This window comes from Stutzerimonas kirkiae (assembly GCF_004327335.1).
In the GTDB taxonomy this organism is placed as follows: Bacteria; Pseudomonadota; Gammaproteobacteria; order Pseudomonadales; family Pseudomonadaceae; genus Stutzerimonas; species Stutzerimonas kirkiae.
Genome location: NZ_QJUO01000033.1, coordinates 1 through 53,124, shown reverse-complemented (window position 1 = coordinate 53,124; position 53,124 = coordinate 1). Strand labels below are relative to the sequence as shown.

The following is a 53,124-nucleotide window of genomic DNA, read 5'->3' as shown; positions in this document are numbered from 1 at the left end:
TGACTTCTCGCTCCGGTTCGACACCGTTACCCTTTCAGGATCGAGGCGAGATCTCCCCAGGTAAGAACGCACTCCTTCTCTGCACAACCGCCGGATTTACGCCACTTCCTCTTGATCACCAGAGCTTTGCGGTTTCATGCCCGCTCGCCCTGCTCGGCAGCGCCTTCTATCCGGTTCTTGTCCATCGGCTCGCAGATTACGCTCTACCCTTCCTCCCCACGCTCGGTCGCCCTCACGCAGTTGCGCTTCACTTCGTTCGCGGTGATCAGCTTACGGTGGGACTTGCACCCACAGGAGTGCGCCCATGCTGGGCGCACATAAAAAACGCCCGACTCCTTGCGGAGCCGGGCGTTTTCCGTCGCAAGCGAAAGTTAACGCTTGGAGTACTGCGGACGCTTGCGCGCCTTGCGCAGACCGATCTTCTTACGTTCGACTTCGCGAGCATCGCGAGTCACGTAGCCGGCCTTGCGCAGCGGGCCGCGAAGGGTTTCGTCATATTCGATCAGAGCGCGGGTGATACCGTGACGGATCGCCCCAGCCTGGCCGCTGACACCACCACCCAGAACGGTGATGTAGATGTCGAACTTCTCGGTGGTTTCGGTCAGCTCGAGCGGCTGACGAACGACCATGCGAGCGGTTTCACGACCGAAGAAGTTGTCCAGCTCACGATTGTTGATGGAAATCTTGCCAGTACCCGGACGCAGGAATACGCGAGCGGTTGCTGTCTTGCGACGGCCTGTGCCGTAATTTTGAGTCGCCGACATAATGAACTATTCCGTTAAATCTTCAGTTCTTGGGGCTGCTGAGCGGTATGAGGATGGCTGGCACCCTTGTAGACCTTCAGCTTACGATACATGTCGCGACCCAGCGGGTTCTTCGGCAGCATGCCTTTGACCGCAGTCTCGATCACGCGCTCGGGCGCCTTTGCGATCAGCTTCTCGAAGCTGATCTCTTTGATGCCACCCGGGAAACCGGAGTGAGAGTAATACATCTTGTCGGACGTCTTGGCGCCGGTCACACGAACCTGCTCGGCATTGATGACTACGATGTAGTCGCCGGTATCGACGTGCGGGGTGTACTCGGGCTTGTGCTTGCCACGCAGGCGGCTAGCGATTTCGGTTGCCAGACGACCCAGGGTCTGGCCGGCAGCGTCGACGACGAACCAGTCGCGCTTGACGGTTTCCGGTTTAGCAGTAAAAGTCTTCATTGGTTATAGCCTCAGGGGCCGCCTGAAAATAAGACGGCGAATCTTACTGAATAGTGCTCGCCCTGACAAGATCAAGGCAGCCGGAAACAGACGCTATCGGGGGCTCGGGTCTGCGCGTCCGCCACGGCAATTGTCGGTAGGCTAGGCATCCCCTACCTAATGTTCCCGGCAAGCTAGGCATCCCCGCCAGGAAAGTTGCGGGATTATCCAGATTACCGGGGAAATAGCAAGCCAATTCAATACAAAAGCCGGAAGCCTCATCAGGATCAGGGGCGCGTGCAGGAACGCGTCAACTCTTTTTCGTCCCACAGGGTGTGCCGTGCGCACCGGCCAGGCGGTACCATCCCCTACGAGCCTGCGCCCGCCTGCCGCCCAACCGGAGCCTCCCCCGCATGATTTCCGCCGACCTGCTCGCCCTGCCCAGCCTGCTGATAGGCTGGTGCGTCTATGTGGCAGCGCTGGGCTGGGCCGCCAGGGAGGTTTCCTGGGTAGAGCTGTTCAGTGATACACGCCGCCAGCACCTGCTGTGCGGCACGGTACTGGCGCTGTTCCTGCTATGGCTGGTGCGCCGGGACTTCGAATCCGGGCTGTCCTTCCACTTCATCGGCCTGACCGCTGTCACACTCCTGCTTGGCTGGCCACTGGCGATATTCGCCGGCTTCGTCGCACAACTCGGAATCTCGATCACCGGGCATCTGCAATGGACCGCCATCGGTATCAACGGCGTCCTGCTGGTGCTGACCCCCGTACTCGTCACCGAGCTTTGCGCTCGCCGCGTCGAGAAGGCCCAGCCACGCAACCTGTTCGTCTATATATTCTTCTGCGGATTCTTCCCCGCCGCCCTGGCCGCCCTGCTCTGCATCCTGGCCTCCCTGGGAATCCTGCTGCTGGATGAACGCTATCTCATGCCACCCTGGCTGGAAGACTTCGCCGGCTACCTGTGGCTGGTGATGTTCCCCGAGGCGTTCATCAATGGCACCGCGGTGACGGCCCTGGTGGTGTTCTACCCGGACTGGCTGGAGACCTTCAATCACAGCCGCTACCTGCAGGCGCCCTGGCGGGATGACGAACACAGGCATTGAGCCGGCTGGGCATATCCCGTATCAGTGTCGCGGAGACAATTCCTCGGAAAACACGTCGTCCTCCAGTTCGTTGCCAGGAATCGCGTGTTTTTCCGAGGCCCACGCCCCCAGATCGATGAGTTTGCAACGCTCCGAGCAGAATGGCCGATACGGGCTGCTGGAACTCCACTCGACCGCCATACCGCAGGTAGGGCACTGCACCCGTGTCGTCATTGCACACCTCCACGCAAAGTCAGATAGAAGGCATGCAAACGCTCCACCTGCGCTTGCAGCCATGTCAGGTCACGGTCATTCACCAGCACATCATCGGCATGGCGCAGACGTTCCTCCCTGCTGGCCTGGGCCTTCATGATGGCCCGCACCTGCTCTTCGCTTGCCTCGTCACGCCGCATGGCCCGCTCAAGTTGCAAGGACTCGGGCACATCCACCACCAGCAAACGATCCACCCGCCGATGCAGGCCGGCTTCCACCAGCAGCGGCGACACCATGATGGCGTAGGGCGAGCGGGCCAACGACAGGTGCCGTTCCACCTCTTCACGCACCAGGGGATGCAACAGGCCTTCCAGCCAGGCCTTCTCCTGCGGGTTCTGGAAAATCCGTGCGCGCAAGCCGGCCCGGTCCAGCGTTCCATCCGCCTGCAGCACTCCGGCACCGAAATGCTCCGCGATCCGTGCCAGCGCGGGCCGGCCTGGCTCGACCACCCAACGGGCAGCCTGGTCGGAATCGACCACGTGCACACCCAGCGAGGCAAAGCGATCCGCCACAGCGCTTTTGCCACTGCCGATACCACCGGCCAATCCCAGTACCCAGGGTTTCATCGTCGAAAAGCTCCATCCGACCGCAATGGCCATACCCGCGTAAGCATATAACGCCAACCTCGTGGGCAGTGGGCCGGCAGCCCACTGAATATGTTTCAGAGCCCGGCAGTGCTCAGATACAGCGCATTGATCCGCTCGCCCCAGACCATCGCCACCCAGCCCGCAAACGCCAGGTAAGGTCCGAAGGGAATGGGCGTGACCATGTCAGCTTTACGCAAACGCAACATGATGGAGCCGATCAGGGCACCAGACAGCGCCGAAAGTAAAATGGTGACAGGCAGAATCTGCCAGCCGCCCCAGGCTCCCAGCATCGCCAGGAGCTTGAAGTCGCCATACCCCATGCCTTCCTTGCCCGTCGTCAGCCTGAACAGCCAGTACACCGCCCACAGGCTCGAATAACCGAGCACCGCGCCCCACAAGGCATCATGCAAAGTGCAGAAAACCCCGAAGCTGTTGGCGATCAGCCCCAGCCACAACAGGGGAAACACCAGCGCATCCGGTAGCAACTGATGCTCGGCGTCGATCAGGCTCATGGCCAGCAGCCCCCAGCTCAGCAGCAACATCGCCCCTGCCTGCCAGGAAAAACCATAATGCCAGGCGACAAAAGCCGAGATCAGGGCACAGCTCAGTTCCAGCAATGGATAACGGCAGCTGATGGGTGCCTTGCACGCCGAGCAGCGGCCTCGCAGCACCAGCCAACTGATCAGCGGTATGTTTTCCCAGGAGCGGATCACGTGCTCGCAATGAGGGCAGCGTGACCTCGGCAGCATCAGATTGAAAGGCCCGCCGTCATCGTCGCTCCCCGGCAACGAGAGAAACTCCCGAGCCTGGGACAGCCACTCACGCTGCATCATGATCGGCAGGCGATGGACAACCACATTGAGGAAGCTGCCCACCAGCAGCCCCAGCACGGCAGTACAGGAAACGAACACCAGCGCATTGCCGGCCAACAGCTCGAGAATCATCGGTCACCCAACTACATTGCCCAACTGGAAGATCGGCAGATACATGGCGATGATCAAACCTCCGACCAGAACCCCCAGCACCGCCATGATCGCCGGTTCCATCAGAGTGGTGAGGTTATCCACCGCATTGTCGACTTCCGCCTCATAGAACCCGGCGGACTTCCCCAGCATGTCATCCAGCGCCCCGGCCTCCTCGCCAATGGCGACCATCTGTACCACCATGCTCGGGAACACACCGCAACGGCGCATGGCGGCATGCAACTGATGCCCGGAGGAAACATCCGTGCGCACCTCGGCGACCGCGTTGCGGAATACTACATTGCCAGTGGCCCCCGCTACCGAAACCAGTGCATCCACCAGTGGTACACCTGCGGCGAAGGTCGTCGCCAGAGTACGTGCATAGCGGGCGATGGCCGCCTTGCGGAGGATTCCACCGACAACCGGCAATCTCAGCGAGATCCGCTCCTGCGCATCCCGCACCCGCCTGGAACAGCGATAAAGATAGCCATAGCCGAGGGTGCCCATGATGACGCCGGGCAACAGCAGATACCATACTTGCCGTACCGCATCGGAAAGGCCCACGACAGAGCGTGTGAACAGTGGCAGTTCCGCGCCGAAATCCGCAAAGACCGCCTCGAACTCGGGCACCACCTTGACCAGCAGGATCGCCGAAACGATAAAGCCCATCATGATCACCGCCAACGGGTAGGCCATCGCACGCCTGACCCTGCCCTTGAGCAGCGCCCCTCTTTCCTGGTAGGTCGCAACACGATCCAGCAGAACGTCCAGGGCCCCGGACTGCTCCCCTGCCACGATCAGGTTGCAATACAGTTCATCGAAGTACCCCGGCCACTTTCTCAAGGCGCCCGAGAAACTGTTGCCACTGGCGATTTCCTGGCGAATATCACCGATCAGCGTACGCATGGCCTGCTTGTCGATACCCTCCCGAATGATCTCGAGAGCCTGCAACAAGGGCACGCCAGCCTTCAGCATGGTCGCCATCTGCCGGGTGAACAGGGCAATGTCCAACGAGACGACCCTCCGCCCGGACGCTGCGAACAATGGTGCGACCTTCCGGCGAACCCTGGGAGCCCGGACGCCCTGGCTGCGCAACCGCGCCCTGGCCAGCAGAGGGCTCGCCGCGGACAGCTCGCCCCCGAGTCGCCGCCCCTGGCTGTCCGTCCCCTCCCAACTGAACAGGTGATTCCTCACGATCCGCTCCCGCCTACACCGTTACCCGGTTGACTTCAGCCAGGCTGGTAATCCCCTGCATGACCTTCGACAGCCCGGAGCAACGCAAGTCGCTGAAGCCTTCCTGGCGCGCCAGCGCAGCCATCTCGATTGAATTGCCTTCGCGCAGGATCAACTGCTGCAGTTCAGGCGTGATGCTCACCACCTCATGGATTCCGATCCGCCCCCTGTAGCCATCCCTGCAGTTGCCGCAACCGACATTCTCAAAGAGCCTGAAATGCCCGATACGATCTGCCGGAAATCCTTCGTCGAGCAGCGCTTTCTCAGGCAATCGCACTTCACGCTTGCACTCGCACAACCTGCGCACCAGCCGCTGGGCGATGATCAGGCTCACCGATGTCGCGATATTGAAGGCGGGCACGCCCATGTTGCGCAGCCTTTCCAGGGTTTCCGCAGCGCTGCCGGTATGCAGGGTGGAGAGCACCAGATGCCCGGTCTGAGCGGCCTTGATGGCGACTTCGGCCGTTTCCAGGTCACGGATCTCACCCACCATGATCACATCCGGGTCCTGTCGCAGGAACGCACGCAGGGCCTGGGCGAAGCCCAGCCCCTGGCGCGGGTTGACATTGACCTGGCAGGCTCCCGGCAGGCTGATTTCCACCGGATCTTCCGCCGTCAGGATATTCACGCCCTCGGTATTGAGAATATCCAGTCCGCTATACAGGGTCAGGGTCTTGCCCATTCCCGTGGGGCCGGTTACCAGAATCAGGCCCTGGGGACGCTTCAGGGCAGACAGGTACAGCGCCTTCTGATCAGCCTCGAAACCCAGCGCATCGATGCCCAGCCTGGAGCTGGAGGAATCGAGGATACGTACCACGATCTTCTCGCCCCACAGGACCGGCAGGGTATTGACGCGCATGTCGATGAACTTCCCCTCGTCCACCTTCAGTCTCGCCCGGCCATCCTGAGCTCGCCGCCGCTCCGCGATGTCCATGCCGGCCATCACCTTCAGGCGTATGGATATACGACCGGCCAGTTGCATCGGCGGGCGTGCCAGCTCATGCAGGATGCCGTCGGTACGGCAGCGTATCCGGTAATGCGTTTCCTGAGGCTCGAAATGCAGATCGGAGGCCCCCTGCTGTATCGCACGCACCAACACACCCTGTACGAAACGCACGGCCGGCGCATCTTCGGCGGCATCGTACTGTGCCGTCCGCGCCTCGCTCTCGCGCGGGTCCAGGTTACCGATACCGCCCTCGGGTGCTTCGAGCAGATCGGTAGCGGCGACCGCGAACAAGCTGTCCAGGGCCTTGCCGAGCAGATCGTCATCCACCAGTACGCTCTCCACGCAGAGCCCGGTACTGAACTGGATGTCACTGATGGCCTGCTGGTTCGTCGGGTCGGACACGGCCACATGCAGGCGGTTGCCCTGCAACCGCAGGGGCAGAACACGATGCATTCTGGCCAGCCTCTCGCTGATCAGGCCCGACGGGGCCTGCCCTGGATCGAACTGTGCAAGATCGAAGCAGGGCAGGCCGAACAGTTGACCGGACAACACCATCAGCCGATGGCTGTCGACCAGACGGTGCCTGGCCAGCCAGGCAACCAGCGACATACGATCGCGCTCGGCCTCTTTCCGTGCCTGGCGCACCTGCCATTCATGTAGCAGGCCCGAATCGACCAGTTCTCGGGCCAATCCGGCCAGGGCATCGTCATCGTCCATCGGTCCATCTCTTTTCGAACAAATATATAAAGCCTCGAACTCCGCTCACCGGCGGAACACTTCCGGAGCGGTGCGAAACTTCCCGCCCGACGTTAACTTCCGAGAAGGGTCTACATAAGGCTCGCCATTATCCTAATCGCCAAAGTCCGATAAGAAAGTGAACGGCATCACAAATTCGAGAAGAGATCCTGCACACCAACAAATACGGGTGTACAACTTGTGCATATCCACAGCTCACATGTAACCGACAAGGAGTCGCCTTATGAAGAGCCCATGCATGAGAAATGGATTCACCCTGATAGAGCTGATGATCGTGGTATCCATAATTGGCGTTCTCTCCGCCATCGCCATCCCTCAATTCAATGAATACCGATCGAGATCGAACGATACCGTGGCCACGGCCGACGCCAGGAACGCCATCAGCGTGATGGCTGCCGCCCAACTCTGAACGGAGTACAAAATGAAGACTCTTCCGCTCCTGCTGGCGCCAATGTTGATCACCGCCATTCCCTGCGCATCGGCCGCCACGATTTCATCCGGCGTCCCTATCCAGGCTGGGAATACCGGTTGTGAACTGCTCTCGGAAGCCGTGACGATCAATCTGTCCAGCAACGTCTACGGGGCCTACGCCTGTGACCTGGACAACAACGTCATACGCATAGCCACCTGCCACAAGGCCGGCAGCCGCAAGAAGAGCACGATCAACTGCGCAATCGTCAACGTGAACGGTGGTGCCAATGAATGGAACGACGCGTCCTGCAACGATAGCAAGGCCGAAGCGGCGGCGAATGGCGGAACGGCTCACACGTTCGAAACCGATGATAAGGGCAAGGCATTCTCCGCCTCTACATCGGGAGGAATAGTCGGCGCGGTAAGCCTTGCGGATTTCTGCAGTAGCGCCACGGTTCTGGAGTCGGTGGTTGGCCATTGAAGCGAAAAACCGCTGGAGACTGGAATGCTGGACGAAAAGCACGGGTAGCCCTTCACTTCCGCTCAGCTCGCAACTTTCCTGCGCTCTTTCGGCTATTTCAAGGCAGTAGCGCGATCGCCCGAATCAAGTAACCCGACAAAACACGCAAGGTATACAAGGAATGTCGAAATATCTGCGCTTATATCTACCAGACCGCATGGAGATGACACTTTCCCTGCGAACCAACTGTATAAAGCTTTATGCCGTATCGGCCATTATCACTAGCGCGGCAGCGACACTTTTCTCATCGCTCAGCCCACGCCAACCCATGACGATGGCACTGGACATGGGCATTTCCGCAATACGCCTGATCACCCCCTTGTTCATTTCCTTGCTTGCCCATGAGTTGATATTCAACGAGTTCAATCGCCGCCAGCCACTCATCGACCTGGCCTATCCATTGCCGCGCCATGCACTGCTCATCAGGCGTTTCGCAGCCACCTTCATCCTGTGCCTTGCATTGCTCCCGGTACTCGCCATACCCCTGGCGGCCAGCGCATTCATGATCGGCCACGGGCAACCCCAGGGCACACCACCGGGCCTGGGCCTGCCCTTTCTGCTCACGCTCTCGTTCATCGCCGCAGAGGCATGCGTCCTGTGCGCATTGGCCACCCTGCTTGCCACTGTAACCAGCACCCCGGGGCTCATCCTCGTCGGCACACTGGGCTTCACCCTGATCGCCCGCAGCCAGGGGACGCTCGACGGCTTGCCCGTTACCGAGGGAGGGCCGGCGGATAGCCGTGCCGGCCCTGGACTGCTGCACTACCTGCTGCCTGACCTGGGCCTCCTGGATGTGCGCATGATCACGCTCTATGACAAATGGGAGTTCCTGGAGGCGGGATGGCAGTGGTCGATCATCTCCGCCCTCTGCTATGCCATGGTCCTGCTGGGGCTTGCCTTGTGGTCAGTGCAACGCAAGGACTTCCCCTGAAATGCGGATCATGCCCCGGGCCTGTCACGCACTCGTCCTGCTCGCCATCGCCGCTTGCTGGCAGGCGGCTCGACAGCAGGCCACAGGATCGCACGATATGCCTATGCGCCCCGCCATGCCTGCCCCCGCCCTGGCAATCCTGCATGGCGGCGATCGTTATCTCGCCGCGAATGTCGAAGCAGTCCGCGTGACAGCGGCCAGCCTGCCGGATACACGAGAGAAGACCCGGCCACTGGCCCTGGCCCGGCAGCAGATCGCCAGGCTCAACCCCTGTCATGAGGACAACTACTACCTTGCAAACGGACTGCTGGCCTGGAGCGGCGCGGTCGAGGACAGCAACCGGATACTGCAGGCGGCGCTCGAATGCCGCTTCTGGGATGAAGTCCCGCTCTTCCTGCATGCCATCAACCTGGTCATTTTCCAGCACGACAGGCTTGGCGCGGCACATCGGCTGGAAGCAGCGGCCAGGCGGGTACAGGACAATGCCAGCGCACTGCACAAAATGGCCATCGTGCTGCGCAGCGAATCCATCGGCGACACCCGGTTGGCGCTGGACTACCTGATCGGCCAGCGCGATAGCGCCAGGGAGGCCGGCCTGCGCAACATGCTGGAAAAGCGCATCACCCGCCTGCATGGGCTACAGACCCTGCGTGACGCCCAAAGCCGTTATGAAAGCCGGCACGGACCGCTACAACGGCTGCAGCAACTGGTCGAGCACGGGCTGCTCGAGCGACTCCCCCACGACCCACTGCACCTGGGCTACCAGTTGAGCGACGACCGGATCGTCCTGAATACCCTGGAGCTTCCCCCGATGGAGCAAAGACCTTGAACACTGCCCTGTCCTTTCACCTGGTCAGCAAGACACTGAGGATCGGACGCGAACGCATCCAGATCCTGAGGGACGTGAGTTTCGAATTGAAGGAAGGCGAAACATTGGCTCTGCTCGGCCCGAACGGCGCGGGCAAGTCGACCTGTATCAGGATCATTCTGGACATGATCCGCGACTACCGGGGAAGCGTCACGCTACACGGACATGATGCGCGCCGCGCCCAGGCTCGCAGCCACGTCGCCTATGTAGCGGAGAACCCGTCACTGCATGAGCGCCTCACGCCCATGGAGGTCCTGCGAACGGGGCTTGCACGGCATGACATTCGCCGCAGTGACGCCAACGCCTGGTGCAAGTGCTGGCTGCAGAGGCTCGAAGTGGAGGAATATGCGCATTGCCTCATCGGCCGACTGCCCAAAGGGGCCACGCAGAAAGTGGCGCTGGCGCACGCCATGGCCGTTCAACCCAGGCTGCTGATCCTGGATGAACCCTTCTCAGGCCTCGACCCGTATGCCCACGGGAATGTCCTGCATATTCTCGATGAATACCGTCGCGCTGGCGGCTCGCTGTTCCTGACTTCTCACCGGTTGCAGAACATGGAGCGCCTTGCCGACCGGGTCGGCTTCATGCGCAAGGGAAAACTGCTGGCGGTCCGCCCATACCGGGAACTGGCAACCGAGCGGAAGGCTGACCTGATAATCCGTTACGAAGCCCGCCACGCGCTTTTCGACGAAAGTTCCAGCCCATGTCCGGGAGTATTCGAGTACAGGCTTGCGTACCTCGAACTACAGGCGAGCATCGCTCGTCTGCTCGCCCAGGGCGGCACGCTGCTCGCGATCCGGCCGGAGCTCTCGCTGGAAGACCTTTTCTTTCGGTTCGCTGCGCGGGACGGTGCCTGAAAAATCGTTCGCCGCCTCGCGAGTGGGAGAGCATCGGTTTGAAGCGAAACCTTCGTGGATACCTAGATGTGTCACCTATGTCTCTCAACACCGCACCGGTTGTCCTCGTCTCCCGGCTGAACACATTGCGCAACCTGCCACGGCTTTGGGCTTGTAGCGGCTGCCAGCCGCAAGCAGTCTCTCCGATTCGTACCGGACACCTCGAAATGGATGTGCCCCAAGCTCAGGAGTCCGGGCTCAGTGGCCGTAGCCTGGGGGATGTCCTCAAGGCGCCCGGCAGGAGGTATTCGCCCGCCAGCATGGGAATGAAGAGATAGTCGAAGGGCACCTCGAAATCCACCCCGGCATCCTTCCAGGCCTGCCAGACCAGCAAGGTGCAATAGGTGCCGCCAGCCTCGCCGACACGAAACGGCAGCCCCAGGGCCTGCCGCGCCTGTTGCACGGCCTGCACGCGCTGCCGGGGCAGGGCCTCGACGTGATAGATGGCATGGCGCTTCGATCGTTGCGGGTCGGTGAAGAACGCCAGGCTATCTATCACCACCGCAGCGGCCTGGCCGGGCCGCTCTGCCGGGGTGGCATGGATCACCTGCCAGTTTCCGGGCCCGCCGAGCAGCATGCCGACATGGCTGTACTGGCCACCATCCACGGCCATGACCATGGCACTGATGGCCTCGGTGCCCTCCCGGAAGACCAGGTCGCCCGGCTCGGCCCGTTCGGGCGGGGACACTGCCCAGCCCACCGGAGCCTGCAGCAACCCGAGCAGGAGGGCGCAGCGCAACCGCGACGCGCCCGTCACTTCAGGGCGATCTTCCAGTCGCCCTTTTCCTTGACCAGGCGCACCCGGTCATCCTGGCTCTTGCCATTCTTGTAGTTCAAGCGATTGTGCAGCGTCGCCTGGTTGCCGTCCTCGCTCACCGTCGACGACAGTACCTCGACGGAATCGAGGCCATCGTTGGCCTGGATTCTCGCCTGCAACTGCCCGACGATCATCTGCACCTTGCCCTTGGCCTGCACCATTTCGTTCGCACCGACATCGGCAAAGGAAATCAGCCCGATGGCCTTGTCCACATCGCCCTTGGCCGCGGCCTTGTAGAAGCTTTCGGTCGTCGCCTCCGGGCCACTGCCCGAGCAGGCCGCGAGCAATACCGCGAGCAAACTGAAGATTAACGCCCGAAAGGCCGCCTGGATCTGGTGCATGTCGATACCTGCCTGTTGATAATGAACCGGTGCAGTATACCCAAGGCTCCCGCTGGAAGCCTGAAGACACCCGACAGGACGGCAGGATGAACGAAGAACTGAGAATCACCGATATCCACCTGGGCAACGGCAAGGCCGTGGTCAGGGGTGCCCTGATCACCACCCAGTACAGGGGCACGCTCGAGGACGGAACGGAATTCGACTCTTCCTACCAACGCGGCAAACCGTTCCAGTGCGTGATCGGTACGGGCCGCGTGATCAAAGGCTGGGACCAGGGCCTGATGGGCATGCGAGTCGGTGGCAAACGCCAGCTATGGGTACCCGCGCACCTGGCCTACGGCGAACGCCGGATCGGCGAACATATCGGGCCGAACAGCAACCTGAACTTCGAGATCGAGCTGCTGGAAGTACTGACGCGGGATGATTGAATGCAAGGTCTTCGTGCCCATCACGGCCTGCCGGGACAGGCATCGTCCCACAGGCCGCGCTGAGCGTCGGTCATTGCTTCCGGCTTCGGGCCAAGCAACACCACCAGGCCGCAGGCCAGCGAACCGCGCCAGTGCAGGTAGTCGTGCCCACTGGCATATTCGGCGTGAGTGACCGGGTAGCCCTTGGCGCGCAACACATCGCGCAGGTGACGCGTGGTTGCCAGAATGCTGCCTGACTGGCCGCGCTTGCTCTCGAACAGCCCGGCTTCCAGATAGAAGCGCAAGGGCAGGCGATCCTGCCGCGCGTACTGGCGTGTCAGCCATTGCGGCTCCTCTTCCGCGGCGCCGTTGCCATTCGGCGCCTCGTTATCGGCCTTTCCCCACCAGAACGAGCCGGACTGGCTGAGTACGTTACCGAACCATTCGGGATGCCGCAGTGCGACGTAGGCCGAGGCCAGGCCGCCATAGCTGGAACCGGCGATGACGCTTTGCCCGGCGCTGGCGCCGATACCCTGGTTTCTGGCCCATGGCATCAGTTCCTCGGCGATAAAGCGTGCGAACAGCCGGTTGGGCGGCAGCTCCGCCGCGCGCGCGGCGGCATCCGGATTGCCAATCAGGATCGCCGCCGTCGGCGGGACGAGGCCATCGCTGCGCAGGTTATCGAGAATGGTCGGCGTGGGCACCCGGCCATCGTAGGCATGGGCATCGAACACCACCAGCAGCCCCCGCCCACTGGCCTCCGCCTGCCAGCCGGCGGGTCTATAGAGCGTGATCTCGCGGGTATTGCCGAGCAAGCGGCTGCTGAAAAGGTGCTTCTCGACCCGGCCCCGGCTGCTGTGCGCGCGCGGCTCGAGCCATGGTTGCAAGGGCGCCTGCGGCAATTGCAGGACCGATTGCCGCTGATAGCGATCGACCCCGGAAACGGGAAAGGTCATCGGGTTGAGCGGGTCGCGCTGCGCGGTGGCCAGGATGGCGCGCCGCCGCTCCAGCGCCGGCCGCGGCAGGCTCGGCACGTCCGGCGCCAGTTGGTAGCTGAGCCGGGCGCTGGCGGGCAGGCGGTAGCTGCGGTACCAGATATCGCTGTCGCCCAGGCGCCGCAAGGGGTCGTGATCGCCACTGGGGCTGCTGCGCAGCATTACGCCATGCCTCGCCCCGCGCCAGAGGAAACTTACCAGCAGTTCGCAGGGCCGGGCGCCTTCAGCGGTGCCGGCACATGCCTCTGCGGACAGGCTCTCGACCAATGGCGTGCCGCGTACCGCCATGTCCCGCCAGAACGCGTCGAGCGCGGCTTGCGCCGCCGCCCCCGACAACGACGCAAGCTGATCGGACAACTGTCGCAGCAGAGGGCTTCGCGGCGTGGCCGGCACCAGCCGTTGCGCGGTCTTCGGCAGTATTTGCTCAGTGACCAGGGTATAGCCGGCGCGCTCGGGGTCGCGGGCCAGCAGGCGGTAGGTGCCGCTGGCGGGCGCGACCAACATGAAGTCGCGCGACAACTCCCTGGCGTCGACCAGGCGCCGCAGGTGCCGACCCCGCTCGTCCTGCAGGTCCAGGCTGGCAATGCCGCCGATGACGCGCCCCCGCAGGAAGTCCCCGGCTTGCAGCGCCAGGGTCCACGAACGCTCGCTGGCATCGCCCCCGGCGACCCGCACCGGCACGCCTGGCGACAGTGTCGCGATCGCGCTGGCGGCCATGCCGGAATGGCTGGCCGCCAGCGCCATGCCCAGGACGCAGGCCCGGGCGAAGGCTTTTCCGCCCCCGGCGAACCGCCCGTGGTGATGACGGTGGCGCATGTTCAGAAGTCCACGCTGGCGGAAAGCTTGACGGTACGCGGAGCGCCCATGGTGGCAATGCCATCGTTGAAGCGGCCGCTCCAGTAGTTGCTGTCGGCCAGGTTCAGCACGCTGCCACGGAAGACCACGGCCTTGCCGGCGATCCGCGTGGTGTAGCGCGCACCGGCATCGAAGCGTTTCCAACTGGGCAGTTCCAGGTCGTTGGCCGGGTCGAGGTATTGCGAATCGGTGTAGGTCACCCGCGCATCCAGGGTCAGCCCGGCCAGCCAGGGAATATCCCACTCCGCCCCCAGGTTGCCGGTCCAGCGGGGGACCGCCGGGGCATCGTTGCCATCGTTGTTGCCGCCCGCGGTACTGACCAGCTTGCCCTGCAGATAGGCGATGCCGCCGAGCAGGCGCACCTGCGGCGTCAACTGGCCGAAGACGTTCCATTCGAGGCCACGGTTGCGCTGTTCGCCGTCGCCCTTCAACTCGGGCAGCGTAACGCCGGCCGTGTAGACGGAAATCGCGCTGGGCTTGGTGATCTGGTACAGGCTCAGGGTATTGGCGAAGTGGCCCGCGTCCCACTTCACGCCGGCTTCTACCTGCTTGGTCTGGTATGGCTCCAGCGTGTCCCCGGCGTTCGCATAGGTGTCGCCGACATACTGGCCGGCGCTCAGGCCTTCGATGTAGTTGGCGTAGAGCGAGATCGACGGCCCCCATGGCTTGACCACCAGGCCCAGCACCGGCGTCAGCCGGGCTTCGTCGTAATCGGCACTCTGCACCAGCGTGCGCGAGTTCCAGCTCTTGTTGCGCACCCGCTGGGAACGTGCGCCCAGGGTCAGCAGCAGCCTGTCGTCGATGAAGGACAGGGTATCCGCCAGCGACAGACTGGTGAAGGTATTCTCCGCGGTCCGGTTGACGCGGCCGACATCCCCGGGAAACAGCGGGTAGATGGGATGGTAGATATTGGTGATGTAGCTGGCGCTGGTGCTGCGGGATACATCCGCCAGCCCGGTTTCCCAGCTCAGGCCCGATACGCTGAGGACCACCTGGTGACCGACGCTGCCGGTGGCGAAGCGGCCCTGCAGCCCGGTTTCCGCCGTCGAACGCTCGTAGTCGCCCGCCTGGTGGTAGGTCTGCCCGCGGGCATTGCCGCTGTCATCGAGCACGACGACCCGGGTGCCATTCAGATAGCCCGAGTAACGGTACCTGGCCTTGCCCAGGGCGGCATAGGCGGTCCACTGCTCGCCGAGCGCATATTCGCCACGCACGATCACGCCTTCGGAATCCTGGTCGACGTAGATGCCGCGAAGGGCATTGGTATCGGCATCCGGTGCCTTGATGACGCGCCCCAGGGTGGCGAACCCGACATGCAACGAGCTGCCGTTGTACTGGTTCTGGTCGGTGCTGTAGGCATCCAGCTCCAGCTTCCAGTTGTCGCCACGGTAGTCCATGCCCAGCGAGAAGAAGCGCCGCAGCTTCTCCTGGTCTTCCACGCCCGTCTCGCCGTCGGCCCAGGCCGCATTGATGCGCACGCCCAGCCGCTGTTCGGCGCCGAAGCGACGGCCCAGGTCGAGCGCCAGGCCCAGCCGCGCATCGGACTCGTAGCTGCTGGTCAGGCGCGCCAGCGGCTCTTCCCCGGCACGCTTGGGGACAATGTTGATGGCGCCGCCAACCGCACCGAACGGGCTGATGCCGAACAGCATGGCCGCCGGCCCCTTGAAGACTTCCACGCGCTCGATGAACTCGGTCGGCACGTGCGCCCCGGGCAGCAGGCCGTACATGCCATTGAGGCTGACGTCGGTGGATACCAGGTCGAAACCGCGGATGGTGAAATTCTCCGCATTCAGTCCATCGCTGGTGGCGAAGCGCACCGAGGGGTCGTTATACAGCACGCCGGCCAGCGACGAACTCTGCTGGTCGGCGATGATCTGCGCGGTGTAAGAGGTGACGTTGAACGGCGCATCCATGATATCCACATTGCCCAGGATACCCAGCCGCGATCCGCGCGCCACCTGGCCACCGGCATACTCAGGCGGCAATTCGTCATGTGCGCTCAGCAACGTGCCACTGATGCCGATGCTGCCCAACTCCAGGGCCTCCGAGGGTACCGACAGCCGCATGATCAGCACACTGCTGCCATCCACCCAGCGAAAGCCCAGCCCGCTGTCCCGCAGCAGCAGCCCCAGGGCCTGCTCGGCGCTGTAGCTGCCCTTGATCGCACTGCTGCGCAAATCCGCCTCAAGCACGCCGTCGACGACCACGTCCAGCCCGCTCTGGCGGGTGAAGGCCAGCAACGCGGCACTGAGCGGCTGGGCCGGGATATCGAATGGTCGTTGCAGGGATTCCTCGCTGCCCTGCGCCGCCTCGGCGTGCATCGCCAGGGCCGGCAGAACGCCCGCCAGTACGCCGCTCAGTGCCAGCACAGGCCAGTTCACCGGCTTGCGCGCCCTCCCCTTACCGCTTCGTATCATGTCATTGTTCCTTGGCTGATGAATTCGAGAACGAGTCTCACCAGCAGGAAGACGCATGACCCCGGGAAATACCTGGGTGGGTCGCGAGATTTTTTCGTGGGCCGAGCGGCAAGCCCGCTCCTGCGCCAGTCGTTGCCCGGTTGCTCAGGCGTAGGGTGAGGTTAGCGGCGTGGTGCGCGCGGCTCACCCTACGCGGGGCCGCGGCGCGGCACTCGTTCCAGCAGGCCGTTGAAAAACCACCTGCTAGGACTGCGGGCGGATCAGGGTCAGCGGGCCGTAGCGGTCGATATGGATGGGCAGGGTCTTGCCAAGCAGGTCGAGCATGCCGTCCTTGCGCCGCAGGTCGATCAACAGGCTGACCGGGCGGCGCGCGAGGCGCCTGTCGGTGATCAGGATGGTGCCCGGGCGCCAGCGCTGCAGATGCTCGATCACCTCATCCAGCGGTGTGTCGAAGAACACCAGTTGGCCTTGGCGCCAGGCCAGCGCCTGCTGCGGATCGACCCCGCGCAGGTTGCCCAGCCCGCGACGGTCATAGCGCACGGATTGGCCGGCATCGAGCCGTACCTGCTGGCCCGCCGCGTCGACACGCACCTGGTGCTCGGTAACGATCACACGGACCCCCGCGGCTTCGTGGCTGACCGAAAAGGCGGTGCCCAGCGCGAGGCTGCGGCCGCCAGCGGCCTCCACGCCGAACGGACGCAGCGGATCGGCGGCGACCTGGAAGAACGCCTCGCCTTCGAGCAACTCGACCCGCCGCACGCTATCACTGAAATCGATACGGATGGCGCTATCGCCCGCCAGCTCGACAGTGGAGCCATCCGGCAGTCGCACATGCCTGAGTTCGCCGACCCGGGAGTGGAATTCGCCCCGGGGCTGCTGCAGGGCCAACGAACCGCCCGCCAGTACCACGCTGGCGGCACTGGCCCAGCCGAGCAGCCGTCGCCGTGACCAGCGTGCCGACACCGTGGCTTCGCCGGCGCCTGGCATCGGCGGCAGCTCGGCCGCATCCTGCCACAGCCCGGCCAGGCGCTCGTAGGCGGCGGCATGGCGCGGGTCGGCGGCCATCCAGCGTTGCCAGGCTTCCCGCTGGCCGGGGCGCATGTCCTCGTCGAGCATCAGGGCGAACCAGGTCGCGGCCTGACGCTCGATACTCGGCGAGGATTGGGATGACGTGGTTTCAGGCATGGTCCGGGCAGGCTCGCGGTCAGCGGGAGGGGGCGTCATGGTAACTCGCGGGTATGCTGTTCCAGCAGTTCCAGCGCCCGGACCATATGACTGAAAGCGGTTTTCGGCGAAATCCCCAGGCGCTCGCCGATCCTCGCATAGGTGAGCCCTTCCAGGCGCACCAGCAGGAAGACTTCACGGCAGCGTGGCGGCATGGCCTGAATGATGGCATACAGGCGTTCGAGCTGCTCGCTGGCGGCGATGCGCTGCTCCAGCGGCGGCGTCAGTGGTTCGTGACGCTGGCGCTGTTCCTCGGTGAGTTCCTCGCCCTGGCGATAGCGCTCGCGGCGGCGATGATCGACCAGCAGGTTGCGGGCGCTCTGGAACAGATAGGCGCGTACGCTCTCGATGCGCGAGCGATCTTCCCGCTCGGCCAGCTTCAGGAAAGTCTCCTGGGTCAGGTCGGCCGCCGTTTCCTGGCAACCGACGCGGCGCCTCAGGTAAACCTGCAATTCATCACGATGAGCCAGGAACAGGGCCTTGAGGTCGGCATCCGTCACATCATTCTCGAACGGTGGTTGGCGAAGCGGCGATTATTGATGGGAAGCATTCGCGCTACAAGCGCTTTGACTCGATATCCCAGGCCGATCGAGCTACGTGCCCGAAAAGCCGGAAACAGCGCAGGAAGGCTTCAGGCAGGACGAAAAGCACGCCGTTGCCTGGCCGAAACCAGGGTTTCCACCTCCAGCATCCAGCGCTTTTATCGAGGGCTTGACCGCTACAGCAGCATAGCGCGGTCGCCCTGCTCGATATCTTTCCACTGCCCCGGTTGCAGGCCATCCAGCGCCCAGGGGCCGATACGCACCCGCACCAGCCGCAGGGTGGGCAGGCCGACCGCGGCGGTCATGCGCCTGACCTGGCGATTGCGCCCCTCGCGAATGACCAGCTCCAGCCAGGCGGTAGGGATGCTCTTGCGAAAACGTACCGGCGGCTGGCGCGGCCAGAGCTCGGGCTCGCCCAGGCGCCGGGCCTCGGCGGGGCGCGTCGGCCCGTCGTTGAGCTGCACGCCGTCGCGCAGCCGCTGCAACTGCTCCTCGCCGATCTCGCCCTCGACCTGGACCCAATAGGTCTTCGGCAGTTTGTGCCGCGGATCGGCGATGCGTGCCTGCAAGCGGCCATCGTTGGTCAACAGCAGCAGGCCCTCGCTGTCCCGATCCAGACGGCCAGCCGGGTACAGGCCGGGCAGCGCGATGAAATCCTTGAGGGTGGCACGGCCTTGCTGGTCGGTGAACTGGGCCAGCACATCGAAGGGCTTGTTGAACAGCAGCAGCCGCGGCTGCTCGGGGGCCGGCCTGCCTACACGCCTGGGACGCTCGCCCCCCCGGTGACCGGAGCGTGGATCGGAGGGGCGACGAGGACGTGACATGGGGCGACGCTTCCAGGGCATAGGGCAGCGCACAGCATACATCAGCCATCGTCGGATGAGCCGTGCGCAGCTGAGCGATCATTCCCGGTGCGCACAGCGCACCCTACGGCGGCCGGCAGCCAATGGGCGCAGGCTGAAGGTGGCGGCCTGAACCCGCCCCAACACGGCGCAAGCATTGCGCCAACAGGGTGCACGAAACCCCTGTCGCCACCGATGAATAAAATAAAATCCTTTTGAATCATTAAGATAGTAAATGGCACGGACACTGCTAAGGGAGTCCCACAACTTGGATACAAGATGGAATCTCAGAGCATGTCCCACGCACTCACCCTGGCCGACTGGAAACTCGCCTACCTCGATGGCCAACGCCCCACCGAACGACTCGGCCAGTTGCTCGCCAGCCTCGACCAGGCGGACTGCGCCTGGATCAGCCTGGCCAGCGCGGAACAGTTGCAGGCCCAGTTGCACGAACTGGACGACCTGCTGGCCGAAGCCGGCGGCGATCTCGACAAGCTGCCGCTGTACGGCGTGCCGTTCGCCATCAAGGACAATATCGACGCAGCCGGCTGGCCCACCACCGCGGCCTGCCCGGGGTTCAGCCATATCGCCGGCAGCGATGCGCAGGTGGTCGCCCGCCTGCGCAAGGCCGGCGCGGTGCTGATCGGCAAGACCAACCTGGACCAGTTCGCCACCGGCCTGGTCGGCACCCGCTCGCCCTATGGCGAGGTGCCCAACAGTTTCGACCCGGCCTACGTCAGCGGCGGCTCCAGCTCCGGCTCCGCCAGCGTGGTCGCCCGCGGCCTGGTGCCGTTCTCCCTCGGCACCGACACCGCCGGTTCGGGCCGGGTGCCGGCGGGCTTCAACAATATCGTCGGCCTCAAGCCGAGCAAGGGCTGGCTCTCCACCAGCGGCCTGCTGCCCGCCTGCCGGACGCTGGACTGCATCTCGGTGTTCGCCCTGAGCGTGGCCGACGCCGCCAGCGTGGCAGCCCTGGCTGGCGGCTACGATGCCGCCGACCCGTACTCGCGGCGCAATCCCAACAGCGCGCCAGTGGGCATGGGCGCCACGCCGCGCTTCGCGGTACCGGACACACTGGAGTTCTTCGGCGACAGCCAGGCCCGGGCCGCCCATGAGCAGGCGCTGGAACGCCTGGCGGCACTCGGCGTGAAGTTGCAAAGCATCGACTTCACACCCTTCCGCCTGCTGGCCGAGCAGCTCTACCAGGGCGCCTGGGTCGCGGAACGCACCGTCGCCCTGGAGAATGTCGATGCCGAACAGATCGAACCGGTGGTGCGCGGCATCGTCGCCAACGGCCATGACTACAGCGCCTGCGACGCCTACCGCGCCGAATACCGGCGCGCCGAACTGAGCCGCCGGATCAACGATCTGCTGGCCGGCTTCGACGCCCTGGTCGTCCCCACCAGCCCGACCATCCGTACCCGTGCGCAGATGGCCGAAGAGCCGGTGCTGTTCAACAGCCAGTTCGGCACCTATACCAACTTCACCAACCTGGCCGACCTCTGCGCCCTGGCCCTGCCGGCCAGCCTGCGCGCGGATGGCTTGCCAGCCGGTATCACGCTGATCGCCCCGGCCTGGCACGACCAGGCGCTGAGCGCCTTCGGCCAGCGCTGGCAGGCACATATCGACCTGCCCCTCGGCGCCACCGGGCGGCGCCTGCCGGCGCTGGCGGGCCAACCGGCCGCGGCCGCGCCGGGCAGCGTACGGCTGGCCGTGGTCGGCGCGCACCTGACCGGCATGCCGCTCAACTTCCAGCTCACCAGCCGCGATGCGGTGCTGGTCGAGCAGACCCTGACCTCCGCCGACTACCGCCTCTACGCCCTGGCCGGCAGCGTGCCGCCCAAGCCCGGGCTGGCCCGGGCCGAGGATGGCGTGCCGATCATCGTCGAACTGTGGGATATCCCACTGGCGCGCTTCGGCGAGTTCGTCGCGGAGATTCCCGCGCCGCTGGGCATCGGCAACCTGACCCTGGCCGATGGCCGCAGTGTGAAAGGCTTCATCTGCGAGCCCTGGGCCCTGCGCCAGGCGCGCGACATCACCGCCTTCGGCGGCTGGCGCGCCTTCATCAGCGGCACCACGCCATGCAACTGACCGGCGCCAGCCGCCGCCAGCAACGACCCGCCAACCTGGCCGAGCATATCTATGCCCGGCTCAAGGACGACATCGGCCAGTTCCGCCTGCTGCCCGGCGACCGCTTTTCCGAAGGCGAGATCGCCACGCGCATGGCGGTCAGCCGCACGCCGGTGCGCCAGGCCCTGGACCGCCTGGCGCGCGAAGGCTACCTGGAGGTGTATTTCCGCAGCGGCTGGCAAGTACGGCCCTTCGATTTCGAACGTTTCGAAGAGCTCTACGAGGTCCGCGTCACCCTGGAAATGGAGGCCGTCAGGCGCCTGTGCGAGCGCCCCGCGAACGTGCTGCATGCCGCACTCGAATCACTCATGCGCACCTGGATAGTGCATGAAGAAGAAAGACTGAGCGATGAAGCGGCGCTCAGCCAGCTCGACGAGCAGTTCCACTGCCATCTGCTGGAGTTGGCCGGAAATCGGGAAATGGCACGGATCCACCGGGAAACCAGCGAGAAAATCCGCATTATCCGGCGTCTCGACTTCACCCAGGGCGAGCGCGTGGCGGCCACCTACGAAGAACATGCGGAGATTCTCCGGGCAATTCTCGCGCGGCGCCGCGATGAGGCACAGCAATTGCTCAGGAACCATATAGAGGCCAGCAAGGCAGCGGTACGCACCATCACCCTGCATATGCTGCACAACGCCCGGCGGCCGGCCACGCCCCGGCAGGAAGTCCCCTCTTCAACAATGGAGCAACCACCATGCAAAGACGCAGTCTGATCAAGGCCTTCACCCTCTCCGCCTCCATCGTCGCCATGGGCATGTCCTGGACCCTCCAGGCCGCCGAGACGATCAAGGTCGGCATCCTGCATTCGCTGTCCGGCACCATGGCCATCTCCGAAACCTCGCTGAAAGACATGGCGCTGATGACCATCGACGAGATCAACGCCAAGGGCGGCGTGCTCGGCAAGCAACTGGAGCCGGTGGTGGTCGACCCGGCCTCCAACTGGCCGCTGTTCGCCGAACGCGGCCGCCAGTTGCTGACCCAGGACAAGGTCGCCGTGACCTTCGGCTGCTGGACCAGCGTGTCGCGAAAATCGGTACTGCCGGTCTATGAAGAGCTCAACGGCCTGCTGTTCTATCCGGTGCAGTACGAGGGCGAGGAAATGTCGCCGAACGTCTTCTACACCGGCGCCGCGCCGAACCAGCAGGCGATCCCGGCGGTGGAATACCTGCTCAGCGAGGATGGCGGCGGCGCCAGGCGCTTCTTCCTGCTCGGCACCGACTACGTCTACCCGCGCACCACCAACAAGATCCTGCGCGCCTTCCTGCACAGCAAGGGCGTGCAGGACAAGGACATCGAAGAGGTCTACACACCGTTCGGCCACAGCGACTACCAGACCATCGTCGCCAACATCAAGAAGTTCTCCGCCGGCGGCAAGACCGCGGTGGTCTCCACCGTCAACGGCGACTCCAACGTGCCGTTCTACAAGGAACTGGCCAACCAGGGCATCGAAGCCACCGAAGTGCCGGTGGTGGCCTTCTCGGTGGGCGAAGAAGAACTGCGCGGCATCGACACCAAGCCGCTGGTCGGCCACCTGGCGGCGTGGAACTACTTCCAGTCGGTGGAGAACCCGGTCAACGAGGAATTCGTCGCCAAATGGAAGGCCTACGCCAAGGCCAGGAACCTGCCCAACGCCGCCAGCGTGGTGACCAACGACCCGATGGAGGCCACCTACGTCGGCCTGCACATGTGGGCGCAGGCGGTCGAGAAGGCCGGCACCACCGATGTCGACAAGGTACGTGCCGCCATGGCCGGCCAGGAATTCGCCGCGCCGAGCGGCTTCACGCTGAAGATGGACGAGAAGAACCACCACCTGCACAAGCCGGTGATGATCGGCGAGATCCAGGATGATGGGCAGTTCTCGGTGGTCTGGGAAACCGACGGTCCGATCCGCGCCCAGCCGTGGAGCCCGTATATCGAAGGCAACGACAAGAAACCGGATCACCCGCAGAAAAGCAACTGACGATAACCGCGCGGGAGGCTTGAGGTTCAACGTGCGAACGACGCCTCGGCTTCCCGCCGCGCAAACCATCTAAAGCGCTGAAGGTTGGCAGAGGCGACCTCGTCCAGCCTCCAGCGCCCTTAATCGTCTCCTTTCCTTCGAGGGCCGTTCATGCCCACTGCCTTTACCGGAATGCTCCTGGGCCTGCTGCTGTTGCTGCCCCTTGGCGCCAGCGCCAGCGAGGCCGACGACTTCGTCGCCGCCAATGCCGGGCGGCAGACACAACTGCTGCAGGACTGGGCCGCCAGCCCCAGCCGCGAGCGCCTGCCATTGCTGCTGGCGCTGCAACAGGGGCGTATCGCCGCCGATAGCGACAAACGCGCATTCATCGAGCAGGATGGCGCCTGGCAGGCCGCTGACGGCGGCGCCGCGGCCAGCGGCACGCCGCGCAAGCTGCGCCTGAACAACCGCCTGCGCGGCCTGCTCGCCACTACCCTGGCCAGCCACCAGTTGCTCAGTGCCGACAGCGCCGAGCGGCTGGCCGCCGCCCGCCAGTTGCAGCGCTCGGCCCAGCCCGGGCAACTGCAACGACTCGGCGCCCTGCACGCCGGGGAACGCGACGATGCCGTCCGCGATGCCCTCGCCCTGGCGCTGGCCAACCTGCAACTGACCGATGCCGATCCGGCGGTGCGCCTGGCCGCCGCGCGCCTGCTCGGCGAAACCGGCGAACCGCAGGCGCGCAGCCGCCTGGAGGCCCTGCTGCAAGCCGACGTGGAAAGCGACCCGGCGGTGCGCACCGCCGCCGAAACCAGCCTGGCGCAGGTCAAGCGCAAGCTGCTGGTCGGCGAGCTGCTCGGCCAGGCCTTCAGCGGCATGAGCCTGGGCTCGGTACTGTTGCTGGCGGCCCTCGGCCTGGCGATCACCTTCGGCCTGCTCGGGGTGATCAACATGGCCCATGGCGAGATGCTGATGCTCGGCGCCTACTCCACCTACCTGGTGCAACTGGCGTTCCAGCGCCTGGCGCCGCAGTTCCTCGACTTCTACCCGCTGGCCGCGCTGCCGGTGGCGTTCTGCGTCAGCGCCACGGTCGGCATGGCGCTGGAGCGCGGCATCATCCGCCACCTCTATGGCCGCCCGCTGGAAACCCTGCTGGCGACCTGGGGCATCAGCCTGATCCTGATCCAGGCGGTGCGCGTACTGTTCGGCGCGCAGAACGTCGAAGTGGCCAACCCGTCCTGGCTGTCCGGCGGCCTGCAGGTGCTACCCAACCTGGTGCTGCCGTACAACCGTATCGTCATCATCGTCTTCGCGCTCTTTGTCGTCGCCTTGACATGGTGCTTGCTGAACAGGACCCGCCTCGGCCTGAACGTGCGCGCAGTGACGCAGAACCGCAACATGGCCGCCTGCTGCGGCGTGCCCACCGGGCGCGTGGACATGCTCGCCTTCGGCCTCGGCTCGGGCATCGCCGGCCTCGGCGGCGTGGCCCTGAGCCAGATCGGCAACGTCGGCCCGGACCTCGGCCAGAGCTACATCATCGACTCTTTCCTGGTGGTGGTGCTGGGCGGCGTCGGCCAGTTGGCCGGTAGCGTGCTGGCCGCCTTCGGCTTAGGGCTGGCCAACAAGATCCTGGAGCCGCAGATCGGTGCGGTGCTGGGCAAGATCCTCATCCTGGCGCTGATCATCCTGTTCATCCAGAAGCGCCCGCAGGGACTGTTCGCCTTGAAAGGGAGGCTGATCGACTGATGAAAGCCGCCATCTTCACTGCCTTGCCGGCACAGAAACTCGCAATCGCGCGGACAGACTTGTTTCAATGCGCGGCTCAGCCACAGCGCCGTACGGGCTCCCTTCTCCCCTTGCGGGAGAAGGGTTGGGGGAGAGGGAGAACGCCTGTGCACACCGCCTGCCCTGGAGAGCATCGCCCATGAACCAGCCCCTCGCACTGACGCTGGCGCAGAAAGCCGGCCCCGGGCTGACGCTGGCGCTGGCCGTGGTGGTCGCCGCCATCCTGCTCGCCATGCCGCTGCTGCACCTGCTGCCGGCGGAACATGCCCTGCATGTCTCGGCCTATACCCTGACCCTGGTCGGCAAGATCCTCTGCTACTGCGTCGTCGCCCTGGCCCTCGACCTGGTCTGGGGCTATGCCGGGCTGCTGTCGCTGGGGCACGGGCTGTTCTTCGCCCTCGGCGGCTACGCCATGGGCATGTACCTGATGCGCCAGAGCGCCGGCGATGGCCTGCCGGCCTTCATGAGCTTCCTGGCCTGGAACGAACTGCCCTGGTACTGGTACGGCACCAGCAGTTTCCTCTGGGCGCTGTGCCTGGTGGTGCTGGTGCCGGGCCTGCTGGCGCTGGTGTTCGGCTTCTTCGCCTTCCGCTCGCGGATCAAGGGTGTGTATTTCTCGATCATGACCCAGGCGCTGACCTTCGCCGGCATGCTGCTGTTCTTCCGCAACGAGACCGGCTTCGGCGGCAACAACGGCTTCACTGATTTCCGCAGCATCCTCGGCTTCGCCATCACCGCGCCGGGCACCCGCGCGGCGCTGTTCATCGCCACCGTCGCGCTGCTCGCCGGCAGCCTGTACCTGGGCTTCGCGCTGGCGCGCAGCAAGTTCGGGCGCATCCTCACCGCGGTGCGCGACGCGGAGAACCGCCTGATGTTCTGCGGCTACGATCCGCGTGGCTACAAGCTGTTCATCTGGGTGCTGAGCGCAGTGCTGTGCGGCCTCGCCGGGGCGCTCTACGTGCCGCAGGTCGGCATCATCAACCCCAGCGAGATGGCGCCCACGCAATCCATCGAGGCGGCGGTGTGGGTCGCCCTCGGCGGGCGCGGCACGCTGGTCGGCCCGCTGCTCGGCGCCGGCCTGGTCAACGGCATGAAGAGCTGGTTCACCGTGGCCTTCCCGGAATACTGGCTGTTCGCCCTCGGCGCGCTGTTCATCATCGTCACCCTGTACCTGCCCAAGGGCCTGATCGGCCTGCTGCACCGGAGGGACAGGCCATGAGCGCCAGCGCGCAAGACAGCTCGCACCTGGCGGGCAGCGGCCGCGAAGCCATCGGCCTCGGCCACGTCGCCGGCCAGGGGCTGGATACCCGCCACGGCACCATCCTCAGCCTGGAGGACATCCATGTCAGCTTCGACGGTTTCAAGGCCCTCAGCGACCTGACCCTGTACATCGGCGTCGGCGAACTGCGCTGCATCATCGGCCCCAACGGCGCCGGCAAGACCACCCTGATGGACGTGATCACCGGCAAGACCCGCCCCACCAGCGGCAGCGCCTTCTTCGGCGAAACCCTCGACCTGGCGCGCCTGAGCGAGCCACAGATCGCCCAGGCCGGGATCGGCCGCAAGTTCCAGAAGCCGACGGTGTTCGAGGCTCTGTCGGTGTTCGAAAACCTGGAACTGGCGCAGCAGGCCGACCGCTCGGTATGGGCCAGCCTGCGCGCACGCCTCTCTGGTGAACAGCGCGACGGCATCGACGAGGTGCTGCACAGCATCCGCCTCCACGACCAACGCCAGCGCCAGGCCGGGCTGCTGTCCCACGGGCAGAAGCAGTTCCTGGAGATCGGCATGCTGCTGGTGCAGCAACCAAGGTTGCTGCTGCTCGACGAGCCGGTGGCGGGCATGACCGACGCGGAAACCGAATTCACCGCCGAACTGTTCAAGTCCCTGGCGCGCAAGCACTCGCTGATGGTGGTTGAGCACGACATGGGCTTCGTCGGCAGCATCGCCGACCACGTCACCGTGCTGCACCAGGGCAGCGTACTGGCCGAGGGCTCGCTGGCCCAAGTGCAGAACGATGAGCGGGTGATAGAAGTGTATCTCGGACGATAAAGCCGATAAAAGCGCTGGAGGCTGGACGAGGGAGTCGCTTGTTCGTCCAGCTTTCAGCCTCAAGCCTCCAGCGGCTGTTTTGGGAAGAAAAGCATGCTCCAAGTCGAGAAGCTGCACCAATACTACAGCGGCAGCCATATCCTCCGTGGCCTGTCGTTCGAAGCCAGGGTCGGCGAGGTCACTTGCCTGCTCGGGCGTAACGGGGTCGGCAAGACCACCCTGCTCAAGTGCCTGATGGGCCTGCTGCCGGCGAAAGAGGGTTCGGTGAGCTGGGAGGGCCGCGTCATCACCCACTTCAAGCCACACCTGCGGGTGCAGGCCGGCATCGCCTATGTGCCCCAGGGGCGCGAGATATTCCCGCGCCTGTCGGTGGAGGAAAACCTGCTGATGGGCCTGTCGCGCTTCAGCGCCGGGCAGGCCAGGGAGGTGCCGGCCTTCATCTACGAGCTGTTCCCGGTGCTGCTGGAAATGAAACAGCGCCGTGGCGGCGACCTCTCGGGCGGCCAGCAGCAGCAACTGGCGATTGGCAGGGCACTGGCCAGCCAGCCGCGCCTGTTGATCCTCGACGAACCGACCGAGGGCATCCAGCCGTCGGTGATCAAGGAGATCGGCCAGGTCATCGGCAGGCTGGCCGAGCGCGGCGACATGGCGATCCTGCTGGTGGAGCAGTTCTACGACTTCGCCGCCGAACTGGCCGACCAGTACCTGGTGATGAGCCGTGGCGAGATCGTCCAGCGTGGCCGCGGCGCCGATATGGAAGCCGACGGCGTGCGCGCCCTGGTGGCGATCTGACTGGCCCGCTGATTGCCAGTATCTGGCCCTACGGCGCGCGGGCGATTGCTCCTATGGTGAAAACACTTATGAACCGGCAGGTGCTTCGATAAAAGCGCTGGAGGTTGGAACGCTGGACGAAAAACACCGGATGCCCCGCTCTTTCGTCCAGCCTCCAACTGTCCAGCGCTGTTTTCGGCTCTTTGCCGTGCATAGCGCGATCCCTCTGCATGATCGCGACACTCGATACCCGACACGACACTCGCCTAGGCAGAACCCAGCGGACACAAGAGGTCAACCATGAGCCATCCCGTCAGCAACGATTACGTTCACTCACTGGACCGCCAGTACGTCTTCCACTCATGGTCCACGCAAGGCGCGCTCGACCCGCTGGTCATCGCCGGCGGCGCCGGCTGCAAGCTGTGGGACTACGCCGGGCGCGAGTACCTGGATTTCAGCAGCCAACTGGTCAATACCAATATCGGCCACCAGCATCCCAAGGTGATCGCCGCCATCCAGCAGCAGGCCGCCAGCCTGGCGACCATCGCCCCGGCCACCGCCAACCTGATGCGTGGCGAAGCGGCCAAGCGCATCCTGTCCCACGCGCCGGAGAACTTCGCCAAGGTGTTCTTCACCAACGCCGGCGCCGACGCCAATGAAAACGCCATGCGCATGGCGCGGCTGTTCACCGGCCGCGACAAGATCCTCTCGGCCTACCGCTCCTACCATGGCGGCACCGGCGCGGCCATCGTCGCCACCGGCGACCCGCGCCGGGTGCCGAACGAATACGCCCGCGGCCACGTGCACTTCTTCAACCCCTACCTGTACCGCAGCGAATTCGACGCCGCCGACGAACAGGAAGAATGCAGCCGCGCGCTCAAGCACCTGCGCCGCGTCATCGAGTGCGAAGGCCCCAACTCGATCGCCGCCATCCTGCTGGAAAGCATCCCCGGCACCGCCGGCATCCTGGTGCCGCCGGCGGGCTACCTGAAGGGTGTGCGCGCCCTCGCCGACGAATTCGGCATCGTGCTGATACTCGATGAAGTGATGGCCGGCTTCGGCCGTACCGGCAGTTGGCTGGCGCTGGACCAGTTCGAGGTCAGGCCGGACCTGATCACCTTCGCCAAGGGCGTCAATTCCGGCTATGTGCCCGCCGGCGGCGTGATGGTCTCGCAGCCGATCAGCGAATACTTCGACACGCACTACTTCCCTGGCGGCCTGACCTACTCCGGCCACCCGCTGGCCATGGCCGCCATCGTCGCCACACTGGATGCGATGGCCGAGGAAGGCATCGTCGACAATGCCCGGCATATCGGCCAGGAAATCCTCGGCCCGGGCCTGCGGGCGCTGGCCGACAAGCATTCGCTGATCGGCGAGGTGCGTGGCCTGGGGCTGTTCTGGGCGGTGGAACTGGTCAGCGATAGGCAGCGCCGAACGCCGCTGCCGGCGGCACTGATGGCCAAGCTGAAAAGCGGGCTGCTGGAGCGCGGGCTGCTGCCATTCGTCGTGGAAAACCGCCTGCACGTGGTACCGCCGTGCATCATCCAGGAGCCGGAGGTGCGCCAGGGGCTGGCCGCCATCGACGAGGTCCTTGGCACCCTCTGAGCGCCACGCCTCTCAAGGTCTTTGCCAGAATGAACAGTGGGGCATGTCTCCCTCTCCCGCCAGGCAGGCAGGCAGTCCGGGCCATCGCAACAGTGCCTTGACGGGCGCTACCCATTCTCTATCCAAAGCGCCTTGACGGGCGCTACCCATTCTCTATCCAAAGCGCCCTGACGGGCGCTACCCATCCTCTATCCAAAGCGCCCTGACGGGCGCTACCCATCCTCTCGCAGACTACTGTATGCACACCTCTTCGCCTCTCGGGGTCCGCGTTCCTGTGCGGGTGCCAGGTGGCGGGACGGAGCACGCGTGAATACATCCCTGTAGCTCTTCGCCGCCACCTGGCATCCGCACAGCCACTTCCGGCGGTGCCTGAAGGATAAGAGCGGGTGAGCCTGCGACCGTGGCACCTGGGTTCCCGCCTGCGCGCAATACTGTCCGGTATGTATTTTGCCTTAGGGGGGCTGGAAGGCTTGTGAAACCTGAAGGGAACGGCTTGAACCCGTGCATGTCGACTCAATCTCGCTGTCATGGGCCGCGACAGTCGAGCAATGGCACAACTTGTTGTACGCACATCGCTGTGCTCAAGCTATTCGCCCTTCTCCCCTTGCGGGAGCAGGGGAACGTCGGACGTGGCCAGATGGGTACACCGCATAGCCCGCAAGGAGGGAATGGAACTGCCCGCCTACCTGAAAACACTATCGACAGTGCAGGCATGAAAGCGCGAAATGGAATTACAACAGGCTAAATCATTCTCAGGCATTAATCGTGCTGGACAGTCGTGCGCCTGCGCGGGAACGACGAGGCGGGCTTTTTCTCGCCGTCACCTCGCTATTCGCTGCGAGCCCGGCCAACGCTTCTCCGGGCCATAGGCCTGACCCACCCAGCAGCGGAATCCCCCCCCCAAGTCGCATAAACACGTTGAAAGGCCAGGGGCTGAGAACCTGTTCAGAATCTCACGAACCAAGGCCGACGCGCCTCGGCGCCTTCAGCCCGAGGCCTGCCGCTCCAGCACCTGCGCCAGCTCGCGTATTCCCGGTTGGATGCGCTCGGCCTCGATGGCATGGAAACCGAGGCGGAAGAAGTTGCGCGCCGGCCGGGCATCGAAGAAGAACTGCGCGCCCGGCTCGATCAGCACACTGCGCTGCGCCGCCGCCCAGGCCAGGCGCTGGGTATCGACGCCCTCCGGCGCGGCCAGCCAGAAGGCACCGGTGCCCACGCTGCCGAGGTGCCGGCAATCGCCCAGGTGGCTGTGCATCACCTGCTCCAGCAACTCGCGACGGCGCCAGTGCTCCTCGCGGAAGCGCCGCAGGTGCGCATCGTAGTGCCCCTGGGCGAGGAACTCGGCGAGCATGCGCTGGTTGTTCATGGGCGGATGGCGATACATCAGGCGGCGCAGTGCACGCAGTTCGCCGACCAGTTCGGCATCGGCCACCAGATAGCCCATGCGCAGGCCCGGCGCGAACGCCTTCGACAGGCTGCTCATATAGATCACCCGGCCGCTGTTGTCGCTGGCCTTGAGCGCCGGTTGCGGGTGGCTGTCGAAATTCAGCTCGGCATCGTAGTCGTCCTCGATCAGCACCTGGTCGTGCTGGCGGATCTGCGCCAGCAATGCCTGGCGTCGTGGCGCGCTCATGCTGACGCCAGTCGGCACCTGATGGCCCGGCGTGACATAGAGATAATCGCAACCCTCCAGCCGCGGGTCGACCAGCATGCCCTGGTCATCCACCTCCTGCAGATGGACCTCGGCCTCGCGCAGCTCGAAGACATTGAGCGCATCGCGAAAGCCCGGGTTCTCCATGCCCACCCGCACATCGCCGTTCATCAGCAGCGCGGCCAGCAGGTAGAGCGCATTCTGCGAGCCCAGTGTCAGCAGGATTTCGTCGGGACGCGCCCAGATACCGCGCTTGGGCAGCACGCGGGTGCGCAACTGCTCGATCAGCGCCGGATCGTCCTGGTCGAAACCGTCGCGCAGCCAGCCGTGATCGCGGTCATTGCGCAGGCTGTTGCGCGAAACCTCGCGCCAGCGCTCCAGGGGAAACAGCGAGTCGATCGGCTGGCCATAAATGAAGGGATAGCGATAGTCCCGCCAGTTACCGGGCCGCAACAGCCCATGGCGGATACCGACAGCCAGCTTGTAGCGATCGCACCATGATGGTGCATTGCCGGCACCATCCCCATCCGCCCGCCCAATATCGAGGCATGGTGCCAGGCGTGGTGGGGCCTCTTCAGGATCGACAGCGCTGTAGTCGGGGTGCAGGTAATAGCCGCTGCGCGGTCGGCTGATCAAGTAACCGCTGTCCAGCAGGCTCTCGTAGACCAGCGCCACGGTATTGCGCGAGACCGACAGTTGCTGCGACAGCTTGCGGCACGAGGGCAAGGGCTCGTCGGCGGGAAAACCGCCGGCCAGAATCGCCGAAACCAGCGACTCCCGCAGTTGCTCCTGGAGGCCGCGCCGCTGGTCGAAATCAAGGTGAAAGAAGTGATCTATCATCGCCGCCGTTGCCAGGGTGAAATTGCCATTGGCGCAGCAAGGAGTGCGCCAGACGTCCAACTGGCCAGACCAATCGGGCCAACTGTCCCTATGGTATGGCCAGGGCCTTGCAAGATGCCAGGAACACCTTCTCGTCAACTGGAGCAGACCTATGAAGCACTCGATCGATACCCCATCGTTGGCCAAGGCGCACACCCTGCTACGCAAGCTGGCCCTTGCCGCCGGCCTGCTCGGCGCCTGCCTGACGGCCCAGGCCGACCTGGCCGACGTCAAGGCACGCGGTTACCTGGCGGTGGCCACCGAAGACGACTATGCGCCGTTCAACTTCATCGTCGACGGCAAGCCGGAAGGTTTCCACAAGGACCTGCTGGAAGACTTCAAGGCCTTCGCCGGCAAGTCCGGCTTCGACGTGCGCCAGGAAATCCTGCCCTGGACCGGCCTGCTCGCCTCGGTCGCCTCCGGCCAGTACGACATGGGCTATACCGGCGCGCTGGTCACCGATGACCGCCTGCGGGTGTTCAACTTCGCCCCGCCGTTCGCCTCGGCGCAGCATTACTACGTCAAGCGCAAGGGCGACGACAGCATCGGCGACATCGCCAGCCTGAGCGGCAAGACTGTCGGTCTGCAGGCCGGCAGCGCCCTGCTGGCACGCCTGCCGGAACTGAAGAAAATGCTCGAAGCCGGCGGCGGCAAGCTCGGCAAGGTGGTGGAATACCCGTCCTACCCGGAAATCTACGCCGACCTGGCCAATGGCCGGCTGGACTACGTGGTCAACTCGGTGACCTCGGTCAACGACCTGGTCAAGGCCAAGCCCGAGGTCTTCGCCAAGGGCCTGCCGGTTTCCGGCAACGGCTTCGCCGCCTGGCCGGTGCCGAAGAACAGCCCCGAACTGCTGAAGCTGCTGACCACCTTCATGCAGGAAGTGCATGCCAGCGGCCGGCTGGCCGAGCTGCAACAGAAATGGTTCGGAGAATCCTTCGACGACCTGCCGCTCGAACCCATCACCAGCGTCAAGCAGTTCCACGAACTGGCGAATATCGAATGAGTCCCCGGCGGGCCGCCCTAGCGGTGGCCCGCACCTGCCACTTCGAGGGTTCACGACATGAATGGTCAAGCCTGGTTACTGCTGCTCGAAGGCGCCTGGACCACCCTGTGGATATCCGGCGTCTCCATCGCCATCGGCGTGCTGGTCGGCCTGGGCATCGCCCTGCTGCGCATGGCACGGATTCCCTTCCTCGACCAGTTGCTGGTCACCTACGTCAGCCTGGCCCGGGCCACACCGCTGGTCACCCTGGTGCTGTTCCTGTTCCTCGCCGGCCCCACCCTGGGCCTCGGGCTCTCCCGCGAAACGGCGGCGATCCTGGCGCTGACGTTGAACACCGCCGCGTTCAACGCGGAAATCTGGCGCTCCGCCTTCATCAGTTTCTCCCGTGAACAGAAGGAGGCGGCGCTGGCCTGCGGCATGACCAACCGGCTGTTCTTCCGCCGCATCATGCTGCCGCAGATGCTCACCAGCAGCCTGCCCGGCCTGGTCAACGAGATGTCCTTCCTGATCAAGAGCAGCCCCGCCATCGCGGTGATCGGTATCGTCGACCTGACCCGCGTCACCAACCGCATCTCGGCGGTCACCTACGAGCCGCTGCCACCGATCCTCGCCGCCGGGCTGTTGTACATGCTGATCATCGGCATCCTGCTGCGCCTGCAAGCCATCGCCGAAAAGAAAGCCAGCCGTCTGGCCATGTAAGGAGATAGACCCATGAGCGAATGGCTGATTCTCTGGGATGCGCGCGACGCCTTCCTGGCGGGCGCACTGAATACCCTGCTGCTGTTCTTCGTTTCCGTCAGCGCCGCCTTCATCCTCGGCGCCGCGCTGCTGTACCAACTGGAACAGGGTGGCTGGGCCACGCGGCCACTGCGCTGGCTGATCGACCTGATGCGTATGCTGCCGTTCCTGGTGCTGGCCTACCTGCTCTACTACGGCCTGCCTTCCCTCGGCCTGAAAATGAGCGCCTGGAGCGCCGGCCTGATCGCCCTGGCGATCTACCACGCGGCCTACTTCGCGGAAATCCTGCGGGGCGCCCGGGTGCTGATGCCCGAGGGCCAGATCGAGGCGGCCAAGGCCCATGGCTTCACGCCGCTGCGGCTGTTCCTGCGCATCATCCTGCCGCCACTGGTGATCAAGACCCGGCCATTGATGGGCAACCAGTTGATCTATGCGCTCAAGGACACCGCCTTTCTCACCATCATCACCGTGCAGGAACTGACGGCGGCGGCCAACTCCGTGTCGGCCACCTACTTCATTCCGATGGAGGCTTTCATCGTGGTCATCGCCATCTACTGGGCCATCAGCATCTGCCTGGAACTGGCCCTCAAGTGGGCCGGTCGCTTCGGCGTCAAACGAGGATTCGAACATGTCTGACATACCCGCGGTAAGCATCGAGCGGCTGAGCAAGAGCTTCGACGGCGTCGAGGTGCTGCGCGACATCGACCTGGTGGTCAACAAGGGTGAAGTGGTCAGCGTGCTGGGCTCTTCCGGTTCGGGCAAGTCGACCATGCTGCGCTGCATCAACTGGCTGGAGCAGCCGGACCGAGGCACCATCCGCATCGCCGGCCAGCGCATCGGCGTCGACGAGAAGACCGGACGCGCCATGGGCAACCGCGAACTGGCGGCCATCCGCGCTCGTACCGGCATGGTGTTCCAGAGCTTCAACCTGTGGCCGCACCTGACCGTGCTGCACAACGTCATGGAAGCGCCAATGCAGGTCAAGCGCATCTCCCGCGACGAAGCACGCGCCACCGCCAGCGCCCTGCTGGAAAAGGTCGGCATGCAGCACAAGCAGGATGCCTACCCGCACACCCTGTCCGGCGGCCAGAAACAGCGCGTGGCCATCGCCCGCGCGCTGGCCATGAGCCCGGAAGTGATCCTCTTCGACGAACCCACCTCGGCCCTCGACCCCGAGCGCGTCGGCGAGGTGCTGACGGTGATGAAGAACCTTTCCGCCGAGGGCTACACGATGATCGTGGTGACCCACGAAATGGACTTCGCCCGCGCCGTCTCCGACCAGGTGGTGTTCCTCGAGAAGGGCAAGATCATCGAGAAGTCCGACCCGGAGAAATTCTTCACCCGCCCGGATACCGAGCGGGTCCGCAAATTCCTGGAACTGGCCGACTGAGAAGCTGTTCACGATCTCGCGAGCTGGAGCCCTGCAAGGCACAACGACCGAAGGGAGTAACAGCCACGCTGGCCCGAAGGGCGAACGCAGTGAGTCAAAAGCGCAGTTTACGAATGGTAAATGAGCATTTGCTTCGCTTCGCCCACCTTCGGGGCCGTGCTGAAGCACGTTCAACCTTTGGCTGTGAGCCTGTTTTTAATGCAGCAGGGCCGACGCGCAGCGGATCGTGAGCAGGTTCTGAAACCGCCCAGCCCATTCCCCAACCTGAGAGGTCAATATGAGCAAAGTCGTCTTCATCACCGGCGCCACATCCGGTTTCGGCCAGGCCAGCGCCCGCCGCTTCGCCGCCGACGGCTGGTCGCTGGTACTCAGCGGTCGCCGCCTGGAACGCCTGCAGGCACTGCAGGACGAACTGGCCGGCCAGGTGCCGGTGCATATCGCCACACTGGACGTGCGCGACAGCGACGCCGTGCAGAAGGTGGTCGCCGAACTGCCGGAAGCCTTCCTGCCGATCCGCACCCTGGTCAACAACGCCGGCCTGGCACTGGCGCCGGAACCGGCGCAGAACGTGGCGCTGGAGGACTGGCACACGATGATCGACACCAACATCAAGGGCCTGGTCAACGTCACCCACGCGCTGCTGCCCAGCCTGCTGCGCACCGGCAAGGGCGCCAGCATCATCAACATCGGCTCCATCGCCGGCCAGTGGCCCTACCCCGGCAGCCACGTCTACGGTGCCTCCAAGGCCTTCGTCAAACAGTTCAGCTACAACCTGCGCTGCGACCTGCAGGGCACCGGCGTGCGTGTCACCGACCTCGCGCCGGGCATCGCCGAGACCGAGTTCACCCTGGTCCGCACCAAGGGCAACCAGGCCGCCTCCGATGCCCTCTACCGCGGCACCACCGCGCTGAGCGCCGAGGATATCGCCGAGCAGATCCACTACATCGCCAGCCTGCCGGACCACATCAACATCAACCGCGTGGAAGTGATGCCGACGCGCCAGGCCTGGTCGTCGTTCGCCATCGACCGCGACTGAGGCATCCGCGCTGCACCTTCAGGGCGCAGAAGGCACGCCTCTTGCTCTGTCTTGTCCCATCGACCGGACAGAGCCTCCTCGGATTGCCATGAATGCCCCGCACACACCGTTCACGCCAAGCTGGCAGGCCGAACTGGAGCTGGGCTATGCCTGCTTGCTGGGTCGCACCGTTCCAGTGCACAGGAAGCACCTCGGCCCCTTGCGGGTGCAGAAGCACCTGCACGCCGAAGGGCCGGGGGTGTGCCAGCACATCATCGTGCACCCGCCCGGCGGCATCGCCGGCGGCGACCGGCTGAACATCACCGCGACAGTCGGCGAGAACGCCTGGGCACAATTGACCAGCCCCGGCGCGGCCAAATGGTATCGCGCCGCCGCCCCGGCGCATCAACGACTGCGGTTGCGCGTCGAGGCGGGCGCGACCCTGGAGTGGCTGCCGCAGGAAACCATCGTCTATTCCGCCGCCCAGGCGCACCTGGACAGCCGCATCGACCTGCTCGGCGACGCCCGCCTGTGCTACTGGGATGTGATCGCCCTGGGCCGCCCGGCCAGCGGCGAACGCTTCGACCTCGGGCACCTGCAGGCGCGCCTGGAGATCCGCCGCGATGGCCGCCTGTTGTGGCATGAGCGCCAGCGCGTCGAAGGCGGCGACGGCCTGCTCGACTCGCCCATCGGCCTCGATGGCCAGCCGGTGTTCGCCACCCTGATCGTCACCGGAGAAGCCGATGCCGGGCTGCTCGAACGCTGCCGCGAACTGGCCACCCGGCACCCCGGCCTGCGTGCCGACCTGACCCAGTTGCCCGGCCTGCTGCTCGGCCGTTGCCTGGCCGCCGAAGCGCTGCATGCACGCGCCTGGCTGATCGACCTGTGGCATCTGCTGCGCCCCGCCCTGCTGGGCCGCGATGCCGTACCCCCACGAATCTGGAGCACCTGAGATGGACTTGTCCCCCCGTGAAAAAGACAAGCTGCTGATATTCACCGCCGGCCTGCTCGCCGAACGGCGGCTGGCGCGAGGCGTCCGCCTCAACTACCCGGAAACCATCGCCTATATCTCCGCCGCGCTGCTCGAGGGCGCCCGCGATGGCCGCACGGTGGCCGAACTGATGCACCTGGGCACCACCCTGCTCGGCCGCGAACAGGTGATGGAAGGCGTGCCGGAAATGATCCCGGAAATCCAGGTCGAAGCCACCTTCCCCGACGGCACCAAGCTGGTCACCGTGCACCAACCCATCGCTTAGCCACAAGCTGCAAGGAGCCCCACCCATGATCCCCGGCGAATACCAGATCCAGCCTGGCGACATCGAACTCAACGCCGGCCGTCGCACCTGCACGCTGACGGTGGCCAACAGCGGCGACCGGCCGATCCAGGTCGGTTCGCACTACCACTTCTTCGAGGTCAACGACGCCCTCGACTTCGACCGCGACAGCGCCCGCGGCATGCGCCTGAACATCGCCGCCGGCACCGCCGTACGCTTCGAACCGGGCCAGCGCCGCGAGGTGGAACTGGTCGAACTGGCCGGCCAGCGCCGCGTGTTCGGCTTCGCCGGGCGGGTGATGGGAAATATCTGAAAAGACGACAAGAGCGGCTGGAGGCCAGAGGCTGGACGGATGAGCTGCTTTTTCGTCCAGCCTCCAGCCTTTAGCCTCCAGCGAATTGGAAGGAACTCAAAGCATGAAGATTTCCCGTCAGGCCTACGCCGACATGTTCGGCCCCACCGTCGGCGACAAGGTGCGCCTGGCCGATACCGAGCTGTGGATCGAAGTGGAGAAGGACTTCACCAGCTACGGCGATGAAGTGAAATTCGGTGGCGGCAAGGTCATCCGCGACGGCATGGGCCAGAGCCAGTTGAACGCCGCCGAGGTCGCCGACACGGTGATCACCAACGCACTGATCATCGACCACTGGGGCATCGTCAAGGCCGATGTCGGCCTCAAGGACGGCCGTATCGCCGCCATCGGCAAGGCCGGCAACCCGGACATCCAACCGGACGTGGACATCGCCATCGGCGGCGCCACCGAAGTCATCGCCGGCGAGGGCATGATCCTCACCGCCGGTGCCATCGACACCCACATCCACTTCATCTGCCCGCAGCAGATCGAAGAGGCGCTGATGAGTGGCACCACCACCATGATCGGCGGCGGCACCGGCCCGGCCACCGGTACCTTCGCCACCACGGTCACCCCCGGCCCCTGGCACATGGCCAATATGCTCAAGGCCGCCGACGCCTTCCCGATGAACATCGGCTTCACCGGCAAGGGCAACGTCTCGCTACCACAGCCGCTGATCGAACAGGTCGAGGCCGGCGCCATCGGCCTCAAGCTGCACGAAGACTGGGGCACCACGCCCGCCGCTATCGACAACTGCCTGGCGGTGGCCGACCAGTACGACATCCAGGTGGCGATCCATACCGACACCCTCAACGAATCCGGCTTCGTCGAAACCACCCTGGGCGCCTTCAAGGGCCGCACCATTCACACCTACCACACCGAGGGCGCCGGCGGCGGCCACGCCCCAGACATCATCAAGGCCTGTGGCTTCGCCAACGTGCTGCCCAGTTCGACCAACCCGACCCGGCCGTTCACCCGCAACACCATCGACGAACACCTGGACATGCTGATGGTCTGCCACCACCTCGACCCGAGCATCGCCGAGGACGTGGCCTTCGCCGAAAGCCGCATCCGCCGCGAGACCATCGCCGCCGAGGACATCCTGCATGATCTCGGCGCCTTCTCCATGATCAGCTCCGACAGCCAAGCCATGGGCCGCGTCGGCGAAGTGATCACGCGCACCTGGCAGACCGCCGACAAGATGAAGAAGCAGCGCGGCCCGCTGCCCGGGGATGCGCCGGGCAACGACAACTTCCGCGTCAAGCGCTACATCGCCAAGTACAGCATCAACCCGGCGATCACCCACGGCATCAGCCATGAAGTCGGCTCCATCGAGGTGGGCAAGCTGGCCGACCTGGTGCTCTGGCGCCCGGCCTTCTTCGGCGTCAAGCCGACCCTGATCCTCAAGGGCGGCGCCATCGCCGCCAGCCTGATGGGCGATGCCAACGCCTCGATCCCGACGCCGCAACCGGTACACTATCGCCCCATGTTCGGCAGCTACGCCGGCATGCTGCACGCCACCAGCCTGACCTTCATCAGCCAGGCCGCGGCGGACGCCGGCGTACCGCGGAAACTCGGGCTGCAGAAGCGCATCGGCGTGGTCAAGGGCTGTCGCGAAGTGAAGAAGACCGACCTGATCCACAACGACTACCTGCCGGACATCGAGGTCGACCCGCAGACCTACCAGGTCAAGGCCGATGGCCAGTTGCTCTGGTGCGAGCCAGCCGAAGTACTGCCGATGGCGCAGCGGTATTTCCTGTTCTAGCAGGGCGCGCGGGGCGCCTGCCGGCAGCGCACCGCGTAGCACCTTGCCAGGGTCGAGTGTCGCAGTGAACGCAGGGTGCCCGCGCACCTGAACGTCCGACGCCACGACCCCCGGCGCGCACGGCGCCCCCTACAGCGCATTCGATGTGCTAGAGGCTGTTGACGTTTCGCTTTAACTTATTGATTCGGATGGAAATATATTTCCAATCCAGCCCTCCGAACGGGCTTCTTCGAGGCACAAGCGGCCTTCGGCCTTCGATTAAAAGCGCTGATGGCTGAACGCTGGACGAAAGCGCTGGCGCCGTGTGCCGCTCGTTCAGCCTCCAGCCAAGCGCTTTTCGGCTGTCCGCTTGTGCCTCCGATCCGGCCATCCATGCCGAAACGTCAACAGACCCAGGGCGGGCCCGGCATGTGGAAATCCTCAATCGCAGGGGTTGAGACTATCAACTTCTCGCCTCTTTTCATGCCCGCTACCTTGCCCGTCACGACCCAAAGACAGCAAAGGAGCGACTCATGGAGCGTACTACCCTTTCCCCTCGACGCCTGCTGGGCTGCGCCAGCCTGCTATCCGCCGCCCTGCTGGCGGCTGCGCCGGCGTTGCAGGCCAGCCCGATGAGCAACCAGGATTGGTGGCCCGACCGGCTCGACCTCTCCATGTTGCGCCAGCACAACCCGTCCTCCAGCCCCATGGCAGCGGATTTCGACTACGCCAAGGCGTTCGAGAGCCTCGACCTGGAGGCGGTGAAAAAGGATATCGAGGCCACCCTGACCAACTCGCAGGACTGGTGGCCGGCCGACTTCGGCAACTACGGCCCCTTCTTCATCCGCATGGCCTGGCACAGCGCCGGCACCTACCGCACGCTGGATGGCCGCGGCGGCTCCGACGGCGGCCAGCAGCGCTTCGACCCCCTCAACAACTGGCCTGACAACGTCAGCCTGGACAAGGCACGCCGCCTGTTGTGGCCGGTCAAGCAGAAGTACGGCGCCAGCATTTCCTGGGGCGACCTGATGGTGCTGGCCGGCACCGTCGCGATGCAATCGATGGGCATGCAGACCTTCGGCTTCGCCGGCGGCCGTGCCGATGACTGGGAGCCCGACCTGGTCTACTGGGGCAACGAAGGCGAATGGCTGGCCACCAGCGACAAGCCAGGCAGCCGCTACTCCGGCGATCGCAAGCTGGAAAGCCCGCTGGCCTCGGTGCAAATGGGCCTGATCTATGTGAACCCGGAAGGCCCCGACGGCAAGCCCGACCCGCTCGCCGCCGCCAGGGACATCCGCGACACCTTCGGCCGCATGGGCATGAACGACGAGGAAACGGTCGCGCTGATCGCCGGCGGCCATACCTTCGGCAAGGCGCACGGCGCGCACAGCCCGGAAAAATGCCTGGACGCCGACCCGGCTGCCGCCGCCGTCGAAGAACAGGGCCTCGGCTGGAAGAACAAATGCGGCAAAGGCAACGCCGAAGACACCATCACCAGCGGCCTGGAAGGCGCATGGACCACCAGCCCGACGACATTCACCTCCCAGTACCTCTCCAACCTCTTCGCCTGGAACTGGGTGCAGACCAGGAGTCCGGCCGGCGCGGTCCAGTGGATCCCGTCCGATCCAGCGGCCGCCGCGATGGTTCCCGACGCGCACATCAAGGACAAGCGCCATGCCCCCATCATGTTCACCACTGACCTGTCGCTGCGCGTCGATCCGGCCTACGAGAAGATAGCGCGGCGCTTCCTGGAGAACCCCAAGGAGTTCGAGCTCGCCTTCGCCAAGGCCTGGTTCAAGCTGACCCACCGTGACCTCGGCCCGCGCACGCGCTATCTCGGCGCCGACGTGCCCGGGGAAGAACTACTGTGGCAGGACCCGATCCCGGCGCTCGACCACAAGCTGATCGACGCCAAGGACACGGCAGCGCTCAAGGCCAGAATCCTCGCCTCGGGCCTCGGCAACGCCGAACTGGTCCGCACCGCCTGGGCCTCGGCGGCCTCGTTCCGCGGTTCCGACATGCGCGGCGGCGCCAACGGTGCGCGCCTGCGTCTCGCTCCGCAGAAGGACTGGGCTGTCAACGACCCAGCCGAACTTGCGAAAGTGCTGGCCAGGCTGGAACGCATCCGCAAGGACTTCAACGCCGGCCTCAAGGGCGGCAAGCAGGTTTCCCTCGCCGACGTGATCGTACTGGCCGGCTCCGCCGCCGTCGAAGCCGCCGCCCGCAAGGCCGGCCACGATGTGCAAGTACCATTCACACCGGGACGCATGGACACCTCGCAAGACAAGACCGACATCGTCTCGTTCGCCGCACTGGAACCGAAGGCCGACGGCTTCCGCAACTACTACAGCCAGGACGCCCGCCTCTCTCCAGCCGAAATGCTGGTCGACAAGGCCAACCTGCTGACGCTGAGCGTGCCGGAAATGACCGTACTGGTCGGCGGCCTGCGTGTGCTGGACGCCAACGCAGGGGGCAGCCGGCACGGTGTGCTCAGCAATAACCCGGGCAGTCTGTCGAACGACTTCTTCGTCAACCTGCTGGACATGTCCACGGTCTGGTCTAAGGCGTCGAGCGAGGGGCTGTACGAAGGCCGCGACCGCAACAGCGGCGCGCTCAAATGGACAGCGACCCCTGTCGACCTGGTGTTCGGCTCCAACTCGGAACTGCGCGCGATCTCCGAGTACTACGCCGCCAGCGACGCCAGGGAGTCGTTCGCCCGGGACTTCGTCAAGGCCTGGAGCAAAGTGATGGAACTCGACCGTTTCGAGCAGCAGCTCTGACATAGGGTCTGTTGACGTTTCGACGCGACCGCGCCGGAGCCAGTTTTTGCACGAGGCAAGGCGCGAGATGCGAAGTTTGTTCAGCGCGTCCATGCGCTTCACCCCTTCGGGGCTTACGCCCCAAAACGCTCCTGGCGTTTTTGTAGTGGGCTAAATGAGCCATCGAGTAACGCAGCCTCGTGTAAAACTGGCCCGGTCCTTCGGATTGTGCGAGAAATAGTCCCCGCTGTCGTTGCAGGACTTGACAAGGGAGTGGCCATTACCCGCGTCCTGCGCAATCTCCAGGGATGGAGTGAATGCCGCAAGCCCGTCAGGAACGGGCGCGGCCTGACCGGGGGCTATTTCTCGCGACAACGCGGCTTGCGACGAAACGTCAACAGACCCCTAACGGTAAACGGGCCGGGCCCCGCCACAGCAGAGCCCTGGTCGCCCTCCGACCGGGGCGCTGCTCCGATCATCGCTGGAAACCCGGGCAGGCTATCGCAAAAATCAATGACGGCGATTGAACGTCTCGATTCGGCTGGCATGGCCGCGACTGCTAGCCTCCCCCCACTATCGAGTGTCGCAGTGGATGACAGCGGCTTTCCGGGTGCGCCAGGCGCACCTGGGGCAGCGGCGTCGATCGTTCTCCCCGCGGCGACTCCGCTGCTCCGCGACACCCTGTCGTAGCCATGCATCCGTTCGCCGCCGTGCAGGCCGCGTCCCGCCTGCCAAAGGAGACTCCCTTGACCCTGCGTGAACTGCGCTACCTGATTGCCCTTGCCGATCATCGTCATTTCGGCCGGGCCGCCGATGCATGCCATATCACCCAGTCCACGCTGTCCATCCAGTTACGCAAGCTGGAGAGCTACCTCGGCCAGACCCTGGTGGACCGCCAGGGCGGACGACCGGCGCTGACCCCCATCGGCGAACGGATCGTCGAACGGGCACGACGCCTGCTCGCCGAGGCCGACGGCATCCTGGCTCTGACCCGCATGCGCGCGAGCCCGCTGGAAGGCGCAGTGACGCTGGGCATCATTCCGACCCTGGCGCCTTACTATCTGCCGCACCTGCTGCAAACGGTCGGCGAGGTCTTTGCCAAGCTGCAACTGGTGGTACAGGAGGGGCTGACCGCCGACCTGTGCGGACGGCTCGATGACGGTGGGCTGGAAGTCGCCTTGCTGGCCCTGCCGAATCCGCTGGCGGCGTTCGCCCGTTCGGCCGAATGCATGAAATGCGAAGCGACCGTGCAAGCCTTGCCTGAACCGCTCGACCTGGATGTCTACGAACTGCGTGTACTGTTCGACGAGCCTTTCCTGGTAGCCGTTCCAGCGGATCATCCACTCGCGCTACAGGCCACGGTGGCGACCGCTGAACTGGACGACCTCGAGTTGCTGTTGCTCACCGACGGCCACTGCCTGCGTGGGCAGGCGCTGGGCATCTGCCAACGCCATGAGCCGCAGGCGGACGGCGCCATGGATTGCCGCGCCACCAGCCTGGAAACCTTGTTGCACCTGGTCGCCGCCGGCCGGGGCTGCACCCTGCTGCCAGCGCTGGCAGCCCGCCATGTCGATCAGTCCAGGGTCGCCATCCGGCCACTGCGCGGCGGCGAGTACCGGCGCATCGGGCTGGTGTGGCGACGCACCCATCCACGCGGGCAGGAATTCAAACTGCTGGCCGATACCCTGTGCCGTGCGTCCCCTGGCGAGACGACACCCTGGCCAGCACCGTGACCCGGCAAACAGAATGGGAAATCTGTCTGGCGCCTTGCCATAGGGTGCGCCGTGCGCACCAGGGATAGCGTCGTCGACCGTCAAGGTGGGGCGCCCAGCGCCCCTACGCAAATCGCTGCTAGCGCAACTGGCTGTCCTTGCTGCCGCGTCGGTTGTAGCCGCTGAACTGCGCCTGCTCGCGATCATGCTCGCCCTGGCAGGCCACGCACAGGCGCACACCGGGGACAGCCTGGCGGCGTGCCTCGGGGATCGGCGCATCGCACTCTTCGCAGTGGCTCAGGCTCTCGCCCCTGGGCAACTGACTGCGCACGCGCTGCACGGCGTCCTCGATGGTACTGTCGATCTGCTCCTGAACGGCGCCATCTTGCGCCCAGCCGGTTGCCATGAGCGTTCTCCCGGTGATGAATGGCCCAGACGGAAGATATGGACGACAAAGCACCGTTTTGCAAGCGCCCTGCCGGGTCAGCCGTCGCGGCTCACTCCTTGACCTGCATATACTCCTCGGCCCACTCCAGATACTCCTCGGCGGTGGAGTACTTCACCGAGAGCTGCGAGGCATTCAGGTCGCAGGCATCGATCTGGCGCTGCTCGCGCAGGCAGTCGTAGGTGGCCTTGATCGCCGCGAAGTAGGCGGCATGGCCATTGACCACGATACGCACGCCGAGCGCAGCCAGGCGGGCGTTATCGCGCAGGCGCGGGTTGCCGTAGGTCACCAGCATCAGCGGTACGCTGAGCTTTTCCGCAACCTGTTCGAGCTGTTCGAAATCCTCGATACCGACCAGGCAGATACCATCGGCGCCAGCGGTCTGGTAGGCCTGGGCACGGGCGATCACTTCCTCTATGCCGATCACCTTGGCATTGGTGCGGGCGATGATGCACAGCTCCGGGTCGACCCTCGCCTCCAGCGCCGCGCGGATCTTGCCGACCGCCTCGAATTGGCCGATCAGGTCGGTGGACTTGCGGCCGAACTTGGCCGGCAGCAGGGTATCCTCGATGGTCAGCGCGGCGATGCCGGCGCGCTCCAGCTCGACCACGGTGCGCATCACGTTGAGCGCGTTGCCATAACCGTGATCGGCATCGGCGATGATCGGCAGGCGGGCGACCCGCCCGATGCGCACCGCCTGCTCGACGAACTCGCTCAGGGTGATCAGCGCGAAGTCCGGCGCGGCCAGTACCTGCAGGGAGGCCACAGAGCCACCGAGGATACCGACCTCGAAACCAAGGTCGGCGGCGATGCGCGCGGACATCGGATCGAACACCGAGGCGGTGTGGTAGCAGCTGTCGGACGCGAGCAACTGACGGAAATTGGTTCTCAAGGTGTGATGGGACAGTCTTTGCATTTATTTTTCTCTCGCACGCATTCTTCAATGATATCCGCTAGCCGACAGCGAGCCTGTGCTGTCGGCGTTGTAGGTAGGCCATGCCCAGGCCGCTGCCGATGATCACGGCAAAACCCAGCAACGCTCCGGTGTCCGGCGTGTGCCGGTAGACGAAGTAACCGATGAGCCCGGCGAACAGGATCTGCCCGTAGGTGAACGGGGCCAGTGTCGCCGCGCTGGCATAGCGAAAAGCATGGGTCAGCAGCAGGTGCGCGATCATCCCCAGGCCACCCAGCGAAACCATCAGCAGCGCATCCTCGACGGAGGGCACTCGCCAGTTGAAAAGCACCAGCACGCTCAACACCACACTGCCGACCAGGCTGGAAAGAAAGTTGCTGGTGACCGGGTGATCCGTTCCACTCAAGCGGCGCGTGAGCAACTGGTAAAGGGTAAAACACAGCGCTGCGCCTATCGGCAACAGTATCGCCGGCGTGAACAGGGCGCTCCCCGGTCGCACGATAGCCAGTACGCCCAGCAAGCCACAGATCACCGCCGCCCACTGGCCGGTGCCGATCCGCTCGCCGAGCCAGGCGCTGGCCAGGGTAACCAGCATGGGCGTAAGGAAGATGACAGCCGTCGCCTCGGCCAGCGGAATATAACTCAAGCCACTGATGAACAGCAGGCTCACCCCCACCAGGCTGGCGCCACGGCACAATTGCAACAGTGGCCGTGCGGTCTGGAACACTCTGCGGCCCATGCGCGGTGTGAACAGCATCAGCATCAGCCCGGTCTGCGACACATAGCGGACCCACACCACCAGGATCACCGGGTAGAACTGGGTCAGGTACTTGGAAAGGCCATCATGGCTCGCCAGCAGCAGGCCAGCGGCAAGGATCAGCAGGATACCGAAAAAAGGCTTGTTGTCTTGGTTCAAAACGCAACCCGCGACAGAATGATTAGCTTGCTAATTATGCGCCGAAAAGCTTCCAGTGTCAGGCAGCATCCGCATGCCAGCGGGGTGCCCGCGCTGTTCACCGCAAAGGGCCGAGCCGGGCGCTGCAAGGCTGGAGGCTGAACGAAAGAGCATGGCAACCGGTGTCTATCGTCCAGCTTTCCAGCCTTCAGCGCCTTCACCGAAGCGGCTTGCCCGGGCAGGGCGCGATCGCCCTGCACATGCCATAAGCGCGCCAACCTGGCTTATCATCGGCTACCCGAACTCCAGCGAGATCCCCCCATGTTCGATCTGCGGCCCATGTGCGAAAGCGATATTCCCGACGTGATGTCCATCCAGGCCGAGTGCTATCCCGTCGATGTCCTCGAAGAGGAAAGCGTCGTACGCGCGCGCCTCGCCAGCCAGCCCGGGTTCGGCTGGGTCGCCGAAGACCGCCAGGGCGTCTGTGCCTACCTGTTCGCCTATCCTTCGCGGGTCGGCAAGGTAACGCCGCTGGATGGCGAGTTCCAGCAGCAGGTACAGGCCGACTGCCTCTACCTGCATGACCTCGCCGTGCACCCCCGGGCGGCGGGCCGCCGCATCGGCCCGGCCCTGGTCGGGCATGCGCTGGAGCAAGCCCGCAGGCTCCGCTTGCGCTATTCGGCGCTGGTTTCGGTACAGCAATCCCACGACTTCTGGGCGCGCCAGGGCTATGCCCGGCATGACCGGCTGGAGCCGCAGCAACTCGACAACCTGGCCAGCTATCGGATTCCCGCCATCTATATGGTGCGCGAGCTATTGAGCACCAATAACGAGCACGACAATCAATAAAGCCCCACCATGAAGCATGCGATCGCCTCATTTCCATGCACGCATCGGTACACGCGCAGTGCGCATCGAGTTGGCAAGCACTTTGCTCGACTTGCCTACTCGACTGGATTCGGAACGCTTTCATGCTGGTCATACGCCAACGCACCACACCGCCCCCGACCTGGGATGCCGAACTGGAACTGAACTACGACGCCCGTAGCAAGAGCCGCCTGCGCTGTTTCAGCACGGCAGGCGAGGATATCGGCCTGTTCCTCGAGCGCGGCCAGCCCCCCCTGCGCGATGGTGAATGCCTGCTGGCCGAGGATGGCCGCATCGTACGCGTCAAGGCGCGCCCCGAGCAGTTGCTGCACGTCACCTGCACCAGCGCCTTCGAACTGACGCGCGCCGCCTACCACCTGGGCAACCGCCATGTCGCCCTGCAGATTGGCGATGGCTGGCTGCGCCTGCTCGACGACTATGTACTCAAGGACATGCTGACCCAGCTCGGCGCTCGCACCGAAGCCATCGAAGCGCCTTTCCAGCCCGAGCATGGCGCCTATGGCGGCGGCCATCACCATTCGCATGCCGGCGACGCCGAATTCAGCTACGCACCGCTGCTGCACCAGTTCGGCAGCCGCCCGTGAACCCGTATGGAACCTGGGGTTTGCTACGCCTGGCCAGCCCGCAGTTACCCATCGGCGGCTATAGCTATTCCCAGGGTCTGGAGCAGGCCATCGAAAGCGCTCGCGTCAGCGACGCCGACAGCGCCCAGCGCTGGCTGCACGACCAATTGCTGCTGAACCTGGCGCGTTTCGAGGCGCCACTGTTGCTGGCCCATTGCCAGGCGGCGGCCAGCGAAGACTGGGTGCGCCTGGAACGGCTCGCAGAACAGCACCAGGCCAGCCGCGAAACCCGCGAACTGCGCCTGGAAAGCCGGCAGATGGGCTATTCGCTCAGGCAATTGCTCGACGGCCTGCCCGAACTGGACGAGCTGGCCCGCGCACTGTTCCAGCGCATCGAAGATCCCGGCTTGGCGCTGGGCTGGGCACTGGCCGCCCGCGCCTGGCGGATCGACGCGGAGGAAGCGCTGGCCGCCTGGCTGTGGAGCTGGCTGGAAAACCAGTTGGCGGTGCTGATGAAATCCCTGCCGCTCGGCCAGCAAGCCGCCCAGCGGCTGACCTCCGAACTGTTGCCGGTACTGCGCCAGGCACAGCAGCACGCCAGTGACATAGATCCCGATAACTGGGGCAGCGCCGCGTTCGGCCTGGCCCTGGCGAGCATGGCGCACGAACGCCAATACAGCCGCCTGTTCCGATCCTGACTGGAGAACCACAGATGAACAACCAACCCCTGCGCATCGGCATCGGCGGCCCGGTCGGCTCCGGCAAGACCGCCCTGACCCTGGCACTGTGCCAGGCGCTGCGCGAGCGCTACAACCTGGCGGTGGTCACCAACGACATCTACACACAGGAAGACGCCCAGTTCCTGGTGCGCAACGAGGCACTGGCCCCGGAACGCATCATCGGCGTGGAAACCGGTGGCTGCCCGCACACGGCGATCCGCGAAGACGCCTCGATCAACCTGGAGGCGGTGGAACAACTCAACCGGCGCTTCCCCGGTCTCGACCTGATCATCGTCGAATCCGGCGGCGACAATCTGTCGGCCACCTTCAGCCCGGAACTGTCCGACCTGACGATCTACGTGATCGATGTCTCCGCTGGCGACAAGCTGCCGCGCAAGGGCGGCCCCGGCATCTGCAAATCCGACTTGCTGGTGATCAACAAGATCGACCTCGCGCCCATGGTCGGCGCCTCGCTGGAGATCATGGAACGCGACTCGAAACTGATGCGCGGCGACAAACCCTTCGTCTTCAGCAACCAGAAAACCGGCGAAGGTCTCGACCGCATCATCGCCTTCATAGAACGCCACGGCATGCTCGGTGCCCTCTGACCCATCAGGAGAACATCATGAACCCGAAAAGAATCTGCGCCGCCCTGGCCCTGCTGCTCACGCCCACACTGGCCATGGCTCACCCCGGCCACGACCATGCCGGCCTGCTCTCGGGCATCAGCCACCCGCTGCTCGGCCTCGACCACCTGCTGGCGATGCTCGCGGTCGGTCTCTGGGCCGCGCAGCAACAGGGCAAGGCGCGCTGGGCGCTGCCATTGGCCTTCGTCGGCAGCATGCTGGCCGGCGGCCTGCTTGGCTTCGCCGGCCTGCAGATGCCGCTGATGGAAACCGGCATCGCCGCCTCGGTGCTGGCGTTCGGCCTGCTGGTGGCCCTGGCGGTGCGCCCGCCGCTGGCATTGGCCGCCGGCCTGACCGCACTGTTCGCCGTGGCCCACGGCGTCGCCCACGGCCTGGAATTGCCTGCGCTGTCCAGCCCATGGGGCTATGCCGCCGGCTTCGTCATGGCCACCGCCGCACTGCATGCCGCCGGCTTCGCCCTGGTGCGCTACCTGCCACAGGCCGCCGCACCGCTGGTGCGTATCCTCGGCGCCGCCTCGGCAGTCGCCGGCGCCTGGTTGCTGGCCGCCTAGCAGCCCCCGAGGGAGCGATCCTGGCCGCGAAGCCTTCGGCTCCATTCGCGGGCAAGACCGCTCCTACGAGGCCTGTTCGCTGCGCGCCGGCACAGCGACGAAGAAGCGGCCTTGTGGCCCATGGGATTTTTGCGGCAGCTAGCGGAAAGGCGGTTCATCGAAACTGCGCAACTTGCGCGAATGCAGCGAATCAAGCTGATTGCGCAGCAGGTCCAGGGCACTGATACCGATCTTCAGATGCTGGCTGACCGCACGCTCGTAAAAGGCATTGGCCGAACCCGGCAACTTGATCTCGCTGTGCAGTGGCTTGTCCGAGACACACAGCAAAGTGCCGTAGGGCACCCGCAAGCGATAGCCCTGGGCGGCGATGGTGCCGCTCTCCATATCCACCGCCACCGCCCTGGCCAGGTTGATCAATGGACGCTCCTGGGCCCAGCGCAGCTCCCAGTTACGATCATCGTAGGTCAACACGGTACCGGTGCGCAGGCGCTTCTTCAGGGCATCACCCTTCTCGCCGGTAACCTGTGCCGCGGCCTCTTGCAGTGCCTGTTGTACCTCGGCCAGGGCCGGCAGCGGGATATTCGGCGGCAGCACGCGATCGAGAATACCGTCGCGCCGCATATAGGCATGGGCCAGCACATAGTCGCCGATGGTCTGCGACTGGCGCAGGCCGCCACAGTGGCCGATCATCAGCCAGCAGTGCGGACGCAACACGGCCAGGTGGTCGGTGATGTTCTTGGCATTGGACGGGCCGACACCGATATTCACCAGCGTGATGCCATGGCCATCCTCGGCGATCAGGTGGTAGGCCGGCATTTGATAACGATGCCAGACGACACCGGCAATGATCGCCTGCGCCTCGCCCTCCTCCATACCACGCTCGACGACGATATTGCCGGGCAGCACCATGCGCACGAAACGACTGCCGTCGTGCAACTGGTCGAGGCCATGACGGATGAACTGGTCGACATAACGGTGGTAGTTGGTCAGCAGGATCCATGGCTGCACATGGCGCCAGTCGCTGCCGGTGTAATGCACCAGGCGGCGCAGGGAGAAATCCACCCGCGCCGCGTCGAACAGCGCCAACGGGAACGGATCGGCGTGCTCCCAGTCATGCAGGCCGTCGGCAACATCGTCACATGCGGCGGACAGGTCGGTACTGGGAAATACCCGCGACAGTTCGGCGGCGGTCACCCCACTGCCGGCCAGTTCGTCCCCCTGCTCGACGACATAGGGATAGGGGATGAAGCGATCACTGACACCCACCTCGACCCGTACGCTGAAGTCATGCATCAAGGGTGTGAGCTGGTCCAGAAGATAACGGCGAAAAGCCGCGGGGTGCGTGACGGTGACACTATAGACCCCCGGCACCTGCACTTTGGCATAGGCCCGGGTGGAAACCGGGATCTCGCCGGCGCACTGGTAGGTCAGGCGCAACTCGGGATAGCGGAAGAGGGTCCGTTGGGACGCGTCGGGAGCGACCCGCTCCTTGAGATAACGCTTGAGCGCCTGGCTCAAGGCCTGGGTGGCCTGCTGGTGCAATTGCCCGAGAAGGTCGACAGCCTCTTCGGCACTGGTGGCGACGGTAAATCCATCGCGCGCTTGAAAACTCATTGAATCGCTCCTGACTGTTCGATGCACACCATCTTGCCTGCTCACGCATGACAAGGGTAGCGTCGTTCGAACCTCAGGCGCTGATGGAGATAGTCCCCCCGAGAGAAAGCCCGCCAAGCACGCCGCCGCCCAGTCCGGTCGCGATATCCTCGGTATCGCTCAACAGGCGGTTGATCTTCTCCAGCTCCTTGCGCGAATCCGCATCGCTCAGGTCCACACTGCTTTTCAGCAACTCCAGCAAGGACTTGAGTCGATTCAGCACATCCTTGATCAACTCCGCATCCTCGCGACGCTGGCGCGCGGCACTATTGTCCTGATTACTCAGGTAGGCTCCCAGAGAATTGGCTTCTTGCTGTGCGGACTGGGCTTGAGTCTCAGCCTGGTCCGGGGAAGCCTCAGCCTCAGTCCCCGTAAGCTCATCCTCAGCGAGTGCATCCACATCCGATGCCTCCCGCAATTCCGCCTCGATCGCCTGCATCCCATCGGAAACGTATGGTGCGACGGCCTCATCTTCAGAAACCAAGGCGGCCGGCTCCAGGGCCTCCCCCGACACAGCCGGGGAATCATCCACCGCCAGAGATGCTCCCCCACTCGAAGAACCGACTTGCTTGAGTATCTGTGCCGCCTGTCCGAGCTCCTGCGCCAACTGGCGTATCTCTCGCAGCATCCCCTTGGATGCCAGTCCGCTGGCAACCAGCATCTTCAACATCTTGATGCGCTCTTTCATCTGCTCGATACGCTGCCTGGCAACGGCCTTGCGCGACTCGCTGGCACTCGTCGCGCTCAGCATGTCACGGGAAGCCTTGCGCAAAGCGCTCAGCCGCTGATACAGCGACTCACCAGCCGAGGAAGAGGTACTGGCGTTCCCTTTTTGCACCGTGCCACCCGTGACCTCCGACGCGTCGGTCCCGGATCGGGCTGCAGGGCGAATCACAATGGTCGAAGACGAAATAGGCAGTGTCATGGAAAAACTCCGGGATCAGACATCCATATCGGCGCAGAACAGCCGGAACTTGAGTGGACAACCGCAGCCTTAGCCAAGAAGCCCGGGCATAACCGCCAGGAACGACCACTATCGCCAGGAGCCGATGCAAACCAGCACAGCCCAGGCGAAGATAAAAATGGAGGAAACAAATGAGTGATGCACAGCCCTCCCAAGTCCAGGCCGCCGCCGCGGAAGAATCAAGAGTGAGCGATGAAGAACTGACAACGCTGCTCGAGCAGATTCCCGACTGGAATATCCGGGTTCGAAACGGCGTCAAGCAGTTGGAAAAAGTCTACGGTTTCAAGGATTTCAAACAAGCGCTGAACTTTGTCAACGCAGTCGGCGGCATGGCCGAGAAGGCCAATCATCACCCCGCCCTGCTGCTCGAATGGGGCCAGGTAACCGTCACCTGGTGGAGCCATGAAATCAAGGGGCTTCACCCCAGGGATTTTCAGCTTGCGTCCCGGACAGACGAATTGTCCAAATGAACTCGCCTGTCCCCCGACTATCCCGTGATTTCCATAGCCTGGAGCATTTCTTGCCAGCAGAGGGAGCTGCACTGGCTACGAATTGCCATTCATTTCCATAGCCCAAAAAAGAACGCCCCGATCCATAAGGACCGGGGCGTTCGTGTAGAAGCTTGACGATGACCTACTCTCACATGGAGAAACTCCACACTACCATCGGCGATGCGTCGTTTCACTACTGAGTTCGGGATGGGATCAGGTGGTTCCAACGCTCTATGGTCGTCAAGCAATTCGGTTGCTGCCTCGGGGTTGAGCCGCTGCAGCGAATTGGGTATGTGATGTCTATTTCAAGGCTTTCGTAGTGCTCTTGCAAACTTTCGGTTTGTCGACTTCTCCATCGACACCCTCTGTCTCAGGCTTATGCCCTCGCAGATTGTTTGGGTGTTATATGGTCAAGCCTCACGGGCAATTAGTACTGGTTAGCTCAACGCCTCACAACGCTTACACACCCAGCCTATCAACGTCGTAGTCTTCGACGGCCCTTCAG

General features: G+C 64.4%; 52 protein-coding genes and 2 rRNA genes. 32 read left to right on the top strand and 22 right to left on the bottom strand.

The window, feature by feature from the left end:
- Positions 1-371: 371 nt before the first annotated feature.
- Both rpsI and rplM read right to left on the bottom strand, forming a co-directional pair.
- Entirely contained in the window at positions 372-764 is a 393-nt protein-coding gene (rpsI, locus tag DNJ95_RS15940; RefSeq protein ID WP_131185714.1) for a 30S ribosomal protein S9, read from the bottom strand.
- Positions 765-778: 14 nt separating this feature from the next.
- The gene (gene rplM, locus DNJ95_RS15935; protein ID WP_131185713.1) at positions 779-1,207 is read right to left on the bottom strand and encodes a 50S ribosomal protein L13; all 429 of its coding nucleotides are present in this window, start codon (positions 1,205-1,207) and stop codon (positions 779-781) included.
- Between the two features lie 392 nt (positions 1,208-1,599).
- Here rplM and DNJ95_RS15930 point away from each other — a divergent pair, with 392 nt between their 5' ends.
- Positions 1,600-2,289, top strand: coding sequence for an energy-coupling factor ABC transporter permease (locus tag DNJ95_RS15930; protein WP_131185712.1), 690 nt, complete (start codon positions 1,600-1,602; stop codon positions 2,287-2,289).
- A gap of 21 nt (positions 2,290-2,310) precedes the next feature.
- Here the strand turns inward: DNJ95_RS15930 and yacG are convergent, their stop codons facing one another.
- The 5 genes from yacG to pilB all read right to left on the bottom strand — a co-directional run bounded on the left by yacG (position 2,311) and on the right by pilB (position 6,986).
- Positions 2,311-2,502, bottom strand: coding sequence for a DNA gyrase inhibitor YacG (gene yacG, locus DNJ95_RS15925; protein ID WP_131185711.1), 192 nt, complete (start codon positions 2,500-2,502; stop codon positions 2,311-2,313).
- A complete protein-coding gene (gene coaE, locus DNJ95_RS15920; RefSeq protein ID WP_131185710.1) occupies positions 2,499-3,107 on the bottom strand; it encodes a dephospho-CoA kinase in 609 nt (202 codons plus the stop codon). Before coaE ends, yacG begins: the two co-directional genes overlap by 4 nt.
- Before the next feature lie 95 nt (positions 3,108-3,202).
- Positions 3,203-4,072, bottom strand: a complete 870-nt coding sequence (locus DNJ95_RS15915) for a prepilin peptidase (protein ID WP_131185709.1) — start codon at positions 4,070-4,072, stop codon at positions 3,203-3,205.
- A 3-nt stretch (positions 4,073-4,075) separates the two neighbouring features.
- Positions 4,076-5,284, bottom strand: a complete 1,209-nt coding sequence (locus DNJ95_RS15910) for a type II secretion system F family protein (RefSeq protein WP_276330892.1) — start codon at positions 5,282-5,284, stop codon at positions 4,076-4,078.
- Between the two features lie 13 nt (positions 5,285-5,297).
- Positions 5,298-6,986 (bottom strand): type IV-A pilus assembly ATPase PilB, encoded by a 1,689-nt coding sequence (gene pilB / locus DNJ95_RS15905; protein ID WP_131185708.1) that lies wholly within the window; start codon positions 6,984-6,986, stop codon positions 5,298-5,300.
- A 277-nt stretch (positions 6,987-7,263) separates the two neighbouring features.
- Between pilB and DNJ95_RS19705 the strand changes: the two genes are divergently transcribed.
- The 5 genes from DNJ95_RS19705 (at position 7,264) to DNJ95_RS15880 (ending at position 10,612) form a co-directional block, all read left to right on the top strand.
- Entirely contained in the window at positions 7,264-7,434 is a 171-nt protein-coding gene (locus DNJ95_RS19705) for a type IV pilin protein (protein ID WP_338069391.1), read from the top strand.
- A 12-nt stretch (positions 7,435-7,446) separates the two neighbouring features.
- Positions 7,447-7,917 (top strand): hypothetical protein, encoded by a 471-nt coding sequence (locus tag DNJ95_RS15895; RefSeq protein WP_131185706.1) that lies wholly within the window; start codon positions 7,447-7,449, stop codon positions 7,915-7,917.
- 160 nt (positions 7,918-8,077) lie between these two features.
- Positions 8,078-8,887: an ABC-2 transporter permease gene (locus DNJ95_RS15890; RefSeq protein ID WP_131185705.1), complete on the top strand. Its 810-nt coding sequence runs from the start codon at positions 8,078-8,080 to the stop codon at positions 8,885-8,887.
- A 97-nt stretch (positions 8,888-8,984) separates the two neighbouring features.
- Complete coding sequence (locus DNJ95_RS15885) at positions 8,985-9,716, top strand: hypothetical protein (RefSeq protein ID WP_242671982.1); 732 nt, start codon at positions 8,985-8,987, stop codon at positions 9,714-9,716.
- On the top strand, positions 9,713-10,612 hold the full coding sequence (locus DNJ95_RS15880; protein ID WP_131185704.1) for an ABC transporter ATP-binding protein: 900 nt from the start codon (positions 9,713-9,715) through the stop codon (positions 10,610-10,612). Before DNJ95_RS15885 ends, DNJ95_RS15880 begins: the two co-directional genes overlap by 4 nt.
- A 223-nt stretch (positions 10,613-10,835) precedes the next feature.
- Here DNJ95_RS15880 and DNJ95_RS15875 read toward each other — a convergent pair whose 3' ends face one another.
- A complete protein-coding gene (locus tag DNJ95_RS15875; protein WP_207388776.1) occupies positions 10,836-11,339 on the bottom strand; it encodes a YiiX/YebB-like N1pC/P60 family cysteine hydrolase in 504 nt (167 codons plus the stop codon).
- Between the two features lie 65 nt (positions 11,340-11,404).
- Entirely contained in the window at positions 11,405-11,809 is a 405-nt protein-coding gene (locus DNJ95_RS15870) for a DUF4878 domain-containing protein (protein ID WP_131185702.1), read from the bottom strand.
- Between the two features lie 86 nt (positions 11,810-11,895).
- Between DNJ95_RS15870 and DNJ95_RS15865 the strand changes: the two genes are divergently transcribed.
- The gene (locus DNJ95_RS15865; protein ID WP_131185701.1) at positions 11,896-12,237 is read left to right on the top strand and encodes an FKBP-type peptidyl-prolyl cis-trans isomerase; all 342 of its coding nucleotides are present in this window, start codon (positions 11,896-11,898) and stop codon (positions 12,235-12,237) included.
- A 20-nt stretch (positions 12,238-12,257) separates the two neighbouring features.
- Here DNJ95_RS15865 and DNJ95_RS15860 read toward each other — a convergent pair whose 3' ends face one another.
- The 5 genes from DNJ95_RS15860 to DNJ95_RS15840 all read right to left on the bottom strand — a co-directional run bounded on the left by DNJ95_RS15860 (position 12,258) and on the right by DNJ95_RS15840 (position 19,073).
- Positions 12,258-14,027, bottom strand: coding sequence for an enterochelin esterase domain-containing protein (locus DNJ95_RS15860; protein WP_242671981.1), 1,770 nt, complete (start codon positions 14,025-14,027; stop codon positions 12,258-12,260).
- Positions 14,028-14,029: 2 nt separating this feature from the next.
- Positions 14,030-16,483, bottom strand: a complete 2,454-nt coding sequence (locus tag DNJ95_RS15855; protein ID WP_165491634.1) for a TonB-dependent receptor — start codon at positions 16,481-16,483, stop codon at positions 14,030-14,032.
- Between the two features lie 243 nt (positions 16,484-16,726).
- Positions 16,727-17,707: a FecR family protein gene (locus DNJ95_RS15850; RefSeq protein WP_131185699.1), complete on the bottom strand. Its 981-nt coding sequence runs from the start codon at positions 17,705-17,707 to the stop codon at positions 16,727-16,729.
- The gene (locus tag DNJ95_RS15845) at positions 17,704-18,207 is read right to left on the bottom strand and encodes an RNA polymerase sigma factor (RefSeq protein ID WP_131185698.1); all 504 of its coding nucleotides are present in this window, start codon (positions 18,205-18,207) and stop codon (positions 17,704-17,706) included. The genes DNJ95_RS15850 and DNJ95_RS15845 overlap by 4 nt, the downstream gene beginning before the upstream one ends.
- A 218-nt stretch (positions 18,208-18,425) precedes the next feature.
- A complete protein-coding gene (locus DNJ95_RS15840; protein ID WP_131185697.1) occupies positions 18,426-19,073 on the bottom strand; it encodes a pseudouridine synthase in 648 nt (215 codons plus the stop codon).
- 312 nt (positions 19,074-19,385) lie between these two features.
- Here DNJ95_RS15840 and atzF point away from each other — a divergent pair, with 312 nt between their 5' ends.
- The 8 genes from atzF (at position 19,386) to DNJ95_RS15800 (ending at position 29,370) form a co-directional block, all read left to right on the top strand.
- The gene (atzF, locus tag DNJ95_RS15835) at positions 19,386-21,182 is read left to right on the top strand and encodes an allophanate hydrolase (protein ID WP_420824394.1); all 1,797 of its coding nucleotides are present in this window, start codon (positions 19,386-19,388) and stop codon (positions 21,180-21,182) included.
- Entirely contained in the window at positions 21,173-21,937 is a 765-nt protein-coding gene (locus DNJ95_RS15830; protein WP_131185695.1) for a GntR family transcriptional regulator, read from the top strand. The genes atzF and DNJ95_RS15830 overlap by 10 nt, the downstream gene beginning before the upstream one ends.
- On the top strand, positions 21,919-23,184 hold the full coding sequence (gene urtA, locus DNJ95_RS15825) for an urea ABC transporter substrate-binding protein (RefSeq protein WP_131185694.1): 1,266 nt from the start codon (positions 21,919-21,921) through the stop codon (positions 23,182-23,184). The genes DNJ95_RS15830 and urtA overlap by 19 nt, the downstream gene beginning before the upstream one ends.
- A 150-nt stretch (positions 23,185-23,334) precedes the next feature.
- Positions 23,335-24,906: an urea ABC transporter permease subunit UrtB gene (urtB, locus tag DNJ95_RS15820; RefSeq protein ID WP_131185693.1), complete on the top strand. Its 1,572-nt coding sequence runs from the start codon at positions 23,335-23,337 to the stop codon at positions 24,904-24,906.
- Positions 24,907-25,084: 178 nt separating this feature from the next.
- Entirely contained in the window at positions 25,085-26,164 is a 1,080-nt protein-coding gene (gene urtC, locus DNJ95_RS15815) for an urea ABC transporter permease subunit UrtC (RefSeq protein WP_131185692.1), read from the top strand.
- Positions 26,161-26,994, top strand: a complete 834-nt coding sequence (gene urtD, locus DNJ95_RS15810) for an urea ABC transporter ATP-binding protein UrtD (protein WP_131185691.1) — start codon at positions 26,161-26,163, stop codon at positions 26,992-26,994. Before urtC ends, urtD begins: the two co-directional genes overlap by 4 nt.
- A 93-nt stretch (positions 26,995-27,087) precedes the next feature.
- A complete protein-coding gene (urtE, locus tag DNJ95_RS15805) occupies positions 27,088-27,786 on the top strand; it encodes an urea ABC transporter ATP-binding subunit UrtE (protein ID WP_131185690.1) in 699 nt (232 codons plus the stop codon).
- A 279-nt stretch (positions 27,787-28,065) separates the two neighbouring features.
- A complete protein-coding gene (locus DNJ95_RS15800; RefSeq protein ID WP_131185689.1) occupies positions 28,066-29,370 on the top strand; it encodes an aspartate aminotransferase family protein in 1,305 nt (434 codons plus the stop codon).
- Positions 29,371-30,355: 985 nt separating this feature from the next.
- Here DNJ95_RS15800 and pdxR read toward each other — a convergent pair.
- A complete protein-coding gene (gene pdxR, locus DNJ95_RS15795; protein ID WP_131185688.1) occupies positions 30,356-31,861 on the bottom strand; it encodes a MocR-like pyridoxine biosynthesis transcription factor PdxR in 1,506 nt (501 codons plus the stop codon).
- A gap of 151 nt (positions 31,862-32,012) precedes the next feature.
- Between pdxR and DNJ95_RS15790 the strand changes: the two genes are divergently transcribed.
- The 11 genes from DNJ95_RS15790 (at position 32,013) to DNJ95_RS15740 (ending at position 43,911) form a co-directional block, all read left to right on the top strand.
- Positions 32,013-32,906, top strand: coding sequence for a transporter substrate-binding domain-containing protein (locus tag DNJ95_RS15790; protein WP_131185687.1), 894 nt, complete (start codon positions 32,013-32,015; stop codon positions 32,904-32,906).
- Positions 32,907-32,963: 57 nt separating this feature from the next.
- Positions 32,964-33,605 carry an amino acid ABC transporter permease gene (locus DNJ95_RS15785; protein ID WP_131185686.1) on the top strand — a complete coding sequence of 214 codons (642 nt, stop codon included), beginning with the start codon at positions 32,964-32,966 and terminating at the stop codon, positions 33,603-33,605.
- A gap of 12 nt (positions 33,606-33,617) precedes the next feature.
- The gene (locus DNJ95_RS15780; protein WP_131185685.1) at positions 33,618-34,280 is read left to right on the top strand and encodes an amino acid ABC transporter permease; all 663 of its coding nucleotides are present in this window, start codon (positions 33,618-33,620) and stop codon (positions 34,278-34,280) included.
- Positions 34,273-35,034 (top strand): amino acid ABC transporter ATP-binding protein, encoded by a 762-nt coding sequence (locus tag DNJ95_RS15775; RefSeq protein WP_131185684.1) that lies wholly within the window; start codon positions 34,273-34,275, stop codon positions 35,032-35,034. Before DNJ95_RS15780 ends, DNJ95_RS15775 begins: the two co-directional genes overlap by 8 nt.
- 277 nt (positions 35,035-35,311) lie before the next feature.
- Positions 35,312-36,070: an SDR family NAD(P)-dependent oxidoreductase gene (locus tag DNJ95_RS15770; protein ID WP_131185683.1), complete on the top strand. Its 759-nt coding sequence runs from the start codon at positions 35,312-35,314 to the stop codon at positions 36,068-36,070.
- 88 nt (positions 36,071-36,158) lie between these two features.
- The gene (locus tag DNJ95_RS15765) at positions 36,159-37,001 is read left to right on the top strand and encodes an urease accessory protein UreD (RefSeq protein WP_131185682.1); all 843 of its coding nucleotides are present in this window, start codon (positions 36,159-36,161) and stop codon (positions 36,999-37,001) included.
- A gap of 1 nt (position 37,002) precedes the next feature.
- A complete protein-coding gene (gene ureA, locus DNJ95_RS15760; protein ID WP_131185681.1) occupies positions 37,003-37,305 on the top strand; it encodes an urease subunit gamma in 303 nt (100 codons plus the stop codon).
- A 25-nt stretch (positions 37,306-37,330) separates the two neighbouring features.
- Complete coding sequence (locus tag DNJ95_RS15755) at positions 37,331-37,636, top strand: urease subunit beta (protein ID WP_131185680.1); 306 nt, start codon at positions 37,331-37,333, stop codon at positions 37,634-37,636.
- Between the two features lie 103 nt (positions 37,637-37,739).
- Entirely contained in the window at positions 37,740-39,440 is a 1,701-nt protein-coding gene (gene ureC / locus DNJ95_RS15750; RefSeq protein WP_131185679.1) for an urease subunit alpha, read from the top strand.
- A gap of 611 nt (positions 39,441-40,051) precedes the next feature.
- The gene (gene katG, locus DNJ95_RS15745) at positions 40,052-42,199 is read left to right on the top strand and encodes a catalase/peroxidase HPI (protein WP_131185716.1); all 2,148 of its coding nucleotides are present in this window, start codon (positions 40,052-40,054) and stop codon (positions 42,197-42,199) included.
- Between the two features lie 725 nt (positions 42,200-42,924).
- Positions 42,925-43,911 carry a LysR substrate-binding domain-containing protein gene (locus tag DNJ95_RS15740; protein ID WP_131185678.1) on the top strand — a complete coding sequence of 329 codons (987 nt, stop codon included), beginning with the start codon at positions 42,925-42,927 and terminating at the stop codon, positions 43,909-43,911.
- Between the two features lie 118 nt (positions 43,912-44,029).
- Here the strand turns inward: DNJ95_RS15740 and DNJ95_RS15735 are convergent, their stop codons facing one another.
- From DNJ95_RS15735 to DNJ95_RS15725, 3 genes are all read right to left on the bottom strand, one after another.
- Positions 44,030-44,296, bottom strand: a complete 267-nt coding sequence (locus tag DNJ95_RS15735; RefSeq protein ID WP_131185677.1) for a DksA/TraR family C4-type zinc finger protein — start codon at positions 44,294-44,296, stop codon at positions 44,030-44,032.
- Positions 44,297-44,387: 91 nt separating this feature from the next.
- A complete protein-coding gene (locus DNJ95_RS15730; RefSeq protein WP_131185676.1) occupies positions 44,388-45,251 on the bottom strand; it encodes an isocitrate lyase/PEP mutase family protein in 864 nt (287 codons plus the stop codon).
- A 37-nt stretch (positions 45,252-45,288) separates the two neighbouring features.
- Entirely contained in the window at positions 45,289-46,164 is an 876-nt protein-coding gene (locus DNJ95_RS15725) for a DMT family transporter (protein ID WP_131185675.1), read from the bottom strand.
- 318 nt (positions 46,165-46,482) lie between these two features.
- Between DNJ95_RS15725 and DNJ95_RS15720 the strand changes: the two genes are divergently transcribed.
- The 5 genes from DNJ95_RS15720 (at position 46,483) to DNJ95_RS15700 (ending at position 49,511) form a co-directional block, all read left to right on the top strand.
- Positions 46,483-46,992, top strand: coding sequence for a GNAT family N-acetyltransferase (locus DNJ95_RS15720; protein ID WP_131185715.1), 510 nt, complete (start codon positions 46,483-46,485; stop codon positions 46,990-46,992).
- Between the two features lie 122 nt (positions 46,993-47,114).
- Positions 47,115-47,615 (top strand): urease accessory protein UreE, encoded by a 501-nt coding sequence (gene ureE, locus DNJ95_RS15715; protein ID WP_131185674.1) that lies wholly within the window; start codon positions 47,115-47,117, stop codon positions 47,613-47,615.
- Positions 47,612-48,292 carry an urease accessory protein UreF gene (locus tag DNJ95_RS15710; protein ID WP_131185673.1) on the top strand — a complete coding sequence of 227 codons (681 nt, stop codon included), beginning with the start codon at positions 47,612-47,614 and terminating at the stop codon, positions 48,290-48,292. Before ureE ends, DNJ95_RS15710 begins: the two co-directional genes overlap by 4 nt.
- Positions 48,293-48,306: 14 nt before the next feature.
- Positions 48,307-48,921 carry an urease accessory protein UreG gene (gene ureG / locus DNJ95_RS15705; protein WP_131185672.1) on the top strand — a complete coding sequence of 205 codons (615 nt, stop codon included), beginning with the start codon at positions 48,307-48,309 and terminating at the stop codon, positions 48,919-48,921.
- Between the two features lie 17 nt (positions 48,922-48,938).
- Positions 48,939-49,511 (top strand): HupE/UreJ family protein, encoded by a 573-nt coding sequence (locus DNJ95_RS15700; protein ID WP_131185671.1) that lies wholly within the window; start codon positions 48,939-48,941, stop codon positions 49,509-49,511.
- 138 nt (positions 49,512-49,649) lie between these two features.
- On the opposite strand, the gene amn is transcribed toward DNJ95_RS15700, so the two are convergent.
- Complete coding sequence (gene amn / locus DNJ95_RS15695; RefSeq protein ID WP_131185670.1) at positions 49,650-51,125, bottom strand: AMP nucleosidase; 1,476 nt, start codon at positions 51,123-51,125, stop codon at positions 49,650-49,652.
- A 73-nt stretch (positions 51,126-51,198) separates the two neighbouring features.
- A complete protein-coding gene (locus DNJ95_RS15690; protein ID WP_131185669.1) occupies positions 51,199-52,089 on the bottom strand; it encodes a hypothetical protein in 891 nt (296 codons plus the stop codon).
- A 170-nt stretch (positions 52,090-52,259) separates the two neighbouring features.
- On the opposite strand from DNJ95_RS15690, the gene DNJ95_RS15685 reads away from it, so the two are divergent.
- A complete protein-coding gene (locus DNJ95_RS15685) occupies positions 52,260-52,598 on the top strand; it encodes a 4a-hydroxytetrahydrobiopterin dehydratase (protein WP_131185668.1) in 339 nt (112 codons plus the stop codon).
- 150 nt (positions 52,599-52,748) lie between these two features.
- Here DNJ95_RS15685 and rrf read toward each other — a convergent pair.
- Both rrf and DNJ95_RS15675 read right to left on the bottom strand, forming a co-directional pair.
- Positions 52,749-52,864, bottom strand: a 5S ribosomal RNA gene (gene rrf / locus DNJ95_RS15680).
- A 161-nt stretch (positions 52,865-53,025) separates the two neighbouring features.
- Positions 53,026-53,124 (bottom strand): 23S ribosomal RNA (locus DNJ95_RS15675); the annotation flags it as partial.

Coding starts and splice junctions, on each gene's coding strand:
- ureC (WP_131185679.1), top strand. CDS start 37,740: ATGAAGATTTCCCGTCAGGCCTACGCCGACATGTTCGGCCCCACCGTC.
- DNJ95_RS15790 (WP_131185687.1), top strand. CDS start 32,013: ATGAAGCACTCGATCGATACCCCATCGTTGGCCAAGGCGCACACCCTG.
- DNJ95_RS15770 (WP_131185683.1), top strand. CDS start 35,312: ATGAGCAAAGTCGTCTTCATCACCGGCGCCACATCCGGTTTCGGCCAG.
- DNJ95_RS15915 (WP_131185709.1), bottom strand. CDS start 4,072: ATGATTCTCGAGCTGTTGGCCGGCAATGCGCTGGTGTTCGTTTCCTGT.
- DNJ95_RS15890 (WP_131185705.1), top strand. CDS start 8,078: ATGTCGAAATATCTGCGCTTATATCTACCAGACCGCATGGAGATGACA.
- ureA (WP_131185681.1), top strand. CDS start 37,003: ATGGACTTGTCCCCCCGTGAAAAAGACAAGCTGCTGATATTCACCGCC.
- DNJ95_RS15830 (WP_131185695.1), top strand. CDS start 21,173: ATGCAACTGACCGGCGCCAGCCGCCGCCAGCAACGACCCGCCAACCTG.
- DNJ95_RS15775 (WP_131185684.1), top strand. CDS start 34,273: ATGTCTGACATACCCGCGGTAAGCATCGAGCGGCTGAGCAAGAGCTTC.
- DNJ95_RS15850 (WP_131185699.1), bottom strand. CDS start 17,707: ATGACGCCCCCTCCCGCTGACCGCGAGCCTGCCCGGACCATGCCTGAA.
- DNJ95_RS15735 (WP_131185677.1), bottom strand. CDS start 44,296: ATGGCAACCGGCTGGGCGCAAGATGGCGCCGTTCAGGAGCAGATCGAC.
- urtB (WP_131185693.1), top strand. CDS start 23,335: ATGCCCACTGCCTTTACCGGAATGCTCCTGGGCCTGCTGCTGTTGCTG.
- DNJ95_RS15840 (WP_131185697.1), bottom strand. CDS start 19,073: ATGTCACGTCCTCGTCGCCCCTCCGATCCACGCTCCGGTCACCGGGGG.
- amn (WP_131185670.1), bottom strand. CDS start 51,125: ATGAGTTTTCAAGCGCGCGATGGATTTACCGTCGCCACCAGTGCCGAA.
- DNJ95_RS15690 (WP_131185669.1), bottom strand. CDS start 52,089: ATGACACTGCCTATTTCGTCTTCGACCATTGTGATTCGCCCTGCAGCC.
- katG (WP_131185716.1), top strand. CDS start 40,052: ATGAGCAACCAGGATTGGTGGCCCGACCGGCTCGACCTCTCCATGTTG.
- pilB (WP_131185708.1), bottom strand. CDS start 6,986: ATGGACGATGACGATGCCCTGGCCGGATTGGCCCGAGAACTGGTCGAT.
- DNJ95_RS19705 (WP_338069391.1), top strand. CDS start 7,264: ATGAGAAATGGATTCACCCTGATAGAGCTGATGATCGTGGTATCCATA.
- ureG (WP_131185672.1), top strand. CDS start 48,307: ATGAACAACCAACCCCTGCGCATCGGCATCGGCGGCCCGGTCGGCTCC.
- DNJ95_RS15855 (WP_165491634.1), bottom strand. CDS start 16,483: ATGATACGAAGCGGTAAGGGGAGGGCGCGCAAGCCGGTGAACTGGCCT.
- DNJ95_RS15685 (WP_131185668.1), top strand. CDS start 52,260: ATGAGTGATGCACAGCCCTCCCAAGTCCAGGCCGCCGCCGCGGAAGAA.
- DNJ95_RS15755 (WP_131185680.1), top strand. CDS start 37,331: ATGATCCCCGGCGAATACCAGATCCAGCCTGGCGACATCGAACTCAAC.
- yacG (WP_131185711.1), bottom strand. CDS start 2,502: ATGACGACACGGGTGCAGTGCCCTACCTGCGGTATGGCGGTCGAGTGG.
- DNJ95_RS15885 (WP_242671982.1), top strand. CDS start 8,985: ATGCCTATGCGCCCCGCCATGCCTGCCCCCGCCCTGGCAATCCTGCAT.
- DNJ95_RS15870 (WP_131185702.1), bottom strand. CDS start 11,809: ATGCACCAGATCCAGGCGGCCTTTCGGGCGTTAATCTTCAGTTTGCTC.
- DNJ95_RS15860 (WP_242671981.1), bottom strand. CDS start 14,027: ATGCGCCACCGTCATCACCACGGGCGGTTCGCCGGGGGCGGAAAAGCC.
- DNJ95_RS15895 (WP_131185706.1), top strand. CDS start 7,447: ATGAAGACTCTTCCGCTCCTGCTGGCGCCAATGTTGATCACCGCCATT.
- ureE (WP_131185674.1), top strand. CDS start 47,115: ATGCTGGTCATACGCCAACGCACCACACCGCCCCCGACCTGGGATGCC.
- DNJ95_RS15785 (WP_131185686.1), top strand. CDS start 32,964: ATGAATGGTCAAGCCTGGTTACTGCTGCTCGAAGGCGCCTGGACCACC.
- coaE (WP_131185710.1), bottom strand. CDS start 3,107: ATGAAACCCTGGGTACTGGGATTGGCCGGTGGTATCGGCAGTGGCAAA.
- DNJ95_RS15730 (WP_131185676.1), bottom strand. CDS start 45,251: ATGCAAAGACTGTCCCATCACACCTTGAGAACCAATTTCCGTCAGTTG.
- urtE (WP_131185690.1), top strand. CDS start 27,088: ATGCTCCAAGTCGAGAAGCTGCACCAATACTACAGCGGCAGCCATATC.
- DNJ95_RS15780 (WP_131185685.1), top strand. CDS start 33,618: ATGAGCGAATGGCTGATTCTCTGGGATGCGCGCGACGCCTTCCTGGCG.
- atzF (WP_420824394.1), top strand. CDS start 19,386: ATGTCCCACGCACTCACCCTGGCCGACTGGAAACTCGCCTACCTCGAT.
- urtA (WP_131185694.1), top strand. CDS start 21,919: ATGCAAAGACGCAGTCTGATCAAGGCCTTCACCCTCTCCGCCTCCATC.
- DNJ95_RS15930 (WP_131185712.1), top strand. CDS start 1,600: ATGATTTCCGCCGACCTGCTCGCCCTGCCCAGCCTGCTGATAGGCTGG.
- DNJ95_RS15865 (WP_131185701.1), top strand. CDS start 11,896: ATGAACGAAGAACTGAGAATCACCGATATCCACCTGGGCAACGGCAAG.
- DNJ95_RS15765 (WP_131185682.1), top strand. CDS start 36,159: ATGAATGCCCCGCACACACCGTTCACGCCAAGCTGGCAGGCCGAACTG.
- DNJ95_RS15800 (WP_131185689.1), top strand. CDS start 28,066: ATGAGCCATCCCGTCAGCAACGATTACGTTCACTCACTGGACCGCCAG.
- urtC (WP_131185692.1), top strand. CDS start 25,085: ATGAACCAGCCCCTCGCACTGACGCTGGCGCAGAAAGCCGGCCCCGGG.
- pdxR (WP_131185688.1), bottom strand. CDS start 31,861: ATGATAGATCACTTCTTTCACCTTGATTTCGACCAGCGGCGCGGCCTC.
- DNJ95_RS15720 (WP_131185715.1), top strand. CDS start 46,483: ATGTGCGAAAGCGATATTCCCGACGTGATGTCCATCCAGGCCGAGTGC.
- DNJ95_RS15700 (WP_131185671.1), top strand. CDS start 48,939: ATGAACCCGAAAAGAATCTGCGCCGCCCTGGCCCTGCTGCTCACGCCC.
- rpsI (WP_131185714.1), bottom strand. CDS start 764: ATGTCGGCGACTCAAAATTACGGCACAGGCCGTCGCAAGACAGCAACC.
- urtD (WP_131185691.1), top strand. CDS start 26,161: ATGAGCGCCAGCGCGCAAGACAGCTCGCACCTGGCGGGCAGCGGCCGC.
- rplM (WP_131185713.1), bottom strand. CDS start 1,207: ATGAAGACTTTTACTGCTAAACCGGAAACCGTCAAGCGCGACTGGTTC.